The 57,671-nt window shown below is 71.1% G+C and carries 45 protein-coding genes and 1 riboswitch (1 of these 46 running past the window's edge); of the genes, 28 read left to right on the top strand and 17 right to left on the bottom strand.

Translation table 11 applies throughout. From position 1 onward, the window contains the following. Nucleotides 1-665, bottom strand: partial view of a class I SAM-dependent methyltransferase gene (locus ACWCXB_RS17725; protein WP_450723810.1) — the 5' portion only. Its footprint begins 607 nt before the window's first position; the window shows 665 of its 1,272 coding nt (coding positions 1-665); its start codon is at nucleotides 663-665; its stop codon lies off the left edge, out of view. Between the two features lie 25 nt (nucleotides 666-690). Between ACWCXB_RS17725 and ACWCXB_RS17720 the strand changes: the two genes are divergently transcribed. The 3 genes from ACWCXB_RS17720 to groL all read left to right on the top strand — a co-directional run bounded on the left by ACWCXB_RS17720 (nucleotide 691) and on the right by groL (nucleotide 4,182). Further along, nucleotides 691-1,689 (top strand): polysaccharide deacetylase family protein, encoded by a 999-nt coding sequence (locus tag ACWCXB_RS17720; protein ID WP_450723808.1) that lies wholly within the window; start codon nucleotides 691-693, stop codon nucleotides 1,687-1,689. A gap of 454 nt (nucleotides 1,690-2,143) precedes the next feature. Then, complete coding sequence (gene groES / locus ACWCXB_RS17715; protein WP_015035628.1) at nucleotides 2,144-2,452, top strand: co-chaperone GroES; 309 nt, start codon at nucleotides 2,144-2,146, stop codon at nucleotides 2,450-2,452. 101 nt (nucleotides 2,453-2,553) lie between these two features. Further along, nucleotides 2,554-4,182, top strand: coding sequence for a chaperonin GroEL (gene groL / locus ACWCXB_RS17710; RefSeq protein WP_450723806.1), 1,629 nt, complete (start codon nucleotides 2,554-2,556; stop codon nucleotides 4,180-4,182). Nucleotides 4,183-4,269: 87 nt separating this feature from the next. Here groL and ACWCXB_RS17705 read toward each other — a convergent pair whose 3' ends face one another. Together ACWCXB_RS17705 and ACWCXB_RS17700 are read right to left on the bottom strand one after the other, a co-directional pair. Then, entirely contained in the window at nucleotides 4,270-4,965 is a 696-nt protein-coding gene (locus ACWCXB_RS17705) for an ester cyclase (protein WP_450723804.1), read from the bottom strand. A 62-nt stretch (nucleotides 4,966-5,027) separates the two neighbouring features. After that, nucleotides 5,028-6,134 (bottom strand): substrate-binding domain-containing protein, encoded by a 1,107-nt coding sequence (locus ACWCXB_RS17700; protein WP_450724007.1) that lies wholly within the window; start codon nucleotides 6,132-6,134, stop codon nucleotides 5,028-5,030. Nucleotides 6,135-6,265: 131 nt separating this feature from the next. Between ACWCXB_RS17700 and ACWCXB_RS17695 the strand changes: the two genes are divergently transcribed. After that, nucleotides 6,266-8,089, top strand: a complete 1,824-nt coding sequence (locus tag ACWCXB_RS17695; RefSeq protein WP_450723802.1) for a DUF2264 domain-containing protein — start codon at nucleotides 6,266-6,268, stop codon at nucleotides 8,087-8,089. Here ACWCXB_RS17695 and ACWCXB_RS17690 read toward each other — a convergent pair. Beyond that, nucleotides 8,052-8,825 carry an SDR family NAD(P)-dependent oxidoreductase gene (locus tag ACWCXB_RS17690; RefSeq protein WP_450723800.1) on the bottom strand — a complete coding sequence of 258 codons (774 nt, stop codon included), beginning with the start codon at nucleotides 8,823-8,825 and terminating at the stop codon, nucleotides 8,052-8,054. The two genes, ACWCXB_RS17695 and ACWCXB_RS17690, sit on opposite strands and share 38 nt — an antisense overlap. A 76-nt stretch (nucleotides 8,826-8,901) precedes the next feature. Continuing rightward, nucleotides 8,902-9,570: an MOSC domain-containing protein gene (locus ACWCXB_RS17685; protein ID WP_450723798.1), complete on the bottom strand. Its 669-nt coding sequence runs from the start codon at nucleotides 9,568-9,570 to the stop codon at nucleotides 8,902-8,904. Between the two features lie 91 nt (nucleotides 9,571-9,661). Between ACWCXB_RS17685 and ACWCXB_RS17680 the strand changes: the two genes are divergently transcribed. Next, entirely contained in the window at nucleotides 9,662-10,552 is an 891-nt protein-coding gene (locus ACWCXB_RS17680) for a LysR family transcriptional regulator (protein WP_450723796.1), read from the top strand. A 122-nt stretch (nucleotides 10,553-10,674) separates the two neighbouring features. Here ACWCXB_RS17680 and ACWCXB_RS17675 read toward each other — a convergent pair whose 3' ends face one another. Continuing rightward, on the bottom strand, nucleotides 10,675-11,001 hold the full coding sequence (locus ACWCXB_RS17675) for a WhiB family transcriptional regulator (RefSeq protein ID WP_262006870.1): 327 nt from the start codon (nucleotides 10,999-11,001) through the stop codon (nucleotides 10,675-10,677). 381 nt (nucleotides 11,002-11,382) lie between these two features. Here ACWCXB_RS17675 and ACWCXB_RS17670 point away from each other — a divergent pair, with 381 nt between their 5' ends. The 4 genes from ACWCXB_RS17670 (at nucleotide 11,383) to ACWCXB_RS17655 (ending at nucleotide 15,742) form a co-directional block, all read left to right on the top strand. Beyond that, complete coding sequence (locus tag ACWCXB_RS17670) at nucleotides 11,383-11,994, top strand: response regulator transcription factor (RefSeq protein WP_003948568.1); 612 nt, start codon at nucleotides 11,383-11,385, stop codon at nucleotides 11,992-11,994. A gap of 242 nt (nucleotides 11,995-12,236) precedes the next feature. Continuing rightward, entirely contained in the window at nucleotides 12,237-12,824 is a 588-nt protein-coding gene (locus tag ACWCXB_RS17665) for a sigma-70 family RNA polymerase sigma factor (RefSeq protein WP_450723794.1), read from the top strand. Nucleotides 12,825-13,009: 185 nt separating this feature from the next. After that, nucleotides 13,010-14,512: an IMP dehydrogenase gene (gene guaB / locus ACWCXB_RS17660; RefSeq protein ID WP_450723792.1), complete on the top strand. Its 1,503-nt coding sequence runs from the start codon at nucleotides 13,010-13,012 to the stop codon at nucleotides 14,510-14,512. Nucleotides 14,513-14,617: 105 nt separating this feature from the next. Further along, nucleotides 14,618-15,742, top strand: a complete 1,125-nt coding sequence (locus tag ACWCXB_RS17655; protein WP_450723790.1) for a GuaB3 family IMP dehydrogenase-related protein — start codon at nucleotides 14,618-14,620, stop codon at nucleotides 15,740-15,742. Between the two features lie 111 nt (nucleotides 15,743-15,853). Here ACWCXB_RS17655 and ACWCXB_RS17650 read toward each other — a convergent pair whose 3' ends face one another. Both ACWCXB_RS17650 and ACWCXB_RS17645 read right to left on the bottom strand, forming a co-directional pair. Next, nucleotides 15,854-16,369, bottom strand: coding sequence for a hypothetical protein (locus ACWCXB_RS17650; protein WP_450723788.1), 516 nt, complete (start codon nucleotides 16,367-16,369; stop codon nucleotides 15,854-15,856). A 117-nt stretch (nucleotides 16,370-16,486) separates the two neighbouring features. Further along, the gene (locus ACWCXB_RS17645; protein ID WP_450723786.1) at nucleotides 16,487-17,728 is read right to left on the bottom strand and encodes a nucleotide sugar dehydrogenase; all 1,242 of its coding nucleotides are present in this window, start codon (nucleotides 17,726-17,728) and stop codon (nucleotides 16,487-16,489) included. Nucleotides 17,729-17,975: 247 nt separating this feature from the next. Between ACWCXB_RS17645 and ACWCXB_RS17640 the strand changes: the two genes are divergently transcribed. The 7 genes from ACWCXB_RS17640 to ACWCXB_RS17610 all read left to right on the top strand — a co-directional run bounded on the left by ACWCXB_RS17640 (nucleotide 17,976) and on the right by ACWCXB_RS17610 (nucleotide 32,653). Then, complete coding sequence (locus ACWCXB_RS17640) at nucleotides 17,976-19,682, top strand: glycerol-3-phosphate dehydrogenase/oxidase (protein WP_450723784.1); 1,707 nt, start codon at nucleotides 17,976-17,978, stop codon at nucleotides 19,680-19,682. A gap of 346 nt (nucleotides 19,683-20,028) precedes the next feature. Beyond that, nucleotides 20,029-22,362 (top strand): serine/threonine-protein kinase, encoded by a 2,334-nt coding sequence (locus tag ACWCXB_RS17635; protein WP_450723782.1) that lies wholly within the window; start codon nucleotides 20,029-20,031, stop codon nucleotides 22,360-22,362. A 124-nt stretch (nucleotides 22,363-22,486) separates the two neighbouring features. Further along, on the top strand, nucleotides 22,487-25,375 hold the full coding sequence (locus ACWCXB_RS17630) for a protein kinase (protein WP_450723780.1): 2,889 nt from the start codon (nucleotides 22,487-22,489) through the stop codon (nucleotides 25,373-25,375). A gap of 197 nt (nucleotides 25,376-25,572) precedes the next feature. Beyond that, on the top strand, nucleotides 25,573-27,213 hold the full coding sequence (locus ACWCXB_RS17625) for a serine/threonine-protein kinase (RefSeq protein WP_450723778.1): 1,641 nt from the start codon (nucleotides 25,573-25,575) through the stop codon (nucleotides 27,211-27,213). A 73-nt stretch (nucleotides 27,214-27,286) separates the two neighbouring features. Then, nucleotides 27,287-29,008 (top strand): protein kinase domain-containing protein, encoded by a 1,722-nt coding sequence (locus ACWCXB_RS17620; protein ID WP_450723776.1) that lies wholly within the window; start codon nucleotides 27,287-27,289, stop codon nucleotides 29,006-29,008. A 141-nt stretch (nucleotides 29,009-29,149) separates the two neighbouring features. After that, a complete protein-coding gene (locus ACWCXB_RS17615) occupies nucleotides 29,150-30,778 on the top strand; it encodes a succinic semialdehyde dehydrogenase (RefSeq protein ID WP_450723774.1) in 1,629 nt (542 codons plus the stop codon). Nucleotides 30,779-30,826: 48 nt separating this feature from the next. Continuing rightward, nucleotides 30,827-32,653: a GMC oxidoreductase gene (locus tag ACWCXB_RS17610; RefSeq protein WP_450723772.1), complete on the top strand. Its 1,827-nt coding sequence runs from the start codon at nucleotides 30,827-30,829 to the stop codon at nucleotides 32,651-32,653. A 74-nt stretch (nucleotides 32,654-32,727) separates the two neighbouring features. On the opposite strand, the gene ACWCXB_RS17605 is transcribed toward ACWCXB_RS17610, so the two are convergent. Further along, complete coding sequence (locus ACWCXB_RS17605; RefSeq protein WP_450723770.1) at nucleotides 32,728-33,849, bottom strand: LPXTG cell wall anchor domain-containing protein; 1,122 nt, start codon at nucleotides 33,847-33,849, stop codon at nucleotides 32,728-32,730. 350 nt (nucleotides 33,850-34,199) lie between these two features. Here ACWCXB_RS17605 and ACWCXB_RS17600 point away from each other — a divergent pair, with 350 nt between their 5' ends. Beyond that, on the top strand, nucleotides 34,200-34,730 hold the full coding sequence (locus ACWCXB_RS17600) for an SMI1/KNR4 family protein (RefSeq protein ID WP_450723768.1): 531 nt from the start codon (nucleotides 34,200-34,202) through the stop codon (nucleotides 34,728-34,730). Between the two features lie 567 nt (nucleotides 34,731-35,297). Here ACWCXB_RS17600 and ACWCXB_RS17595 read toward each other — a convergent pair. Continuing rightward, nucleotides 35,298-35,588 (bottom strand): chorismate mutase, encoded by a 291-nt coding sequence (locus ACWCXB_RS17595; protein ID WP_450723766.1) that lies wholly within the window; start codon nucleotides 35,586-35,588, stop codon nucleotides 35,298-35,300. A gap of 306 nt (nucleotides 35,589-35,894) precedes the next feature. Here ACWCXB_RS17595 and ACWCXB_RS17590 point away from each other — a divergent pair, with 306 nt between their 5' ends. The 5 genes from ACWCXB_RS17590 (at nucleotide 35,895) to ACWCXB_RS17570 (ending at nucleotide 40,885) form a co-directional block, all read left to right on the top strand. Next, nucleotides 35,895-36,134, top strand: a complete 240-nt coding sequence (locus ACWCXB_RS17590) for a hypothetical protein (RefSeq protein ID WP_450723764.1) — start codon at nucleotides 35,895-35,897, stop codon at nucleotides 36,132-36,134. 142 nt (nucleotides 36,135-36,276) lie between these two features. Next, nucleotides 36,277-37,866, top strand: a complete 1,590-nt coding sequence (guaA, locus tag ACWCXB_RS17585) for a glutamine-hydrolyzing GMP synthase (protein WP_450723762.1) — start codon at nucleotides 36,277-36,279, stop codon at nucleotides 37,864-37,866. A gap of 128 nt (nucleotides 37,867-37,994) precedes the next feature. Beyond that, nucleotides 37,995-38,807 carry a class II aldolase/adducin family protein gene (locus ACWCXB_RS17580; protein ID WP_450723760.1) on the top strand — a complete coding sequence of 271 codons (813 nt, stop codon included), beginning with the start codon at nucleotides 37,995-37,997 and terminating at the stop codon, nucleotides 38,805-38,807. A 125-nt stretch (nucleotides 38,808-38,932) separates the two neighbouring features. Next, on the top strand, nucleotides 38,933-40,174 hold the full coding sequence (locus tag ACWCXB_RS17575) for a hypothetical protein (RefSeq protein ID WP_450723758.1): 1,242 nt from the start codon (nucleotides 38,933-38,935) through the stop codon (nucleotides 40,172-40,174). 177 nt (nucleotides 40,175-40,351) lie between these two features. Beyond that, the gene (locus ACWCXB_RS17570) at nucleotides 40,352-40,885 is read left to right on the top strand and encodes a DoxX family protein (RefSeq protein WP_450723756.1); all 534 of its coding nucleotides are present in this window, start codon (nucleotides 40,352-40,354) and stop codon (nucleotides 40,883-40,885) included. Here the strand turns inward: ACWCXB_RS17570 and ACWCXB_RS17565 are convergent. After that, entirely contained in the window at nucleotides 40,792-41,055 is a 264-nt protein-coding gene (locus ACWCXB_RS17565; RefSeq protein ID WP_450723754.1) for a hypothetical protein, read from the bottom strand. The genes ACWCXB_RS17570 and ACWCXB_RS17565 overlap by 94 nt on opposite strands. Next, nucleotides 41,042-42,379: a PspC domain-containing protein gene (locus ACWCXB_RS17560; RefSeq protein ID WP_450723752.1), complete on the bottom strand. Its 1,338-nt coding sequence runs from the start codon at nucleotides 42,377-42,379 to the stop codon at nucleotides 41,042-41,044. The genes ACWCXB_RS17565 and ACWCXB_RS17560 overlap by 14 nt, the downstream gene beginning before the upstream one ends. 149 nt (nucleotides 42,380-42,528) lie before the next feature. Between ACWCXB_RS17560 and ACWCXB_RS17555 the strand changes: the two genes are divergently transcribed. Both ACWCXB_RS17555 and ACWCXB_RS17550 read left to right on the top strand, forming a co-directional pair. Continuing rightward, on the top strand, nucleotides 42,529-43,812 hold the full coding sequence (locus ACWCXB_RS17555) for a PspC domain-containing protein (protein WP_450723750.1): 1,284 nt from the start codon (nucleotides 42,529-42,531) through the stop codon (nucleotides 43,810-43,812). Then, entirely contained in the window at nucleotides 43,809-44,507 is a 699-nt protein-coding gene (locus ACWCXB_RS17550) for a LuxR C-terminal-related transcriptional regulator (RefSeq protein ID WP_450723748.1), read from the top strand. Before ACWCXB_RS17555 ends, ACWCXB_RS17550 begins: the two co-directional genes overlap by 4 nt. 58 nt (nucleotides 44,508-44,565) lie before the next feature. On the opposite strand, the gene ACWCXB_RS17545 is transcribed toward ACWCXB_RS17550, so the two are convergent. Continuing rightward, nucleotides 44,566-45,621 (bottom strand): NlpC/P60 family protein, encoded by a 1,056-nt coding sequence (locus tag ACWCXB_RS17545; RefSeq protein ID WP_450723746.1) that lies wholly within the window; start codon nucleotides 45,619-45,621, stop codon nucleotides 44,566-44,568. 257 nt (nucleotides 45,622-45,878) lie between these two features. Between ACWCXB_RS17545 and ACWCXB_RS17540 the strand changes: the two genes are divergently transcribed. Continuing rightward, nucleotides 45,879-46,232, top strand: a complete 354-nt coding sequence (locus ACWCXB_RS17540) for a hypothetical protein (protein WP_450723744.1) — start codon at nucleotides 45,879-45,881, stop codon at nucleotides 46,230-46,232. Between the two features lie 342 nt (nucleotides 46,233-46,574). Beyond that, nucleotides 46,575-47,885, top strand: coding sequence for a hypothetical protein (locus ACWCXB_RS17535; RefSeq protein WP_450723742.1), 1,311 nt, complete (start codon nucleotides 46,575-46,577; stop codon nucleotides 47,883-47,885). Nucleotides 47,886-48,064: 179 nt separating this feature from the next. On the opposite strand, the gene ACWCXB_RS17530 is transcribed toward ACWCXB_RS17535, so the two are convergent. Next, complete coding sequence (locus ACWCXB_RS17530) at nucleotides 48,065-49,237, bottom strand: NlpC/P60 family protein (protein WP_450723740.1); 1,173 nt, start codon at nucleotides 49,235-49,237, stop codon at nucleotides 48,065-48,067. Next, nucleotides 49,236-49,400: riboswitch (cyclic di-AMP (ydaO/yuaA leader) on the bottom strand. It overlaps the preceding gene by 2 nt. Nucleotides 49,401-49,632: 232 nt before the next feature. On the opposite strand from ACWCXB_RS17530, the gene pcrA reads away from it, so the two are divergent. Next, nucleotides 49,633-52,080: a DNA helicase PcrA gene (gene pcrA, locus ACWCXB_RS17525; RefSeq protein WP_450723738.1), complete on the top strand. Its 2,448-nt coding sequence runs from the start codon at nucleotides 49,633-49,635 to the stop codon at nucleotides 52,078-52,080. Between the two features lie 96 nt (nucleotides 52,081-52,176). Here the strand turns inward: pcrA and ACWCXB_RS17520 are convergent, their stop codons facing one another. Next, nucleotides 52,177-53,721, bottom strand: coding sequence for a M23 family metallopeptidase (locus ACWCXB_RS17520; protein ID WP_450723736.1), 1,545 nt, complete (start codon nucleotides 53,719-53,721; stop codon nucleotides 52,177-52,179). Nucleotides 53,722-53,951: 230 nt separating this feature from the next. Then, a complete protein-coding gene (locus tag ACWCXB_RS17515) occupies nucleotides 53,952-54,797 on the bottom strand; it encodes a lipase family alpha/beta hydrolase (protein ID WP_450723734.1) in 846 nt (281 codons plus the stop codon). A 354-nt stretch (nucleotides 54,798-55,151) separates the two neighbouring features. On the opposite strand from ACWCXB_RS17515, the gene ACWCXB_RS17510 reads away from it, so the two are divergent. Beyond that, a complete protein-coding gene (locus tag ACWCXB_RS17510; protein ID WP_450723733.1) occupies nucleotides 55,152-55,565 on the top strand; it encodes a cobalamin B12-binding domain-containing protein in 414 nt (137 codons plus the stop codon). Between the two features lie 750 nt (nucleotides 55,566-56,315). Here ACWCXB_RS17510 and ACWCXB_RS17505 read toward each other — a convergent pair. Further along, nucleotides 56,316-57,671, bottom strand: a 1,356-nt coding sequence (locus ACWCXB_RS17505) for a DUF5691 domain-containing protein (RefSeq protein ID WP_450723732.1), incomplete at its 5' end; no start/stop codon positions are given.

The raw sequence follows: 57,671 nt of genomic DNA, 5'->3' as shown, positions 1-57,671 counted from the left end.
GGCGGGGAGTAGGCCTCGGGATCGAAGATCCGCCCCCGTCCGCCCCTGCGGGCCGGATCGGCGAAGACCGCGTCGTACGGCGAGGTGTCGGTCTCGGTGACGTCCTCGCAGCGGACCTCGATCAGTCCGGCCAGGCCGAGGGCCTCGACGTTGGTGCGGGCCGTCTCGGCGGTGAGCGGGTCGCGGTCGACCGCGAGGACGGAGATCCCGGCGCGGGCGAGCGCGATCGCGTCGCCGCCGATGCCGCAGCACAGGTCCGCCACGGAGCGTACGCCGAGGGCGCGGAGGCGTCCGGCGCGGTACGCGGCGACCGACGTGCGCGTCGCCTGCTCGACGCCGTTGGGCGTGAAGTACATGCGGAACGCGTCCTCCGCGCCGAACTTCGCCACCGCCCGCTGCCGCAGCCGCGCCTGGGCGAGCGCCGCCGAGACAAGCTCCGCCGGGTGATCACGGCGCAGCCGGGTCGCGAGGGCGAGCTCCTGGGCCGGGTCGTAGTCGCGCAGGGCGGCGAGCAGGGCCTGTCCCTCGTCGCCGAGCAGCGGTCCGAGGTGGGGGAAGGAGGCGTCGTTCACCCGGCCATTGTCGGCCAGGCGGGGGATGGTGCGGCGCCGGGCGGCGGTGTCGGGCCGTCGTGGCGGGGCTGCGCTGACAGGATGCGGCGCCATGGAGCCAGTACGACAAAAGGGAAATATGCGAAAACGATCACCGGATTGGGCCGCAGTGCCGACCTGGTGGAACGGGCGCGCGCGGCAGCCCCGCCGGGACCGGCGCGCGGCCCTGTACCGGCAGCGCCACCGCGCGGTGCTGGCCGCACTGCTCATCGCCGCTGCCGGCTCCGCCTGTGCGGCCGAGCCGTCCGGTACCGCCACCACGGATCCGCGAGCCCCCAAGCCCGCCGCCCATGGCGGGCCACAGGGGGCCCCCGGCTCGGCCGGGGCGCTCTCCGACTACGCGAGACGGACGAAGAAGGCCTACGCCGCCCGGGTCGCGGCCGCCAAGCGCTGGGGGCTCGACAAGCCCCCGCTCGTCGCACCCCCGCCGCCCGCCGAGAAGCCCACGATCACCACCCGCAAGGGCTTCGAGGTCGACGACCACGAGGGACTGCCGCCCGTCTTCACGACCGTGCCGACGAAGGAGAAGGTCGTCTTCCTCACGATCGACGACGGGGCCGAGAAGGACCCCGAGCTGCTGAGGATGATGAGCGAGCTGGACATCCCGTACAGCGCGTTCCTCAGCGACTACCTCATTCGGGACGACTACGAGTACTTCGAGGAGATGCAGGACCGCGGTGTCTCCCTGAACAACCACACCCTCACCCACCCGTACCTGCCCGCGCTTTCGTACAAGAAGCAGAAGGAGGAGATCTGCGGGCAGCAGAGGAAGATCAAGAAGCGGTTCGGGGAGCGTCCCCGGCTCTTCCGGCCGCCGTACGGGAGCTACAACGAGGACACGCTGAGGGCCGCCAAGTCGTGCGGGGTGAAGGCCGTGCCGCTGTGGGCCGAGGAGGCGTTCCCCGACCACATGGAGTGGCGGGAGTGGGACCACACGCTGCACCCCGGCGACATCATCCTCACGCACTTCCGCGGCAAGGAGCAGTGGAAGGGCAGCATGCCCGACTTGATCCGGCAGGTCATGAACGTCGCTACCGCGAAGGGCTATGCCGTGGCCCGGCTGGAGGACTACGTGTGAGGGGGCGGGCTGCGGACGGGATGACGTGCACGGCGTTCTCCGGCCCGTAGCCCTGGCCCCCGGCGCACCCGTGACGGCTGCCGCCTGCGCTGTGGCAGGCGCAGCGGCCGCCGCGGGCGAAGGCGCCGGGCGCGACCCTGTCGGACGGCATCCCCGTAGGTCGTACGGAACGCCGCGCCGCGTCCCGTCGTTGTCCTGTCGGTGTCCGGCTCGAGATCGAGCCGCGGCTTCAGGAGATCGAGCCACAGCTCCCGGCCGCCCGCGCTCGGCGCGCGGGGGATTGGCACTCCGCTTGACCGAGTGCTAATCGCGGTCATAGTCTCGGCTCTGGCACTCCCCACCGGAGAGTGCCAAAACAGCGACGGGCAGGTCCGGCACCCGCGACGACGGATCGACCTGGTCGCCACCTCAGACAGTCAAACCCCGTGAGATCTCCGAAGGGGGAGGTCGGATCGTGACGACCACCAGCTCCAAGGTTGCCATCAAGCCGCTCGAGGACCGCATCGTGGTCCAGCCGCTCGACGCCGAGCAGACCACGGCCTCTGGCCTGGTCATTCCGGACACCGCCAAGGAGAAGCCCCAGGAGGGCGTCGTCCTGGCCGTCGGCCCGGGCCGCTTCGAGAACGGCGAGCGCCTGCCGCTCGACGTCAAGACCGGCGATGTCGTGCTCTACAGCAAGTACGGCGGCACCGAGGTGAAGTACAACGGCGAGGAGTACCTCGTCCTCTCGGCCCGCGACGTGCTCGCGATCGTCGAGAAGTAATTCACCGGCAGATTTGCTTTGAGCCGCGCCCCTGGCCCCCGCATCGTAAGAAGCCGGGCGGTCCGGGGCGCGGTTCGTTTTGAGAGGACTTGAGAAGCTCCATGGCGAAGATCCTGAAGTTCGACGAGGACGCCCGTCGCGCCCTTGAGCGCGGCGTCAACAAGCTCGCCGACACGGTCAAGGTGACGATCGGCCCCAAGGGCCGCAACGTCGTGATCGACAAGAAGTTCGGCGCCCCCACCATCACCAACGACGGTGTCACGATCGCCCGCGAGGTCGAGATCGACGACCCGTACGAGAACCTCGGCGCCCAGCTGGTGAAGGAGGTGGCGACCAAGACCAACGACATCGCTGGTGACGGCACCACCACCGCCACCGTGCTCGCCCAGGCCCTGGTCCGCGAGGGTCTGCGCAACGTCGCCGCCGGTGCCTCCCCGGCCGCCCTGAAGAAGGGCATCGACGCCGCGGTCAAGGCCGTCTCCGACGAGCTGATCGCCACCGCGCGTCCGATCGAGGAGAAGTCCGACATCGCCGCCGTCGCCGCGCTGTCCGCCCAGGACCAGCAGGTCGGCGAGCTCATCGCCGAGGCGATGGACAAGGTCGGCAAGGACGGTGTCATCACCGTCGAGGAGTCCAACACCTTCGGTCTGGAGCTGGACTTCACCGAGGGCATGGCCTTCGACAAGGGCTACCTCTCCCCGTACATGGTCTCCGACCAGGAGCGTATGGAGGCCGTCCTCGACGACCCGTACATCCTGATCAACCAGGGCAAGATCTCCTCGATCCAGGACCTGCTGCCGCTGCTGGAGAAGGTCATCCAGGCGGGTGGCTCCAAGCCGCTGCTGATCATCGCCGAGGATGTCGAGGGCGAGGCGCTCTCCACCCTCGTCGTCAACAAGATCCGCGGCACCTTCAACGCGGTCGCGGTCAAGGCCCCCGGCTTCGGTGACCGCCGCAAGGCGATGCTCCAGGACATGGCCACCCTCACCGGTGCCACCGTCATCGCCGAGGAGGTCGGCCTCAAGCTCGACCAGGCCGGTCTGGACGTGCTGGGCTCCGCCCGCCGCGTCACCATCACCAAGGACGACACGACGATCGTCGACGGCGGCGGCAGCTCCGAGGACGTCCTCGGCCGGGTCAACCAGATCAAGGCCGAGATCGAGTCCACGGACTCCGACTGGGACCGCGAGAAGCTCCAGGAGCGCCTCGCGAAGCTGGCCGGCGGCGTGTGCGTGATCAAGGTCGGCGCCGCCACCGAGGTGGAGCTGAAGGAGAAGAAGCACCGCCTGGAGGACGCCATCTCCGCGACCCGCGCTGCGGTCGAGGAGGGCATCGTCTCCGGTGGTGGCTCCGCGCTCGTCCACGCCGTGAAGGTGCTGGAGGGCAACCTCGGCAAGGAGGGCGACGAGGCCACCGGTGTCGCGGTCGTCCGCCGCGCCGCCGTCGAGCCGCTGCGCTGGATCGCCGAGAACGCCGGTCTCGAGGGCTACGTCATCACCTCCAAGGTGGCGGAGCTGGAGAAGGGCAACGGCTTCAACGCCGCGACCGGCGAGTACGGCGACCTGGTGAAGGCCGGCGTCATCGACCCGGTCAAGGTCACGCGCTCCGCGCTGGAGAACGCCGCGTCGATCGCCTCCCTGCTGCTCACCACCGAGACCCTCGTGGTGGAGAAGAAGGAAGAGGAGCCGGCGGAGGCGGGCCACGGCCACGGCCACGGTCACTCCCACTGAGCCCACTCACCCGTTCAGGGCTTGAGAAGGCCCCCGTTCCCGGAGAGGGAGCGGGGGCCTTCCGCGTGCCGTACGTACGCTTGGCGGCTACATCTCGAGCACGCCGAGCTGGCCCATCAGGCCCAGCCGGTCGTACTGCCACCAGCTCTCGCAGATCTTGCCCTCACGGCAACGCTGCACGGTCGTCCCGGTCATGGTCACCTGTTTGTCGGTCGCCGTGACCCCCATGAACTCGCCTTTGTGCAGGCCTGTCCAGGTCCAGCGCGTGCATACGCGTTCGCCGTCCGAGATCTGGTCCTCGACCGTGAAGCCGAAGTCGAACCCGCCTTTCCATGTGGCGACTTCCTTGCGGAGTCCCTCCACGCCGACGACGTCCTGCGCGTTGGAGGGATCGTGGTCGAGGTAGTCCTCGGTGAGCAGCTCGCCGAGCAAGGCGGCGTCACCGCTCGGCAGTGCCTCCGTGAAGAACCTGCGGCAGGCCGCCTCGTTCAGCTGCTCGTCCCTGATCACCTCCAGGTCGGTGAACGTCGGCAGGCCGTCGCACAGGGCGACCATCTCCTGGAAGATCCGGTCGGTCTCGGGCAGGTTGGAGTTCTTCATCGCCTCTTCGTACGACGGGAACTCGACGATCTCCACGACATGGGTCGAGTCGGAGCGGTCCGTGCCGAGGAGGCTGTGGGTCGCGGTGCGCCTGCCCTTGGTCTGCTCGATCCAGGTGTCCATGAGCCGGTTGAGCTCGTCCACGCGATCCGTCTTGCAGTCGATCAATTGTACGAATGTCATGGCGTCACCCCGGAGGTCGCTGGGATACGCCCATTTTAGTGAGAAATGCCCCTTAGGGCCGATTATGCGGAAGGGGCGCCGTCGTCCACCCCGCACGACGCCCGGACGTTCAGCCGTGGCAGGAGCGTCACATGCCGCCGCGGCTCGTCCGCGGCCTGCGCCGCGCCACCCGTCAGCCGCTCGATCAGCAACTCCGCTGCCTGCTTCCCCACATGACGCTTCGGCGGGGCAACGGCCGTGAGCGGTGTGCCGGCGAGCGCCGCGACCTCGTCGTCGTACGCGATCAGGGCCAGATCCTCCGGCACCCGTAGACCCAGCTCGGCCAGGCGCTGCACCAGCTGGATCGCGTCCACGTCGTTGTGCACGAGCGCCGCCGTCGCCTCGCCCGACACCACTGCCGCCCGCAGTGCCTGCGCGGCCGCCTCGAAGCCCTCGGGGTCCTGCTCGGCCGGCACCGAATCGATCACCGGCGCGGGTGCGCGCAACCCGAGCGCCCCCAGCGCCTCCCCGTACCCGGAGCGCACGGCCAGCGCCGTCGGGCTGTCCGCGCGCGCCATCAGCAGCGGTGTCCCGCGCCCGAGCCCCACCAGGTGGCGCACGGCGAGCAGCACCCCGTGCCGGTGGTCGGACGAGACCCGGTCCAGCTCGTCCAGCGCGCTCCCCGGCACCGGCCGGCGCTCCAGCAGTACGGCGGGCACGGGCAGTTCGGCGATCCAGTCACCGTGCTCGGCCGGGTCGTCGGGACTGCGCCACCCGGGCGCGATCAGCAGCCCGTCGGCGCCCGCGTCCAGCAGCCCTTCGGTGTGCGCGCGGTCCTCGGCCGGGCGGTAGTCGGAGATCCGCAGGACGATCCGTGCCCCGGCGCGCGCGGCCGCCTCGCTCGCCCCGCGGATCACCTCCGCGAAGTAGTACGTCGCCGAGGGCGCGAGCATGCCGAGCACCAGGCCGCTCCCGTCCGGGCGCTGCTGGGGGAGTGTGTGCCCCTCCGGCCACGACACCGACCCGTGCGCCCGGTCCAGCAGCCCCCGCCCGGCGAGCGCCTCCACGTCCCGGCGCACGGTCACCGCGGACACCCCGAGTTGGCCCGCGAGGTCGGCCACGCGCGCGGTGCCGCGCTCCCGCACCAGGTCGAGCAGTCTGTCGTGACGTTGGGCAGCACTCGCGCGCACGGCGGCAGTCCCCCTCGCGATGTGGTGGTCCGGTGAGCCGGACATTAATGCAACGTGATCGAACGACAAGAATTTCGATCATTCGCTCAAACTAGTTGACCTTCGAACAATCCGTGCCCATGATGCGGATCATGCCCGCGTCGCCGTCCGAGAACCGTGAGCTGAGCCCGTACACCGGCTGGACCCGCGCCCACTGGGAGGCCGTCGCGGACGAACTCCTGCTGGCCGTGCGCCCGTACGCCTCACCCCGTCGCGGCCTGATCAACCTCCCGGGGCCGCGCCCCAGTTGCTCCGGGTCGCTGTCGGACGGCCTCGAAGGCTACGCCCGTACGTTCCTGCTCGCCGCCTTCCGCGTCGCCGGGGCCGGCGGCGACGACCCGTACGGCCACCTCGCGCGATACGCGGAAGGGCTCGCCTCCGGCACCTCGGGCGCGTACGGCGCCTTGGGCACGTACGGCACCGACGCCTGGCCCCGCATCGTCGACGTCCGCCAGGCGATCGTCGAATCCGCCTCCGTCGCCCTCTCCCTGCGGCTCACCCGCCCCTGGCTCTGGGACACCCTCGACGAGCGCACCCGGCAGCGCGCCGTCGACTGGCTGCTGCCCGCCCTCGGCCCGTCCCCCGTCGACAACAACTGGTGGCTCTTCGGCCTCACCGTCGCCGGCTTCCTCCAGGACGCCGGCATCGAGACCGACCGCGCCCAGCTCACGATCGACCGCTCACTCGCCCGGATCGAGGAGTGGTACGCCGGCGACGGCTGGTACAGCGACGGCGCCGGCCGGTCCTTCGACCACTACAACGGCTGGGCCCTGCACCTCTATCCCGTCCTGCACGCCCATCTCGCCGGCGACAAGGACCTCCTCGACCGCTACGGTCCGCGGCTGCGCGCCCATCTCGACGGCTACGCCCGCCTCTTCGGCGCCGACGGCTCGCCGATGCCGTACGGCCGCTCGCTCACGTACCGGTTCGCCGCCGCGGCCGCCCCCTGGCTCGGCGCCCTCACCGGTCACACGCCGCTCACCCCCGGCGCCACCCGCCGTCTCGCCTCCGGTGCCGTGCGCCACTTCCTCCACCGGGGTGCCACCGACGCCCGGGGACTGCTCACGCTCGGCTGGCACGGCCCGTACGAACCCGTGCTCCAGCGCTACTCGGGACCGGCATCGCCCTACTGGGCCTCGAAGGGCTTCCTCGGCCTGCTCCTTCCGCCCGGCCACCCGGCCTGGACCGACCGCGAGGAGCCGCTGCCCGCGGAGACCGAGGACGCCGTCACGGCCCTCGCCCCGGCCGGCCTGCTCATCCAGTCCACCGCTGCCGACGGGCTCGTACGCCTCCACAACCACGGGACAGGACCCGTCGGTGCCACCGGAGGCGACGACGATCCCTGCTACGCCCGCTTCGCGTACTCCACCCGTACCGGCCCGGTCACCGGGCGAACCGACTCCGACGACAACCACTTCGCCCTGGTCCTCGACGGAAGCCCCACCTCACGCGGCCCCGCCGAGCCGCAGGGATCCGGCCCCGGCTGGGCCGCGTCCGCCCACACTCCGTGCCCCGGCGTCCGGGTCCACTCCCTGACGCTCGCCCACGGCCGCGCCGAGGTCCGCGCCCATCTCGTCGTCGGCGCGCCCGACGGAACTCCCGTACGCCAGACGGGCTGGGCCACCACCCCCGACGGCCCCACCGCCCAACTCCAGCCGGTGCACGGCTACACGGTGCGCACCGCGTCCGACACCGGCTCCACCCTCCAGGGCCCGGGCTCCCGTACCGCCGCGCTGCACGGCACGACCGGCGGACCGGAAGCGTTCTTCGTCGCCCTCGCCTCGCTCACCGACGAGCCCGCCCCCGCGCCCGTCGCCTCACTCGCCGACATAGAGGTCACCGGCACCCGAACCCTCACGGTGACCTGGCAGGACGGAACTACTTCGGTCCGTACTTGCGGCCCGCCTTGGAGCTGACCCCGCCGAGCAGACCGCGCGGCGCCAACTTCACCACGCCCATCAGCGCCTTGTAGCGCGGATCCGGGATGGACACCTTCTTCCCGCGCGCCAGGTCGGCCAGCGCCGCCGACACCAGCTTGTCGGCGTCCAGCCACATCCAGCCCGGAATGTTGTCCGTCCCCATCCCGGCCCGCTGGTGGAACTCGGTCCGTACGAAACCGGGGCACAGCGCCATCAGCCGCACCCCCGTCCCCGCCAGATCGCGCGCCGCGCCCTGCGTGAACTGCACGACCCACGCCTTGGACGCGCCGTAGGTCCCGCGCGGCACGAACGCCGCCACCGACGCCACGTTCACCACCCCGCCGCGACCGCGCTCGCGCATCGCCCCGGCCGCCGCCGACGTCAGCCGCAGCACCGCCTCGCAGTGCACCTTCAGCATCCGCAGCTCATCGGCCATGGACACTTCCAGGAAGCGGCCCTTGTTGCCGAACCCTGCGTTGTTCACCAGCAGATCCACGGGCCGCTTCCGGTCCGCGAGGCGGGCCTCGACCGAGGCGATCCCGCCTTCCTCCGCAAGGTCCGCGGACAGGACCTCCGCCTCGATGCCGTGCCGGTCGTGGAGCTCCGTGGCCTGCTCCTGCAGCCGCTTGGTGTCCCGCGCCACCAGGACCAGGTCGTGCCCGTCCGCCGCGAGCCGCCGCGCGAAGGCGGCCCCGATGCCCGCGGTCGCGCCCGTAATCAGTGCTGTCGTCATACGCGGCACGTTAGTGCCCCGCGTACGCGTACGACGCACCCGACCGCCCGGCCCGGGCGCCGCCGGACCGCGCCGCCTACGACCCGTACTTGGCCAGGTATTCCCTGGCGTCGGCGAGCTGGCCGGGGTGGAGCGCGTCCCCGGCCGCGAGCACGCGCGGCAGCAGCGACCGCTCGGTCGTCCCCGCCCGGAAGGACAGTCCGACCGTCACCTCGTGGTCCGGCCGGTGCACGATCTCGATCGCGTCGCCCGCCCGGATCTCGCCCGGCTCGACGACCCGCAGATACGCCCCCGGGGCAGCGGTCTGCGTGAACCGCTTGACCCACCCCTTCTCACCGAGGTGGCCCGCGAACGTACGGCACGGAACACGGCCGGACGTGACCTCGAGGACCAGCTGCGCGCCGATCCGCCATCGCTCCCCGATGAGGGCGCCGGTCACATCGAGCCCGGACGTGGTCAGGTTCTCGCCGAAGGCCCCGTTGGGCAGCGGGTGGCCGAGCTCGCCCTCCCAGAGGTCGAGGTCCTCGCGCGCGAAGGCGTACACCGCCTGGTGCGTCCCGCCGTGGTGCCGCAGGTCGCACACCGCGTCCCCGGCGACGCCGCTCGCGCCCGTGCCCTTGGGTCCCGGATCGGTCACCCGCACCGGGCCGTCCGCCGGACGCTTGTCGATCCCGGTGACGCCGTCGGGCTGGTCGGTGTACTCCACGGCCTTCGGCCGTCCCACATTCACGGTCAGAAGCTTCATGCGGGCGACGCTAACCCGGCGCCGCGCCGACCGTCCCCAAGTTTCCATTGAATATTTCGCCACTACCCCAAGTGCGCCTTATGCTCAAGAGGTGATCGAGGCCCGCCATCTCCGTGTCCTGCGCGCCGTCGCCGCCACCGGTTCCTTCTCCGCGGCGGCGCGCGAGCTGGGCTGCACCCAGCCCGCCGTCAGTCAGCAGATGAAGGCCCTCGAGACCTCCGCCGGCACACCGCTGTTGATCCGGACCGGCCGGGAGATGCGGCTCACCCAGGCCGGCGAGGTCCTGGTGCGCCACGCCGCCGGAATCCTGGCCGGGCTGACCGCCGCGGAGGAGGAGGTCGCGGCGATCGCGGGGCTGCGCGCGGGCCGGGTGCGTCTGGTGTCGTTCCCCAGCGGCAGCTCCACGCTCGTGCCCACCGCGCTCGCCGCCCTGCGCGCGGCGCACCCCGGCACCCGTGTCTCGCTCGTCGAGGCCGAGCCGCCGCGCTCCGAGGAGATGCTGCGCGAGGGCGACTGCGATGTGGCGCTGGCCTTCCGTTACGGCTCCGCGGGCGCGGAGTGGGAGGACCTGGTCGTACGGCCGCTGCTGAGCGACCGGCTCGTCGGTCTGGTGCCCGAGGGGCACCGGCTCGCGGACGCGGGGGCGGTCCCCATCGCCGAACTGGCGGACGAGCCCTGGATCGCGGGCTGCCCGCGCTGCCGCCGCCAACTCGTGGCGGTCTGCGAGGAGTCCGGGTTCACCCCCAGGATCGACTTCGCCACGGACGACTACCCGGCCGTCGTCGGACTCGTCGGCGCCGGTCTCGGTGTGGCGGTGCTGCCGGAACTCGCACTGGAGTCGGTGCTGCCCAAGGGCGCTCGTACGGTCACGGTGGAGCCGTCCGTACAGCGCGAGATCGTCGCTCTGACCCTCCCCGATCTGGCCCAGGTCCCGACGGTCGCGGCCACCCTCGACCAGCTGGCACTCGCCGCGGCGCGCTGAACTCCGCCCCCTCGGCGCGCTCCTGCGCATAGGCGCGCTGAACCCCTGCTCCCCTTGGCGCCCGACGCCGGGCCGGAGGGTGCAGGAACGTTTCTTCTTTTCTTGGAACGGTTGGCCGTACGTCAACCGTGACCGGTGACGCCTCCCGCGCTGGACGCCGGGATCAGCCGGTTACGGGCCCGCCCCATGAGCTCCTCACGCTCGTCCTCCGTCAGTCCGCCCCATACCCCGTAGGGCTCCCGCACTGCCAGTGCGTGCGCTGCGCACTCCGCGCGCACCGGGCACCTCATGCAGACCTCTTTCGCCGAGTTCTCGCGCGCACTCCTTGCCGCGCCGCGTTCCCCCTCGGGATGGAAGAAGAGTGAGCTGTCGACCCCACGGCATGCCGCGAGCAACTGCCAGTCCCACAGATCGGCGTTCGGTCCGGGAAGGCGGGAGAAATCTGCCATAGCGCATGTCCCCTTTAGCCGTGCTGAGTGGATGCCTGAAGCTCCGACCGTACATCTACGGTGTAAGTAGATGTAAATATGACTCATTGCGAATCTAGCCACAGACACCAGCAAAAGGGAAGAAAAGCCGCTAAATGGGGCATACCCACCAGGTGACGCGTCGATGAGCTGTGTCGCTCTGCTCCGTGCGTAGGTCCTCACGTAGAGTGCCGAAGGTGCCCGGCGCACCCGTAACTCTTTCGAGTGACCGTCGTTGAGAGTGCGGAGGCGGTTGAGAGAACAAGCGCTCGGGCAGGAGTCCGAGAGCGTCAACCGCACAGGTGACGATACGTAACCAGCCTGGAGGCTCAAGGTGACGCGCATCAGCTGCGGAGGGCGGCCATGACATCCGTCCTCGTCTGCGACGACTCCCCGCTCGCCCGAGAGGCGCTCCGTCGCGCGGTCGCAACCGTGCCCGGCGTAGAGCGCGTGACGACCGCGGCCAACGGCGAGGAAGTCCTCCGCCGCTGGGGGGCCGACCGCTCGGACCTGATTCTGATGGACGTACGCATGCCCGGACTGGGCGGCGTCGAGACCGTCCGCCGGCTGCTCTCCGCCGACCCCGGCGCCCGGATCATCATGCTCACCGTCGCCGAGGACCTGGACGGCGTCGCTCTCGCCGTGGCCGCAGGTGCCCGTGGCTATCTGCACAAGGACGCCTCGCGCGCCGAGCTGCGGGCCACGGTCACCCAGGCACTCGCCGACCCGACCTGGCGGCTCGCCCCGCGCCGGCTGCGCTCGGCCGAGATGGGTGCAGCGCCCACGCTCACGGCGCGCGAGATCCAGGTGCTGGAGGGCATGAGCCACGGCAGGTCCAACGCCGAGATCGGGCGCGAGCTGTTCCTCTCCGAGGACACGGTGAAGACGCACGCCAGGCGACTGTTCAAGAAACTGGGCGCCTCGGACCGGGCGCACGCCGTAGCGCTCGGATTCCGCTGGGGCCTGGTCCGCTGAGCGGTGCCGAGCGCACGGCCGTCCCCGCCCGCCGACCGGTGGGCGGGGCGACCGCAGCCCATGGGCACACGTTTCCCGCGACATGCCGCATCCTTGAGGGTGTGGAGTTCCTCAGGGACCAGTCTGTCGAGCGCAAGGGGAGGGCGCAGGAGATGACTTCCGGCGCACCTGCTCATAACGCTTCGGTGCACAACTACGGACGCAGTGCCACAGAGCAGCGCCAGTCAAGGCACCATGGACCGATGCGCAACGACGAGGCGGCGAATGCCCACGGGGCCATCGGTGCACTCGTTCTTCGTGCCGTCGACGGCGACGCGCAGGCCACGCACGACCTGCTGGCCCATGTGCACCCGCTCGCCCTGCGCTATTGCCGCACCCGGCTGAGCCGGCTGCCGGGTGATGCCCGCCACTTCGTGGAGGACCTCGCGCAGGAAGTCTGTGTCGCGGTCCTCATGGCGCTGCCGCGCTACAAGGACACCGGACGCCCGTTCGAGGCATTTGTGTTCGCCATCGCCGCGCACAAGGTCGCCGATCTGCAGCGTGCCGCGATGCGGCACCCCGGATCCACGGCCGTCCCGTCCGACGAGATGCCCGAGCGACCCGACGACTCGCTCGGCCCCGAGGAGCGGGCCCTGCTCAGCGACGACGCGGAGTGGGCCAAGAAGCTCCTCGCCAATCTGCCCGAGAACCAGCGGGAACTGCTGGTGCTGCGGGTCGCCGTCGGCCTTACCGCGGAGGAGACCGGGCAGATGCTCGGGATGTCGCCGGGCGCGGTCCGGGTGGCGCAGCACAGGGCGCTGAGCCGGCTGCGGGCGCTGGCGGAGCAATGACCGTCCGCGTGCGTACGTCACACGTCGCGTCACGCGCGGCGCGTGCGTCACGTACCTTCGTGTTCGTACGTCACATACGTACGAACGCACAAATATTCTGACTGATCTTGATCGTGGAATGAGACACCCGCGGAGCCCGTTAGCATGGACATCCGCACCGATCAAGGCCATTTGGGGAAGGTGTCATGACTGCCAACGTCGACGGAGTGCCCGAGAAATTCGCGACACTCGGGCTGACCTACGACGACGTGCTGCTGCTGCCCGGCGCGTCCGACATGGCGCCCGACCAGATCGACACCTCCTCGTTCATCTCGAAGAACGTCCGGGTGAACATCCCGCTGCTGTCCGCCGCCATGGACAAGGTCACCGAAGCCCGCATGGCCATCGCGATGGCCCGCCAGGGCGGCGTCGGTGTACTGCACCGCAATCTCTCCATCGCCGACCAGGCCAACCAGGTCGACCTGGTGAAGCGCTCCGAGTCCGGCATGGTCACCGACCCGATCACGGTGCACCCCGACGCGACGCTCGCCGAGGCCGACGCGATCTGCGCCAAGTTCCGGATCAGCGGGGTCCCCGTCACCGACCTGGTGGGCAAGCTGCTCGGCATCGTCACCAACCGCGACATGGCCTTCGAGTCGGACCGTTCGCAGCAGGTGCGCGAGGTCATGACCCCGATGCCGCTGGTCACCGGCAAGGTCGGCATCTCCGGCGTGGACGCCATGGAGCTGCTGCGCCGCCACAAGATCGAGAAGCTGCCGCTGGTCGACGACGCGGGCATCCTCAAGGGCCTCATCACCGTCAAGGACTTCGTCAAGGCGGAGAAGTACCCGCACGCGGCGAAGGACAAGGAGGGCCGGCTCCTCGTCGGCGCCGCCGTCGGTGTCGCCGGTGACGCCTTCGAGCGCGCCCAGGCCCTGATCGAGGCCGGGGTCGACTTCATCGTCGTCGACACCGCGCACGGTCACTCCAAGCTGGTCGGCGACATGATCGCCAAGATCAAGTCCAACTCGTCCGTCGACGTCATCGGCGGCAATGTCGCCACCCGCGACGGCGCCCAGGCGCTCATCGACTCCGGTGTCGACGGCATCAAGGTCGGTGTCGGCCCCGGCTCCATCTGTACGACGCGAGTCGTCGCCGGAATCGGGGTTCCGCAGGTCACCGCGATCTACGAGGCCTCGCTCGCGGCGAAGGCGGCGGGCATCCCGGTCATCGGCGACGGTGGTCTGCAGTACAGCGGCGACATCGCGAAGGCCCTGGTCGCGGGCGCCGACACGGTGATGCTCGGCTCGCTGCTCGCGGGCTGCGAGGAGTCGCCGGGCGAGCTGATGTTCATCAACGGAAAGCAGTTCAAGTCGTACCGCGGCATGGGCTCGCTCGGTGCGATGCAGTCCCGTGGCGAGCAGCGCTCCTTCTCCAAGGACCGCTACTTCCAGGAGGGCGTCGCCTCCGACGAGAAGCTCGTGCCCGAGGGCATCGAGGGTCAGGTGCCCTACCGTGGCCCGCTGTCCGCGGTCGTCCACCAGCTGGTCGGCGGTCTGCGCCAGTCGATGTTCTACGTCGGCGGGCGGACGGTGCCGGAGCTGCAGGACCGCGGCCGGTTCGTACGGATCACGTCCGCGGGTCTCAAGGAGAGCCACCCGCACGACATCCAGATGACGGTCGAGGCGCCGAACTACAGCAGGAAGTAGTCGCACGGGTTTATCAGGGGCGGTACCGGGGATGGCCGGGACCGCCCCTGACGTGTGTGTCGGGGATACTGGTAGGCGCAGACGTAGAGGGAAAGGCCACACATCGTGACTGAGATCGAGATCGGGCGCGGCAAGCGCGGCCGCAGGGCGTACGCGTTCGACGACATCGCCGTCGTCCCGAGCCGGCGCACCCGGGACCCCAAGGAGGTCTCGATCGCGTGGCAGATCGATGCCTACCGCTTCGAGCTGCCCTTCCTGGCCGCTCCCATGGACTCCGTGGTCTCCCCGCAGACCGCGATCCGCATCGGTGAGCTGGGCGGCCTCGGTGTGCTGAACCTCGAGGGCCTGTGGACCCGGTACGAGGACCCGCAGCCGCTGCTCGACGAGATCGCGGAGCTGCCGACCGAGGCCGCGACCCGCCGCCTCCAGGAGATCTACGCCGCCCCGATCAAGGAGGAGCTGATCGGGCAGCGCCTGAAGGAGGTGCGCGACTCGGGCGTCGTCACCGCCGCCGCGCTCTCGCCGCAGCGCACCGCCCAGTTCTCCAAGGCCGTCGTCGACGCGGGTGTGGACATCTTCGTCATCCGCGGCACGACCGTCTCGGCCGAGCACGTCTCGGGCGCCGCGGAGCCGCTGAACCTGAAGCAGTTCATCTACGAGCTCGACGTCCCGGTCATCGTCGGCGGCTGCGCCACGTACACCGCGGCCCTGCACCTGATGCGTACGGGCGCGGCGGGTGTCCTCGTCGGCTTCGGCGGCGGCGCCGCGCACACCACGCGCAACGTGCTGGGCATCCAGGTCCCGATGGCCACCGCCGTCGCCGATGTCGCCGCGGCCCGCCGCGACTACATGGACGAGTCCGGCGGCCGGTACGTGCACGTCATCGCGGACGGCGGCGTCGGCTGGTCCGGGGACCTCCCGAAGGCCGTCGCCTGCGGCGCGGACGCCGTGATGATGGGCTCCCCGCTGGCCCGCGCGACGGACGCGCCCGGTCGCGGCCACCACTGGGGCATGGAGGCCGTCCACGAGGACGTCCCGCGCGGCAAGCTCGTCGACCTGGGCATCGTGGGCACGACGGAGGAGATCCTCACCGGCCCGTCGCACTCCCCGGACGGCTCGATGAACTTCTTCGGCGCCCTGAAGCGGGCCATGGCGACGACGGGCTACAGCGAGCTCAAGGAGTTCCAGCGCGTCGAGGTGACGGTCGCGGACTCGCAGCACAAGCGCTGACGCCGTGCTCGCGGGCTGACGCCCGTTCGTGCGTGAGGGATTCGTACGTGAGAGAGGGGCCCTGCACCGTGACGGTGCAGGGCCCCTCGTGCGTCGCGTCCGTACGGTCGCTTACCCGGCGACCTTCCTGGTGATGGCGAAGCCCTCGAAGCCCGCGATGGCGAAGAAGACCACGCTCATGAAGTCGGCCTCCTCCTTCCAGGCCTTGACCAGGTCGCCGATGTGGGCCGTGAGCAGCTCGACGACGGTCACGGCGTCACCGGAGGCGGTGGACCACCAGCTGATCATCAGGGCGTAGCCGAACAGCTGGCCGAGGAAGACGCCCGCGAGGGCGAGGGGGACACCGAGGATGGGCAGGAGCGGGTTACGGCCGCCGACCTTGCCGAGCGCGAAGCCGACGAGCGCACCCACGCCGAGGGCGACGAAGCCGATCTCGGAGTAGCTGCCGTCCTCCTTGGCCATCGCGCGCATCAGGCCGCCGTAGACGCCGGCGCCGACGAGGGCTGCCAGGACACCGGCGACGATGCCGAGGGCGACGTTGCCCGACCGGGCGGGCGCGGGAGCCGGGGCGGCGGGCGCGGCGCCGTCGGCGAACGGGTTGCCGGGCGGCGGCACGGACTGAGACATACGGGATCCCCCCACGGGAAAAGGGTGCGCACGGATGTGCGACACGTGGCGCTGGAGGCTAACACCCAGGTCCGACAGCACACACGGGGATTCCCGGGCCGTCCCGGCTGCGGCCGCTCAGAGGCGGTGCGCAGCGCCTGCGGGAGACGCGCCCCTGGTGTCCAGCAGGAGCTGGGCCTTCACCGCCAGGCCCTGGAGGTCGTAGGTGCGGTGGTGCTGGAGCAGGATCGTGAGGTCGGCGTTGGCCGCGGCCTCGTAGAGGGAGTCCGCGCGGGGGACCGGCCGGTCGCGGACGCGCCAGTCCGAGACGTACGGGTCGTGGTAGCTCACGGATGCGCCCAGCTCCATCAGACGCCGGGCGATCTCGGGCGCGGGGGAGGCCTCGAGGTCGGCGAGGTCCGGCTTGTACGTGATGCCGAGCAGCAGCACCCTGGCCCCGCGCGCGGACTTTCCGTGCTCGTTCAGGAGCGTGGCGCTGCGCTGGATCACGTACTGCGGCATGCGCTCGTTGATCTGGCCCGCCAGCTCGACGAGCCGCAGCGGCCGGTGGGCGCCGATCGTGTCGACGGGGACGCCGTGGCCGCCGACGCCGGGGCCCGGGCGGAAGGCCTGGAAGCCGAACGGCTTGGTCTCGGCGCAGCGGATGACGTCCCAGAGGTCGACGCCGAGGTCGTGGCAGAGCACCGCCATCTCGTTGACGAGGGCGATGTTGACGTGCCGGAAGTTGGTTTCCAGGAGCTTGACGGTCTCGGCCTCGCGCGGTCCGCGTGCGCGGACCACCTTGTCGGTGATCCGCCCGTAGAACGCGGCGGCGGACTCGGTGCAGGCCGGGGTGAGCCCGCCGATCACCTGGGGGGTGTTGGCGTGGCTTGCGGCGCGGTTGCCGGGGTCGAGACGGCTGGGGGCGTACGCGAGGGAGAAGTCGCGGCCCGCGCGGAGCCCCGATCCCTCTTCGAGGATCGGCTGGAGGTAACTCTCCGTGGTGCCCGGTGCGACCGCGGATTCGAGCAGCACGGTGGTGCGCGGGCGCAGGCGGGCGGCGAGGGCGCGGGCGGCGTCGCCGACCGCGGTCAGATCGAGCATGCGGTCCGCGCCCAGGGGGGTGGGGGAGCAGATGACGGCTGTACGGACCCGGCCGAGCTCGGCCGGGTCGGTGGTCGGCCGGAAGCCCCCCGAGAGCATCCGGCGGATTTCGGAGGCGCTGAGCGAACCGTCCACCGGCGGGCGGCCGGCGGCGAGTTCGGCGACGGGGCGCGGGTCGGTGTCGTAGCCGATGGTCTCGATGCCGGCGGCCACGGCGGCCTGGGCGAGCGGCAGTCCGAGGTGGCCGAGTCCGATGACGGCGAGATCTGCGGGCATGGCGGGGGACGTCCTTCCCGGTAGCCGAAGCTCCCAGTAGCCGAAGGGGACGTGGCTCGCAAGTCCTGTGGACAGAACGAGGCAGAACCAGCGGGGCGCAATGTCACACTAGGCGTAAATATGACCGAAATACGGCATTGCGAGGCTCTGGCTGCCCGAGTGTTGTCCACAGGCGGTGGCTGAAGTCCGGGAGTACGGACAGAATCAAGTTTGTGACTCCGACCCACGGGGGCGACGGGAGGCAGCCGTGAGGACAGCGACACTGGGACCCGCCCAGCGCGCAGAGGCGCTCGCCGCGATGGCAGAGCGTGAGCTGGATGTGCTGGTCGTAGGCGCAGGCGTGGTCGGCGCGGGCACCGCACTGGACGCCGCGACACGCGGACTATCCACAGGACTGGTCGAGGCCCGGGACTGGGCATCGGGCACCTCCAGCAGGTCCAGCAAGCTCATCCACGGCGGGCTTCGCTATCTGGAGATGCTGGACTTCGCGCTGGTGCGGGAGGCGCTCAAGGAGCGCGGACTGCTGCTGGAGCGGCTCGCCCCGCATCTGGTGAAGCCCGTGCCCTTCCTGTATCCGCTGCAGCACAGGGCCTGGGAGCGGCTCTACGCCGGATCGGGCGTCGCGTTGTACGACGCGATGTCGGTCTCCTCGGGCCATGGCCGCGGCCTGCCCGTCCACCGCCACCTCTCCCGGAAGAACGCTCTGCGGGTCGCCCCCTGCCTCAAGAAGGACTCGCTGGTGGGCGCCTTGCAGTACTACGACGCCCAGATGGACGACGCCCGCTATGTGGCGACCCTGGTGCGCACGGCCGCGAGCTACGGCGCACATGTCGCCAGCCGCGCACGGGTCATCGGCTTTCTGCGGGAGGGCGAGCGGGTCGTCGGCGCCCGTGTGCAGGACGTCGAGGCCGGCGGGGAGTACGAGATCCGGGCGAAGCAGATCGTCAACGCGACAGGGGTGTGGACGGACGACACCCAGGCCCTGATCGGCGAGCGCGGCCAGTTCCACGTCAGGGCGTCCAAGGGCATCCATCTGGTCGTGCCCAAGGACCGGATCCACTCGACCACCGGGCTCATCCTGCGCACCGAAAAGTCCGTGCTCTTCGTCATCCCCTGGGGCCGTCACTGGATCGTGGGGACGACGGACACCGACTGGGACCTGGACAAGGCCCATCCGGCGGCGTCCAGCGCCGACATCGACTATCTGCTGGAGCACGTCAACTCGGTGCTGGCCGTGCCGCTCACCCGCGACGACGTGCAGGGGGTGTATGCGGGACTGCGACCGCTCCTCGCGGGCGAGTCGGACGCGACCAGCAAACTCAGCCGCGAGCACACGGTGGCCCATCCGGTGCCCGGCCTGGTCGTCGTCGCCGGCGGCAAGTACACGACGTACCGGGTGATGGCGAAGGATGCCGTGGACGCCGCGGTGCACGGTCTGGACCAGCGCGTCGCGGCCTGCGTCACGGAGGACGTGCCCCTGCTGGGCGCCGAGGGCTATCGGGCGCTGTGGAACGCACGGGCGAGGATCGCGGCCCGCACGGGCCTCCATGTCGCCCGGGTGGAGCATCTGCTGAACCGGTACGGCGCGATGACCGAGGAGCTGCTGGAGCTCATCGGGGCCGACCCGAGGCTCGGCGAGCCGCTCGCCGGGGCCGAGGACTATCTGCGGGCGGAAATCGTCTACGCCGCCTCCCACGAAGGGGCCCGCCATCTCGACGACGTCCTCACGCGGCGGACCCGCATCTCCATCGAGACGTTCGACCGGGGCACGCGCAGTGCGCGGGAGTGCGCGGAGCTGATGGCACCGGTGCTGGGCTGGGACAAGGAGCAGATCGAGAAGGAGGTCGAGCACTACGAGAAGCGGGTGGAGGCGGAGCGCGAGTCGCAGCTCCAGCCGGACGACCTGACGGCGGACGCGGCGCGGCTGGGGGCACCGGACATCGTGCCCATCTAGGCCCCTGATCCACAGGACAGGCCCTGATCCGCAGGGCAGGTCCTGGCCGACTGATCGGCCGCTCTCCCCGGCTGCCGCGGAACTCGCTTTCCGGGAGGGCGGGTTGCGGGGGGCGCCGGAGCCAGGACCGAAGTACGAAGGGGGATGACGAGCCGGGGTGGCGGGCCGTGCCCCGATCGGCCGAGGGGTGCGGAGTCCCTTTCCACGGGCCCGTGCTGACACACGGTGGACCCGGGAGAATCGCCGGTCCTGGAGTAGGAGAGAATGGGGGCTCTTCCAGGGCGGGTTACCGCATCGCGCGGAAGCGGCAGGCGCGGGCGAGGATCAGGGATCGCAGAGGGGACGCATGTCGGAGGCGGAGCAGTCGCGGGACACGACACCGGAGCCCCTGCGGGACGCTGATCGGGACGCGGCGGGCGCCGCGGCGAAGAGCTCTGACGGGGGCTCGGGGACGGACGCGGGCAAGGCGGTCAAGGCGGACAGGACGGTGTCCGGGGATGCCGGCGCGCAAAGCGCACCGGCCGCGGGCACGAGCGCGGGCCCGGTGGGTGACGCGGGCTCAGCGGATGGCGCGAGCACGGCCGGCGAGGCAGGCGGTGCGGCCGGCGCGGCACGCGGTGCGGCGAAGGGCGCGGAGCCGGGGGCGACTTCGGGGCCGGGCGGGGGGCCGAGCGTCGGCGCCGAGGCCGAGGCCGCGGGGTCCGGCAGCGGCACCCGGGCCGAGCCGGGCAAGGCGGGCGGCGGTGCGGTGCGCGGTGCGGTGAAGGCCGCCGGCGAGGGACGGCTGCTGGCCGGGCGGTACCGGCTGGGCGGAGTGCTCGGGCGCGGCGGCATGGGCACCGTATGGCGGGCCGTCGACGAAACGCTCGGCCGAACGGTCGCCGTGAAGGAGCTGCGGTTCCCCAACAGCATCGACGAGGACGAGAAGCGACGTCTCATCACGCGCACCCTGCGCGAGGCGAAGGCGATCGCCCGCATCCGTAACAACGGCGCGGTGACGGTCTACGACGTCGTCGACGAGGACGACCGCCCGTGGATCGTCATGGAGCTCATCGAGGGCAAGTCCCTCGCCGAAGCCGTGCGCGAGGACGGCATCCTGACGCCCCGCCGGGCGGCGGAGGTCGGGCTCGCGATCCTGGACGTGCTGCGTTCCGCGCACCGCGAGGGCATCCTGCACCGCGATGTGAAGCCGTCCAACGTGCTGATCGCCGAGGACGGACGGGTCGTCCTGACCGACTTCGGCATCGCGCAGGTCGAGGGTGACCCCTCCATCACCTCCACCGGCATGCTCGTCGGCGCGCCCTCGTACATCTCGCCCGAGCGGGCCCGCGGTCACAAGCCGGGGCCGGCGGCGGATCTGTGGTCGCTGGGCGGATTGTTGTACGCGTGCGTCGAGGGCTGCCCGCCGTACGACAAGGGCTCCGCGATCGCGACGCTCACCGCGGTGATGACCGAGCCGCTCGACCCGCCGAAGAACGCCGGTCCGCTGGAGGAGGTCATCTACGGCCTGCTGGCCAAGGACCCGGCGCAGCGGCTCGACGACGCGGGCGCGCGGGCGCTGCTCCTGGACGTCATCCACACGCCGGAGCAGCCGGCCGTGCCGGAGCCGTCGCTGGAGGCCACCCGGGTGGTCGCCCTGCCGCCGGTTCCGCCGCAGCCCGTGGCCCCGACGACGGCTTCGTCTCCGGCTCCGGCTCCGGCTCCGGGTGCGGGTGCGGGTGCGGGTGCGGCCAAGGACGCGGCGGCCGAGCGGGTGCGGAGTGCGCTTCGCTCCGTACGGAACGCGGCGGCCAAGGCCGAGCGGAAGACCGCGGCACCGAAGCCGGCCGCCCCCTCCCGTACTCCCGTGGCGGCGTCCACGCGTACGGCTCCCGTGCGCGCGCCGCTCATAGATGTGGTGCCCAAGCGGACGCTGGTCGTCATCGCGGTCGTCGTCGCGCTCGCCGTGCTCTCCACCGTGCTCTTCTTCGTGCTCAACGGCAACGACGACAAGGGCGGCCAGGGCAAGTCCAAGGGCGACACGGCCGCTTCGGCCGGGGCCACCTCGGGCGCCGGCGGCCAGGGCCAGGGCAAGGGCGATACCCAGGGCGGCGACAACCAGGACCAGGGCGGTGACACCGGCAAGGGCGACGGCGCGCAGGACAGCAGCGGGAGCACGGCCGGGGCCGAGCCGTCCGCCAGCGGGACGACCGGGGGCGGCGGCCAGGCGGGCGCGGACGGGATTCCGGCCGGATACGCGATGGTGACGAACGACCGGTTCCACTTCACCATGGCGATGCCGAAGAACTTCAAGCTGACCCGCATCGCGGGGCAGAACTCGGGCGGGATCTTCAGTGCGAACGGCGGATTCCCGCGCGTGCAGGTCGACTTCACCAGCAGCCCCGGGGACGACGCGAAAGCCGCGTGGGCGGCCGCGGTCTTCGCCGTGAAGAGCAGCAGCGACGGCTACAAGCACCTCGGTATCAAGAACGTCGCGTACAAGGGCTACCCGACCGTCGCCGACTGGAGCTTCGAGCGCAATCAGGGCGGTCAGCGGGTGCGTGTGCTCAACCGCGGCTTCAAGGTCGATGCCGGGCACGGCTACTCGATCATGATCAGCTGCAAGGCGAGCGAGTGGGACGGCAAGGAGTGCGCGACGCTGCGCAATACGGCGTTCGCCACGTTCGCCCCCAAGGACTGACCAGGCCACGTATCGTGAGAGGTCGAGGACCGTACGCAGCCGCAACAGGCCGGTGAGTGACCGGAATTGACGGTTTAGTTCGGTTCTCGGGACCGGGGGGAACAGCGCGCTGTGGGGAGGCGTCGTGGACGACTATGCGGGAAGGGTGCTCGCCGACCGCTACCGCCTGCCGTTGCCGCCTTCCGACGAGTACGAACTCGTCGAGACGCGCGCCTTCGACACCTACAGCGGCCAGGAGGTCGTGGTCCGGCAGGTGCCGCTGCCGGAGGTCGTGGACGCGGAGGTGCTCGACACGGACGGGGGCTCCGGCCCCCGGGGATCCGTGCCGCGGCGGGCACCCGGGCGGACCACACGGCGGCCGACGGACCCGGCTGTCCGGCGAGCCGTCGAGGCGGCCCAGGCCGCGGCCCAGATCCCTGACCACCCGCGCCTGGACCAGGTCTTCGACGTGTTCGCGGAGGGCGGTTCGCTCTGGATAGTGAGCGAACTCGTCGCGGCGCGACCGCTGGCGGCGCTGCTCGCGGAGAAGCCGCTCAACCCGTACCGGGCGGCGGAGATCGGCTCGGACGTCCTCACCGCGCTGCGCGCCCTCCATGCGCACGGCTGGACCCATCGAAACATCACGATCCGCACGGTCCTGGTCTGCGACGACGGCCGAGTCGTGCTGACGGGTCTCGCGGCGGGCGCGGCGGAGGAAGCGCTGTGCGGGTATGCGCCGGTGCCGGAGCCCTTGGACCAGGTGGTCGAGGCCGACCTGGTGCATCCGGTCGGCCCGACGGGCGTCGCGACCGCGGCACCCGCCGAGAGGGAGCCATATCTGCCGCGGCAGTCGTACGAGCCGCTGACGGGAGAGGCGGCGCCCGCGCCTGACCCTGCTTCTGACCCCTTTGCTTCTGACCCCTCTGCGCCCGACCTCGCTGCGCCTGCGCCTCCGTCCGCGCCCGCGCCGCGTACGGGCGGTGCGACGGATCCGTACACACCTCCGGCCTACGGTTACGGCTTCGGCGAACGGGCCGGGGACACGCGCGCCGCACGCGCGGGGGCCATCGCCGCGTACCGGGCGGGGGCCCGCGCCGCGGCCCGTCTCAGCGAGGACCGGCGGCAGGACGAAGCCCGCCGGGAGATCGAGAGCGGAAGCCGAGCGGCCGAGGATCACGCCCAGCACGGCCACCACGGCGTCGAGCGCCTGCACCACCCAGGGGTACGGGACGAGCCCTCCGGCGGCCGCCTTTCCGGTCCCGGCTCCGCGCTGCCCGCCCCGCGCGCAGGCGCGACCCAGCCCCAGTGGTGGTCCCGGCCGACGGACGCCGCCGACGACGACTTCGACGACATCGACGTCGCGGACGACGACGCCTACGAGGTCGAGACGTACGAGGTCGAGACGTACGAGACGGAGACGTACGAGGCCGAAGCCACCGACGCGACTCACGGCGACGACCCGCGGCGCCACCCCTACCGCGCCGAACTGGCGGGCACCTGGCGCGACGACCCACGCCCTGGCATGGACGGCCCCGCGCCGATCCCGGCGGGCGGCGGCGCATCGCCGTACGGCAGAGGTTCCTTCGGCACCGACGCCCTGCGCGCCGACGCGCAGCGGCAGCAACTCCCCGCACAGGCCCACGGCGCCCGACAGCCGGGTACAGGGCGCACCGGGACCGCGGGGAGCACCGAGACCGGGACCGGGACCACAGCAAGCACCGGGGCCGCCGGTACCACCGGTCGCTGGGACGACATCGTCGCCGGAGGGCCCGCCACGCCCCTCGCGCCCTACCGCGGCCCCGCCACGCCCCTCGCCGCCGAGCGCGCCTGCCAGGCGCGGATCGCGGTCGTCGGAGCGGTCACCGAGCGCTGGGCGCCCGAGCAGGCGGGCCCGGTCCACGAGAACTGGCAGTTGGCCCCGCCCATCGGTCCGGCCACCGATCTGTGGGCGCTCGGTGCGCTGCTCTACCGCGCGGTGCAGGGCCACGCCCCGTATCCCGAGGAGAGCGCGGTCGAGCTGGTCCAGCTGGTCTGCGCGGAGCCACCCGCGTTCGCGGAGGAGTGCGGGCCCCTGCGCCCGGTCGTCGAGTCGCTGCTGCGCCAGGACCCCACCGAGCGCCCCGACTTCGAGGAGCTCCGCGGCTGGCTGCGCTCGCTCATCAGATCCGCGCCCGAGCCCGACGCGGGCGCCGAGGTCGTACCGCTGCCGTCCGTCGACGGCACGCGGTTGCCCGTCGTACGCCGCCGCGGAGAGCTCGTCCGCAAGCGCCGCGCCGGCTCGCCGGAGGCGACACACGGCCGCCACCGCCACAAGAAGGTCAAGGAGCCCCGGGAGCGGCGCGAGCGGCGCCCGCGCGGCCCGCGCTCGCTCGGACGCCTCCTCCTGGTGCTGATCCTGCTCGCGCTCGCCGCAGCAGTGGTGTACGCGGTGATGTTCATGCCCAAGGCCGATCCCCGGTCCGCCGGCAGTACGGCCCCGGGCCCGAGCGCACCCGCGAACGGCGGGTCCACCGACCCCCAGCAGCCCTCCCGGACCCCGAACGGTCAGCAGCCACAGACCTCCGCACCCGCCGTGGACCTCGCCGACGGCTATGTCGTGCGCGTCGACCCGGAGGGCTTCCGGATCGGCGTCGACAGGACCTGGCAGCGGCGGCCCATCAACGACAGCGGCCAGGTCCGCTATGTCGGCGGGGACTTCACGCTCATCGTCGTGCCCGGCCGGGACTCGATCCAGGCGAACGGCTCGGACCCGATGGCGTACCAGCGCAACAAGGAGCGCGAACTGCAGCCGTTCCGGGACTCCTCCTGGTCGTCCGCGTCCGGTCTGCGCCGTATCGACGTGGGCAAACAGGCCATGGCCGAGGGACAGTTCACATGGCAGGACAGCACCGGCCGCGAGGTGTACGTCCGTAACCTCGCCCTGATCGTCGGCGAGCGGTACCACGTGATCCAGGTGATCGGCCCCGAGGATCAGCGGGACAAGGTCAGCGAGATCTATCAGCAGGCGACGGCGGCGTACCGCGCAGCCGGCTGAGGGTGATCCGCTGAAGGTGAGCCCGCTGAAGGCGAGGGGCCCAGAATGGCTGAAAACCATCTGGTGACCCCCGCCCGCCGACCGCATCCCGCAACGACCGGGTCACGGTGCGAGTTGGTGAGCCGCCCTGTGTTCCCCGTACGTACTTCCCCTCCGTAACCTGTCATTCCAAGGAACGGGGCGGGGGCACGGGGCACGTGGAGAACATGCGGAGCACAGGAGCGGGACTGGTGCTGGCCGGGCGGTACCGGCTGACCGAAAGTATCGGGCGCGGCGGCATGGGCAAGGTCTGGCGCGCCCACGACGAACTCCTGCACAGAACCGTCGCGGTCAAGGAACTCACCGCCGGGCTGTACGTCTCCGAGGCCGACCGGACGGTGCTGCACGCCAGGACCCAGAAGGAGGCCAGGGCCGCCGCCCGGATCTCCCACCCCAACGTTGTCACCGTCCATGACGTCCTGGAGTACGACGACCGCCCGTGGATCGTCATGCAGTACGTCGACGGACCGTCACTCGCCGATGCCGCCAAGGAGTCGGGCCCCGTCCGCGCCACCGAGGCCGCCCGGATCGGCCTGCACGTCCTGGGCGCGCTGCGCGCCGCGCACGCCGCCGGTGTGCTGCACCGCGACGTCAAGCCGGGGAACGTGCTGCTCGCCTCCGACGGCCGCGTCCTGCTCACCGACTTCGGCATCGCCGCCATCGAGGGCGACTCGACGATCACCAGGACCGGTGAACTCGTCGGCTCCATCGATTATCTGGCTCCCGAGCGGGTACGCGGCGGCGACCCCGGACCCGCGTCCGACCTGTGGTCCCTCGGCGCCACGCTCTACACCGCGGTGGAGGGCAACTCCCCGTTCCGCCGTACGTCACCGCTGTCCACGATGCAGGCCGTGGTGACCGAGGAGGCGCCGTCCGCCCGGAACGCGGGCCCGCTCGCCCCGGTCATCACGGCGCTGCTGTGCAAGGATCCCGCGCAGCGCCCGTCGGCCGCAGAGACCGAGCGGATGCTGATGGAGGCGATGGAGGGGCGCAGCCCGAAGTCGGCGCAGGCGTACGTACCGACGCAGGCGGTGGATCGCGAGGAACGACGAGCGGCGACCGCGCAGTTGCCCGGGCCCCCGCTCGGTGGCCACACCACCCCCACCATCCCCGCCGGCTCCACGGCACACGCCGCATCCGCGCCGGCGGTCCGGAAGCGGACCGGCCGCTGGCGTACGGCACTCCTGGTCGTCGTGCTGGCCGCGGTCGTCGGCGGCGGCGCGGGATTCCTCGCGATGCGTTACGCGGACAGGGGCGGAAGCGGTGGCACGTCGGCCGGCCAGGGCAGCACGCCCTCGCCCGGCACGTCCTCGTCGCCCGGGCCCGCCAAGACCGGTTCCGTGCCGGCGGGCTGGCACCGGGAGGACGACCCCGAGGGCTTCAGCCTGCTCGTACCGGACGGCTGGACCCGGCAGCTGGACGGCAACCAGATCGACTACACGCCGGACAACGGCCGCCATCGCATCCGCATCAGCATCGACAAGTCGCCCGACTTCGAGAATCCGTACATGCACCTGCTGGATCTGGAGAAGATCGTCGACGAGCGGGCGGACTACCAGCGGCTGACCCTCCACCCCAACACCTACCGCGACCAGACGAACTCGGCGATCTGGGAGTTCAGCTGGACCGAGATCAAGGACCATCCGGGCAAGCGCCGGGCGATCGACCAGGCCTACTACGAGGACGACGGGACCGAGTACGCGCTCTTCATGGCCGGCCCCGCCGAGGACTGGTCCACGATCCGGCAGCAGTTCGACGTCATGGTGCAGAGCTGGCAGCCGCCGCCGTCGGCCGGCTGAGGCCTCCGTCACCGTTTTGCATCGCTCAACCACGCAGGTGGCGACTGCAGTCGCGGTTCGCCAGGATGTGGGCATGACGAACGACGGGGGACGGGCTTACGAGCCCACCAGCTACGAACTCCGGCCGCCGCAGCCTCACGTGCCGCCGCAGGCGCAGCCCCATGCGCAGCCTCCGGCGCAGCCGCATGCCCAACCGCAGGTGCAGGCTCCGATGCAGCCGAACGAGGCGGAGCCGCAGCCCACGCAGTACGTGCCGCAGCCGGCCAACGATCCGCAGGCGCCCACGGGCCGGCTCATCGGCGGCCGCTACCGCCTCCTCGCCCGCCTCGGGCACGGCGGCATGGGCACGGTGTGGCGCGCGCACGACGAGGTCGTGGACCGCGAGGTCGCGGTGAAGGAGCCTCGCGTACCGGAGCACCTCGGCGAGCGCGAGCGCGAGACCGTCCACCTCCGCATGCAGCGCGAGGCCCGGGCGGCCGCCCGTATCGACCACCCCTCCGTCGTCACCATGCACGACGTCGTGATGGAGGACGGCAAGCCGTGGATCGTGATGGAGCTGGTCCGCGGCCAGTCCCTCGGCGACCGGCTGCAGGAGGGCACGCTCGACGTCCGCGAGGCGGCCCGTATCGGTCTCGCGGTCCTCGGCGCGCTGTCCGCGGCGCACGAGGCCGGCGTCCTGCACCGGGACGTCAAGCCCGACAACGTGCTCCTCGGCCGCGGTGAACGGGTCGTCCTGACCGACTTCGGCATCGCCCAGGTCGAGGGGGAGCAGGGACTGACGGAGACCGGCGCGTTCGTCGGCTCGCCCGAGTTCATCGCGCCCGAGCGCGTGCTCGGGCAGCGACCGGGTCCCGAGTCGGACCTGTGGTCGCTGGGTGTCGTGCTGTACGCGGCGGTCGAGGGCATGTCGCCGTACCGCCGTTCGCACACCCCCGCCACGCTCCAGGCCGTGCTGTCCGCCGAGCCGCAGATGCCGGCGCGCGGCTCCGGGGCGTTCGGCACGCTGGTGATGCAGCTGCTGCGCAAGGACCCCGCCGCCCGCCCCGCCGCCGCCGAGATCCGCGCGACGCTGGAGTCGGTGGCCCGGCCGCCGCAGGCGCCGCTCGACCCGACCGCGCTGTACGGGACCACGGGGACCGTGGCGGCCACGGGGACGGGTGGCTCCCGCTGGGTTCCGCCGGTACTGCACCGCAACCGGCCCGCCCAGTTCGGCCTGCTCGGCGGCGTGCTCGCGGCCGCGATCGCTCTCGTACTGATCTTCGTGAAGCCGTTCGGCGGCGACGAGCTGCCGGAGGGCTGGCAGGTCCGGCCGGAGAGCGAGATCCTCGCGGCGGACGTGGGCGTGCCCAGTGAGTACGAGCGATCCGAAGGCGACAGCGGCGAGGGCGTCACGTACCGCGACCCGAGCGGCGTCTTCGGCATCTACCTGGAGCACGTCCAGATCACCGAGGACAACGCCGACGAGGTGCTCGAGCCCATGAAGGAAGTGTGGGACGACTACTACACGAAGGGCGGCAAGAACGGCACGGACTACAAGGAGCCAGACGTCCGGACCAAGGACGTCACGCACCAGGAGAAGCCGGGCTTCGAGACGACCGTCGACTACATCCCGTACGGCGCGTCGGGTGACGACCCGATCCGTTATCGCCTGCACGAGCTGATCGTTCCGGGCAAGGACAAGAACAAGGTCTACTGGCGGCTCCAGGTGTCCATGCCGGCGGAGGGCACGGCGCGCCAGGACGGCGAGGAGATCTTCGCGAACGTCGTCAAGCACCTGAAGCTCCAGGGTCTGTGAGCTCTCAGAGCCCGACAAGCCGCTGATCAGGGCTTATCTGCCAGTGATCGCTGGCGTGATACGGGAAGCTGTGTGAGGGCCTCGCGAAAACCTGTTACCGACGGGTACCCAAAGCCTTGATTGCGTCATACTCTCGCCCCCATGACGGACTCGCAGGCCCTCGCCCCCCACCCCAGCGGCAACCTCGGCACGAACCCGGTCGCCGCCGCCCCGGCCGGCGCGCGCACCGCCGCCGACGTGGTCACCCCCGAGGTGGTCGCCCAGCTCACCCGAGGCGTCGTCGGCTCCGGCCGCACCGCCAACCACACCCCGTTCACCGGGGAGAAGCTGGCCGACCTGCCCGAGTCCACCCCCGAGGACGTCGCCGAGGCCTTCGCGCGCGCCCGCGCCGCCCAGCCCGCCTGGGCCGCGACATCGCCGCGCGCCCGCGGCGCCGTGCTGCTCCGCTTCCACGACCTGGTCCTGGAGCGCCAGGCGGAGGTACTCGACCTGATCCAGCTGGAGACCGGCAAGGCCCGCCTCCACGCCCATGAAGAGGTCCAGGCCGTCGCCGTCGCCGCCCGCCACTACGGCCGCAAGGCTCCTTCGTATCTGAAGCCGAAGCGGCACACCGGCGTCGTCCCCGTCCTCACCAGGACCACCGAACTGCGCCAGCCGCGCGGTGTCGTCGGCCAGATCGCCCCGTGGAACTACCCGCTGGAGCTGTCGGTCGGCGACGCGCTCCCGGCCTTCGTCTCCGGCAACGCGGTCGTCATGAAGCCCGACACCGAGACCGCGCTCACCGCCCTCTGGGCCCGTGACCTCCTCATCGAGGCCGGACTCCCGGAAGGCGTCTTCCAGGTCGTCCTCGGCGAAGGACCGGTCGTCGGCCCCGAGGTCGTCAAGCACGCCGACTACGTCTCCTTCACCGGCTCCACCCGCACCGGCCGCGAGGTCGCCCAGGGCGCCGCCGCCCGCCTGATCGGCGTCTCCCTCGAACTCGGCGGCAAGAACGCCATGCTGGTCCTGCACGACGCCGACATCGACAAGGCGGCCGCCGGCGCCGTCCGCGCCTGTTTCTCCTCCGCCGGACAGCTCTGCATCTCCATCGAGCGGCTGTACGTCCACGAGTCCGTCGCCGACGCGTTCCTGGAGCGCTTCGCGGCCCGTACCAAGGCCATGCGGCTCGGCAACTCCCTCGCGTACGGCGCCGACATGGGCTCCCTCGTCGGCGAGCGCCAGCTGGAGACCGTGAAGCGGCATGTCGAGGAGGCCGTCTCCAAGGGCGCCACCCTCGTCGCGGGCGGCGTCCACCGCACCGACATCGGCCCGCTCTTCTACGAACCGACGATCCTCGACGGCGTCGAGGCACCGATGGCCGTGTGCGCCGAGGAGACCTTCGGCCCCGTCGTCTCCATCTACCGCTTCAAGGACGAGGACGACGTCATCGAGCAGGCCAACGCCACCCCGTACGGCCTCAACTCCAGCGTCTGGACCAAGGACGGAAAGCGCGGCCACGCGGTCGCCGCCCGGCTCCGCACCGGCACCGTCAACATCAACGAGGGATACGCGCCCGCGTACGGCAGCGTGCAGTCGCCGATGGGCGGGATGAAGGACTCCGGCCTCAGCCGGCGGCACGGCTCCGAGGGCATCCTCAAGTACACCGAGGCACAGACCGTGGCACAGCAGCGGCTGATCCCGCTGGCCCCGTCCTTCGGGATGGACGACGCGAAGTACGCGGCGTTCATGAGCACGTCCCTGAAGGCGATGAAGGCCCTGCGCCTGCGCTAGCACCACCCTCCTTACCTGTTTGGTTGCACGTTCTCGACGAGGAGAGCCATGTCCGAGGCCATCCCTGCCCAAAACCAGGGCGAATCCGAGCCCAGTGATGACTACGACTACGACGTCATCGTCGTCGGATCGGGCTTCGGTGGCTCGGTCTCGGCGCTTCGCCTGACCGAGAAGGGCTACCGCGTCGGCGTCCTGGAGGCGGGCCGCCGTTTCACCCGCGAGACGCTGCCCAGGAACTCCTGGGACCTGCGCAACTACCTCTGGGCCCCGGCCCTCGGCCTCTTCGGCATCCAGCGCATCCATCTGCTCGGCAATGTGATGGTGCTGGCGGGCGCGGGCGTCGGCGGCGGGTCACTGAACTACGCCAACACGCTGTACGTCCCTCCTGCGCCCTTCTTCAACGACCCGCAGTGGAAGGACATCACGGACTGGCAGGGGGAGCTGGGGCCGTACTACGACCAGGCGAAGCGCATGCTCGGCGTTCGCCTCAACCCGACCATGACCCCGTCCGACGTCCACCTCAAGGCCACCGCACAGGCGATGGGCGTCGGCGACAGCTTCCACATGGCCCCGGTGGGTGTCTTCTTCGGGGACGGGAAGGATGCCGTCGACAGGGAGGGGGTCGGCACGGTGAACGTCAAGCCGGGCGCGGAGGTCCCGGACCCGTACTTCGGCGGTGCGGGCCCGTCCCGCCGGGCCTGCACCGAGTGCGGCGAGTGCATGACCGGCTGCCGCCACGGCGCCAAGAACACCCTCAACGAGAACTACCTCTACCTCGCCGAGAAGGCGGGCGCGGTCATCCACCCCATGACGTCGGTCGTCGCCGTCACCGAGGACGCGCGCGGCGGCTTCGCGGTCAAGACCCTCCCCAGCGACAACCGGCGCAAGGGCAAGGGACGTACGTTCACGGCGCAGCGCGTCATCATCGCCGCCGGTACGTACGGCACCCAGACGCTCCTCCACCGGATGAAGGACAGCGGGCTCCTGCCCCGAATCTCCGCGCGCCTCGGCGAGCTGACCCGTACCAACTCCGAGGCGATCGTCGGCGCCCAGACCGACAACCGCCGGTACCGCAAGCGCCACGGCACGGACAAGGTCGACTTCACGCGCGGCGTCGCGATCACGTCGTCCATCCACCCGGACGCCAGCACCCACATCGAGCCGGTGCGTTACGGCAAGGGCTCCAACGCCATGGGCGGTATGACCGTTCTCCAGGTCCCCTACAGCTCACGGCGCGTCCTGGCCTGGCTGGGCAACTGCGCCCGGCACCCGTGGCTCACGGTCCGCGCGCTCTCCAACCGGCGCTGGTCGGAGCGGACCATCATCGGCCTGGTCATGCAGTCCCTGGACAACTCCCTGACCACGTACCGCAAGCCCAAGGGCTTCGGCAAGGGCCTCCTCACCGCCCGCCAGGGCCACGGCGCCCCGAACCCGAACCAGATCCCGGAGGCCACCCGCGCCGCCTCCCTCCTCGCGGAGGAGATCAACGGCTTCGCCGGCTCCAACATCGGCGAACTGATGGGCACCCCGCTCACCGCCCACTTCCTGGGCGGCTGCCCCATCGGCGCCTCGTCCGAGTCCGGTGTGATCGACCCGTACCACCGCCTCTACGGCCACCCGGGCATCTCGGTCGTCGACGGCGCGTCCGTCTCCGCGAACCTCGGCGTGAACCCGTCCCTCACCATCACGGCCCAGGCCGAGCGCGCGATGTCCTTCTGGCCCAACAAGGGCGAAACGGACCCCCGCCCGGACCAGGGCACCGCGTACGAACGCCTCACCCCGATCGCCCCGAAGTCCCCGGCGGTCCCGGCGGACGCCTTCGGCGCGCTGAACCTGCCGTTCCTGGGGATGCCGGCGGTCCCGCCGAAGAAGTAGCCGACCGGCTCGGGACATGAGAAGGGCGCTGCACCCCCCTCCGAGTGCAGCGCCCTTCTTGCTTTGTTGCGGTGTTACGCGACCGCGTCGCTGTTGCGGCGCCTCATCGCGAAGACGACACCGGCACCGGCGACGATGGCGATGCCACCGGCGATACCGATGGTCGGCAGCATCGAGGAGGAACCGGTCTCGGCGAGGTTGCCGGTGACCACGATCGGCTTGGCCTCACCCTGCGGCTTGAGGTCGCTCTCGGGCTTCTCGCCGGTCGGCTTCGAGTCCTCGACGTCGCCGGGGTTGCTACCAGCCTTGACGATCGTGAACGGGTAGTAGTCGCCGTCCTCGAAGCACTGGTACGTCTCGTCGTCGGCGCCGTTGTCGTAGCCACCGGCGGCGATCGCCAGGCCCTCGCCCGCAGGGGCGCCCTTGTCGATCTTCACGCGGAGGTCGATGGTGACCTTCTTGCCGACGTCGAGCGCGAACTCGCCGAAGAAGAAGCCGTTGTTGAAGCCGGAACCGCTGAAGTCGTTGACCCACTCGCCGGACTCGGGGTCCTTGTACTCGAAGTGCGCGTACTTGTCGGTGAGCCGGTCACGGTCCTCGGACTCGATGTCCTCGACATAGGTGGCGGCGGTGAAGACGGTCAGGCTCTCGATGTCTTCCTTGCCGGTGTTCTTCACGTTGAACGTGAAGTTCTTCCAGCCGCTGCCGGCGACGATCTTGTTCGGGAAGCCGCCGAGGGAGATGTCGACGGACGCCTGCTCGCAGATCGGCCCGTCGATGTTCTCGTCGTCCTCGCCGGTCTCGCCGGTCTCGCCGGTGGTGCCGGTCGTGCCGGTCTCACCGGTGGTGCCGGTCGTGCCGGTCGTGCCGGTCTCACCGGTGGTGCCGGTCGTGCCTGTGGTGCCGGTCTCACCGGTGGTGCCGGTCTCACCGGTGGTGCCGGTGGTGCCCGTGGTGCCGGTCTCACCGGTGGTGCCGGTGGTGCCGGTCTCACCGGTGGTGCCGGTCTCGCCCGTGGTGCCGGTCTCGCCGGTCGTGCCCGTCTCGCCCGTGGTGCCGGTCTCGCCCGTGGCGCCCGTCTCGCCGGTCGACCCGGAGGTGGACGTGGTGCTGGTGGTGCCGTCGGTCGCGTACGCGACCGGCGCCGCCAGGAAGGCGGCAGGGGCTATGACAGCGGTCGCGGCAGCGACAGCCATAGCGCGGCGAAGCTTCATGAAGACCTCAGTGAAGTCTGGCGTACCGCAGCGTGCGGTACGGAGTCTGTGGGCCGTCCCCGGTTGTGGGGTCACGGGTGTGGCCGTTGGTTCCGCATGCATGACCTGCGACCAGAGGGATTGGTTGTACGGCACCTCACACAATCTTTATGTGGCCCCTGTCACATTGCGCTGGGTATATGCCCTGAGCCCATTCCGTAGCTTCGGAGGCAGGCCATGGGGTTCATTGTGGATTCGGCTGGGCGTCGATACGGGGCGGGTTTCCGGATCGGTCACCCCGGGCCAGACGGAATCTGCCAGATCAATCGGCCCTGGTGGCCAGGGAGACAACGATGGAGATGCGGCGCCTGGTGGCTGAGCTGATGGCCATGCTGACGCGGGAGTACCTCGCCGACTCGCCGGTCGGCACGTCGACCCTGCCGAGACTCCACCCGCCGGCCACCGGCGAACGGCTGGCCGCTCTGGCCGACAGGGCCGGACAGCCGCTCGAACCCCGCTACGAGGAATTCCTCCGTCTCACGGACGGGCTGGAGGGCTTCTACCTCGACATGCCCGTCCTCGGGTGCCGCGACTGGGAAGGGGGGCCCACGGACCGGGCATCGGCGGCCATCTCGCTGCTCGGCATCCTGCGGGAGTCGGGGATTCCCGAGGATGTGGGTCTCCCGTCGTCCTCCATGCTCTTCCCGGTGTCAGTGAACCGGGACGCGAGCGAGGGGATCTTCCTGGTCGACTCGGCGGGTGCCGCCCCGGAGCGGTTCTGGTTGACGGGCGAGGGGGACAGCATGTTCTTCGAGGACTTCGCCGAGCTGATCGGGTGGGTCATCGATTCCCGTTCCTGCAGCCCGCGGGAGACGGTCGACTGACTGCGCCTCGTACAGGCGGCAAGCAAGGCGAGGGCCCCGCGGACGTCCCGTCCGCGGGGCCCTCGGTTGTCGGCGCCGACGTCAGGGCAGCGTCGGTGCCGAGGGGCGGCGCCGGGGGGAGTGCGCCGCTCGTGTGGGGTGCCCGGTCGCCGGCCGGGCGCGCTCGGGTGCTCAGGGCGCGCGTCGGGGTCTCGACCAATGGCAGTGGTGGTGCGCAGTGCGGGACTCGCTGGTTCTGCATCGTGCTGGACCGGCTGCGGCCGACGCAACCGTTCGGACCGGATGCGGTCGGCCCCGGGCGTCCCCGGAGCCGACCGCCCTTGGGGTGACCGGGCTGCTGTCCCCTGCCGACCGGTCACGCGCGCTGGGGCGAGGTCCCACGGCGTACCTGAGGTGACCTGAGGTACGCCACACGCCCCAGCGGAGCCACGCGTGGTTTCTTTCCTTCGGGCCCGTCCCTGGCTGGTACGGACATCGGGACCAACGAAGCCCCGCGGGGTGCGGTCACGCGCCGTACGGGTGAGAGCGGGCCCGTACGCATGTACGTACTCGGACGCCCCGGCACGCTCAGATACGGCCGCGGCACAGCTCCAGCAGCGTCATCGCCAGCGACGTACCCGGCTTGCCCAGCGCGTCCCTGTAGTGGCCGAGCACCTCCATCTCGCGCGACAGGTTCACCCGGCGGCCCCCCGAGGTGATCCGGGCCTCCTGGATGACGGCCGAGACGGCCATCCGTTCCTGGATCAGACCGATGATGCGGTCGTCGAGGGCGTCGATGCGCTCGCGGGCGTTGCTGATCACGTGCGCGGCCTCGTCGGTGCGGGCTCCGGTGTCGGTCGGGAGGGACGTGGCGGTCATCAGGGGCTCCTCGTGTCGGGGTGTCGGGGCGGGGCCCCGGACCGACCAGGCCCGGAAAACACAGCGCGCCCCGGGCCTTGTCGGCCCGGGGCGCCTGGGAAGTCGCTTGTCAGTTGCTCAAGCAGCACGACCATGGCAGCCGGCGGGCCGGGTGCCATAGGTAAAGACGAAGGTCGAGTGCTTGCGCATGGCGGTCAGTATGGCCCCCTCGTGCCCGCGTGTGCCAATCCCGGATCGGATGGTGAGACGACGAAGGGCGGGCGCGCGCCAGGGATACCTACGCTGGTGCCGACGGGAGGTGAGCGCATGGACAGAGCGACCGCATCCGGGCCGGCGATGCCGATGACGATCAGCATCCAGCAGTTCGAACGTCTGCGCCAAGAGATCTTTCGCGTGTCAGGGTCGACGCTGACCGCGCGGGAGGTCTTCGAGAGCGCGTTGCACATTTGCTACGACATCCTCGGCGCCCGCCTGGTGATCGCGTCCCTGGACGAGGCCCAGCGATTCGAGGACGCGGGGACGCACACGCCGACGAAGGCCGGATGACGCCGCCGACGGTGCCGAGCGCGGGGAGGCTCGGGGGAGCAGTGTGGCCCGGGCCTCGGACGGTGAGACGAAGGCGGACCCCCGCGCGCCGGTAGAATCGACAAATAGAGACCCCTCCCACCCCCGCCGGAAGGCCGCCGTAGTGTCCTCAGCGTCCCCAGCTGCCGCGCCCGACGTCGTCCTCGTTGTCGACTTCGGCGCGCAGTACGCCCAGCTCATCGCCCGCCGCGTCCGTGAGGCCCGCGTCTACAGCGAGATCGTGCCCTCCACCATGCCGGTGGCGGAGATGCTGGCCAAGAAGCCGGCGGCGATCATCCTCTCCGGCGGCCCCTCGTCCGTGTACGAGGAGGGCGCCCCGCGCCTCGACCGTGCGCTCTTCGAGGCCGGCGTCCCCGTCTTCGGCATGTGCTACGGCTTCCAGCTGATGGCGCAGACCCTCGGCGGCACCGTCGACAACTCCGGCGCCCGCGAGTACGGCCGTACGACCCTGCACGTCAGCAAGACCGGCTCCACCCTCTTCGAGGGCACCCCGGCCGAGCAGCCCGTGTGGATGTCGCACGGCGACGCCTGCTCCGCCGCGCCCGAGGGCTTCACCGTGACCGCGTCCACGGACGTCGTCCCGGTCGCCGCCTTCGAGAACGACGAGAAGAAGCTGTACGGCGTGCAGCACCACCCCGAGGTGATGCACTCGACCTACGGCCAGCAGGTCCTGGAGCACTTCCTCTACCGCGGCGCCGGCATCGAGCCGACCTGGACGACGCACAACGTCGTCGAGGAGCAGGTCGCGCTGATCCGCGAGCAGGTCGGCGCCAAGCGCGCCATCTGCGGTCTGTCCGGCGGCGTCGACTCCGCCGTGGCCGCGGCCCTCGTGCAGAAGGCCATCGGTTCCCAGCTGACCTGCGTGTACGTCGACCACGGCCTGATGCGCAAGGGCGAGACCGAGCAGGTCGAGAAGGACTTCGTCGCCGCGACCGGTGTCTCGCTGAAGGTCGTCGACGCGCAGGAGCGCTTCCTGACCGCGCTCGCCGGGATCTCCGACCCGGAGGAGAAGCGGAAGATCATCGGCCGGGAGTTCATCCGGGTCTTCGAGCAGGCGCAGGCCGAGATCATCGCCGAGGCGGGCGCGCACGGCGAGCAGCCGGTCCAGTTCCTGGTGCAGGGCACCCTCTACCCGGACGTGGTGGAGTCCGGCGGCGGCACGGGCACCGCGAACATCAAGTCGCACCACAACGTCGGCGGTCTCCCCGAGGACCTCGAGTTCGAGCTGATCGAGCCGCTGCGCAAGCTGTTCAAGGACGAGGTCCGGATGGTCGGCCAGGAGCTGGGCCTGCCGGAGGAGATCGTCCACCGGCAGCCGTTCCCCGGCCCGGGTCTCGGTATCCGTATCGTCGGCGAGGTCACGCGCGAGCGCCTGGACCTGCTGCGCGAGGCCGACGCCATCGCCCGCGAGGAGCTCACGGCGGCCGGCCTGGACCGCGAGATCTGGCAGTGCCCGGTGGTCCTGCTCGCCGATGTGCGCTCGGTCGGCGTCCAGGGCGACGGCCGGACGTACGGACACCCGATCGTGCTCCGGCCCGTCTCGTCCGAGGACGCCATGACGGCGGACTGGACGCGCATGCCGTACGAGGTGCTCGCGAAGATCTCGACCCGGATCACCAACGAGGTGGCGGACGTCAACCGCGTCGTGCTGGACGTGACGTCGAAGCCGCCGGGCACCATCGAGTGGGAGTGACCCCTCCCCGTACGTCTGTTGGTACATCCGTACGACGGTGATCGAAGCCGCCGCCCACTCCTGTGGGTGGCGGCTTCGTCGTGTGATCTCTCTGGTCAGTTGGGGTGACCGGAGGTACCTTCCGCCGCATGACCGCCGACGCGCCCCGTTCCGTATCCCCGGCACCCGACCCCGTCCCCGTCGACCAGCTCCGTTTCGCCATGCCGCCCGTGCACGAGTCCGCGGCCGAGGAGCGGGCGCATCGCAAGCAGCGGATCGCCGGGGCGCTGCGGCTCTTCGCGCGCTTCGGGTACGAGGAGGGCGTCGCCGGGCACATCACCGCCCGGGACCCGGAGTTCCCGGACTGCTACTGGGTCAACCCCTTCGGTGAGCCGTTCGCGTCCATGACCGCGAGCGCGCTGATCCTGGTCAACGGTGACGGGCAGGTCGTCGAGGGCACCCGGCACGTGAACCAGGCCGCGTTCGCCGTGCACGCCGAGGTCCACCGGGCCAGGCCCGAGACCGTCGCCGTCGCGCACACCCACTCCGTGCACGGCCGTGCCCTCGCCGCGCTCGGCGAGCTGCTCGACCCGATCACCCAGGAGGCGTGCGCCTTCTACGAGGACCACGCGCTGTACGACGCGTACACGGGCGTGGCCGTGGACGCGGACGAGGGCCGCCGCATCGCCGCCGCGCTGGGCGGGCGCAAGGGCATCATCCTGCGCAACCACGGGCTGCTCACGGTCGGCGACTCGGTCGACGCGGCGGCCTGGTGGTTCATCGCCATGGAGCGCTGCGCACAGGTGCAGCTGGCGGCGCGGACCGCGGGCAAGCCGCACCTCATCGACCATCGGGACGCCGTCGCCACCCGCGAACAGCTCGGCAGCGATCTGGTCGCGTGGATCAACTACCAGCCGCTGTGGCGGCAGATCACCGCCGCCGAGCCCGAACTCATGTCGTAGTACGTCAATTTGATCGTGCGGCAATCACCCTCGCGGCGCCTTGCCGGTGCGTGCGTAAGCCCGCCCGTACGGCACAATTCCTTGGCATTGCAAGGTTGTTGACCGGATCGGAAGGGTGCGTCGCCGTGGCGGTGCAAGAGGCGGGACAGGGCGTGCACGGCGGTGGCTGCACCTGCGGCGACTGCCCGCACGGCGCGCGCGAGGGACACAGGCAGGCGGTCGCCGAGTTCGGGGCCCGACGGGACGAGCTCGCCACGGGGCGGGGACTGCCCGTCCAGGTGGCCTACTCCGAAGGCGCGTCCCGGCAGTGGATCTCGGACGAGCTGACCGAGTCGGCCCGCGCCGTCGCCGAGCGCAGCCGCGCGGTCGGCGAGGCCTGGCTCAACGTGGTGTGGCGGCGCACCCTCGTCGTGCTGTGGGGCTGGGTGGCCCTGCTGTTCCTCGCCCAGGCGGTGACGGCGATCGGCCCCGGCTGGACCGTGTCGCGCACCGCGGGCCTGGCCGCCGCGGCCACTCTCGCCGCCCTGCTCACCGGCGCGGCCCGGCTGTACCGCGCGCACGGCGGACTGCTCGCCCCGATCGTCGGCGAGGACAACCGGCTGTCGACGTCGCGGGTCGTCGCCGCCGGGTGGGTGCTGTGCGCCGCCTACGCCGTGCTGTTCCTGACGTTCCGGCTGGCCGCCTCGGCCCCCGCCGGGCTCCGGCTCCGGCGCGCCGCCGCCCTGCTGACCCTCGTCGCTGTCAGCTGCCTGGTCGCCGTCCTCGTACGCCGCGTCGTCACCGTGCGCATCCTCACCCAGCGTCTCCAGAAGGTGGAGGCGGACCGGCCGCACCCCGCCGACCTGCTGTGCGACGACGACGGGCGCGGAAGCTTCCCGGACGCGCAGTACGTTCTCATCAACGCCGCCGCCCTCACCCACGCCACGGTCCTGCTCATCCGCCGCCCGGAGGAGCTGCCCCATCTTCCCTGGGGGCTCGCCGCCCTCGTTCTCGTCTCCGCCGCCGTCTATCTCGCCGGGAAGTACGCCGAGGGCGGCCGGCCCGTCGTGCTCTCCGTCGTCCGCGCCCGCGAGCCCGGCGGCCTGGACGGCCCCATCCGCACGGGCGACGACATCGAGCTCCGCGGCGCCGGTTTCGTCCCCCCGGGCGCGGGCTCCCCGGACCGGCTGGCCCGTATGACGGTCCGCATCGGCCGCGTCCATGTCCATGTCCCGCTGATCCCCGTCCCCGGCGGCTTCACCAACCCCACGGACACGAGCATCACGGTCCCGGTCCCGGTCGAGGTGGAGCCGGGGCGGGTCGATGTCCAGGTGGTGACGGCGGCGGGGGCGGAGTCGAACCGGGTGACGATCGATGTGACCGACTGAAGGGTCACCGACTGAAGGGTCACCGACTGAAGGGTGGTCACGGACCGAGGCCGAGGGGTCACGGACCGAGGGGTCGCCGAGGGGTTACCGACTGAGCCATACGGTCGCCGTCCGCGTAGTCATATGTACGGGGCGTGGGGAGAATCGTCCCAGCCGGAGCGAATCGCGGAGGCGACGATGACACATGTGGACCGGACGACGGCGACATACGGGACGACGATCGGTGGATGGCACGGCGGCGGAGGCGGCTGGAAGGAGACCGGGCAGCGGTACGCGCTGCTGCCGCTGCGGATCTTCCTCGGGATCACCTTCATCTACGCGGGGCTCGACAAGCTCACCGACAGCGCGTTCATGGCGGCGAGCGGCACCGGGTCCGTCGGGGAGCTCATGAAGGCGGTGCGGGGCACGTCCGCGATCCCCGGACTGGTCGATCTCGCGCTCAAGAACCCGGAAGGGTTCGGTTACGCCATCGCCCTGGGTGAGCTGGCCGTCGGGATCGGCACCCTCGTCGGGCTGCTGGCGCGGCTCGCCGCGCTGGGCGGGGCGCTGATCTCGCTGAGCCTGTGGCTGACCGTGAGCTGGGCGACCGAGCCGTACTACTACGGGAACGACCTGATCTATCTGATGGCCTGGCTGCCGCTGGTGCTGGCCGGGGCGTCGGTGTTCTCGGTCGACGCGGCCCTCGCGGAGCGGCGCCGACGGATCCGGTAGTGCACGAAGGCCACGGCGCCGGCGAGGAACAGGCCGTCGAAGACGATGACGAGCGCGACGAACCACGGCGTCTGCCAGGCGCCCGTCGCATCGCCGAGGAACAGCGCGGCGGCCGCCGTCGCCGCCGCGCCCGCGATCAGCCGCGCCGGCCGGAACTCATGAAGCAGCACGGGTGACCTCCACCTGTCCGATTCCGACCTCGAGGTCGAGTGCCAGTGTGCCCGCCGGTTCCGTGCCCTTGGGCGGGGCGAGCGTACGGGTGCGGTCCTGGGCCGGGGAGATGTCCACGTCGTTCGGCGGATCGCCGGGGAGGCGGACCTCGCCGAGCCCCGCCTCTGCCGTGACCTTCACCGTCGCGCCCTTCGGCACGATCACATGGAGCCGCCCCATGCCGACCTCGGACCGGGTGCTCACCGTGCGGCCGGCGGGGATCGCGACCCGGGTGAGGTCGAGCGTCGCGACGCCCGTGCCCAGCTCGTAGCGCGGCGCCACCGCCGCGAACGTGACCGGCTGCCACTCCGTCCGCGCCCACTGGGTGCTGATGTCCTTCGGCAGCGCCGCGGCGCCCGTCAGCAGCACGGCCGTGAGCATGGTCATCAGGATCGTGCCGAAGCCCGTACGTCCCAGGAAGCTGCTCACCGCCAGGCCGAGGCCGAACACCCCGAGCGCGCAGGCGAGCCCGAACTGCAGGCTCGTACCGAGCGGGTGGGCGTCCCAGGTCAGTCCGGTGCCGAGGCCGCCCGCCACCAGGGCGAGGAGGAGGACGAGACCGCCGATGGAGCGCGGCCCGCGTGGACGGGGAGCGGCCCGGCCGGGCCGGTCCGTGCCGCTCCTGCCGCCCGTGCGGCCCTGCCCGGCGGTACGGCGCGGCGGCAGCCCTTCCGTCACCGCGGCGTCGGGCGGTCCCCACAGATAGCCGGTGGCGACCGGGCCGGTGGTGCCGTCCTTGACGATCGGGTCGCGCCACCAGGAGGGGCTGCCGGGGGTCGGCGGCGCCTTGGTCTCCGGCGGTGCCTCCGCCACGGCGTGCGCCGTCGCCGGGTCGAGCGGGCCGCCCTCGGGCGTCACCATCGTGCGCCGCTGCGACCAGACGGCGGCACCAGTCACGGCCAGCGCCAGCAGCGCGGAGAACGCGAGCGTGCCGCCGTTGCCGAGCATCGACAGGAAGAGGGCGCAGCCGAGCAGGGCCATCAGCACGGCCGCCAGCGCCGCGCCGTCGACGCGGCCCGACAGCGCACGCCGCGCCTCGTTCTCGTCCTCGCCGTCGAGGGGGATGAGCAACCAGGCGAAGCCGTAGAAGATCAGACCGATGCCGCCGGTCACCGAGAGCACCCCGATGGCGATCCGGAAGATCACCGGGTCGATGTCGCAGTACCGGCCGAGGCCCCCGCACACACCGGCGACCAGCTTCTGCCGCGGCGCCCGGCGCAGCTGGGCAGGCGGCGACGGCTGCTCCTGCGGTGGCTGGGGTGGCACGGCGGTCGGCTGAGTCATGACTCCATGGTGACGGGGCGCGACCCCGGGTGGCAGCCGCCCCGACCCTGGCCCGTCCCTGATATTCCTCCCGGGGCCCCTGAGGTTCAGGGTCGGTCTCAGGGACGGCCCTGATGCCCGGGCCCGTACGGACGTGTGACGATCGAGGCATGCCCGTCGCCGCCGCCCGCCTCCCCGAGACCGAAGAGCCACCCGTCCGCAAGCTGTACCGCAGCGCCGACGGACGGTGGCTCGGCGGTGTGGCACGCGGCCTCGCCGGACATCTCGGGCTCCCCGTCATCTGGGTCCGGCTCGTCTTCCTCGGCCTCTTCATGGCGGACGGTCTCGGCGTGCTGCTGTACGCGGTGTTCTGGATCGTCGTCCCGCTCGGCGTCGGCGGCAGGTCGGCCGAGCCCAGGCCCGTCTTCGAGACGACCCCGGACGGCAGGCGGCGGCTGCGCAAGCCCGACAAGGGCCAGCTTTTCGCGCTGTTCGCGCTGCTGATCGGCGCGGTCGTCTTCGTCGGCAATGTCAACTTGGGCAGTGCCAATCGCTATGTGTGGCCGCTGCTGCTGATAGGCGCCGGTGTCGTCCTGGTGTGGCGGCAGGCCGACAACGCCCGCCGCGCCCAGTGGACCGGCGACGGCCGGCGCCGCCGCCTGCTGCAGCTCGCGCGCGGGCTCGCGGGCGTCGCCCTTGTCGGCATGGGTCTGACCGTCTTCGTGGTCGTCCGCGGCTCGGCGGCCCAGCTCGGCAATGTCCTGACCGCGGCCCTCGCCGTCATCGCCGGCGTCGGTCTGCTCGCCGGCCCCTGGCTGGTGCGCATGACCCAGGACCTCTCCGAGGAGCGCCTGATGCGCATCCGCGCGCAGGAGCGGGCCGAGGTCGCCGCCCACGTCCACGACTCCGTGCTGCACACCCTCACGCTCATCCAGCGCAGCGCGGACGACGCGGGCGAGGTGCGCAGGCTCGCCCGCGCCCAGGAGCGGGAGCTGCGCAACTGGCTGTACAAGCCGGAGGGCACGGGCAAGGAGGAGGACGAGGAGCCGACCACGCTCGCCGACGCGGTGAAGAAGGCGGCCGCCGAGGTCGAGGACAAGCACGGCGTCCCGCTGGAGGTCGTGGTCGTCGGCGACTGCGCGCTCGACGAGAGGCTGACCGCGCAGATGCAGGCCGCGCGCGAGGCGATGGTGAACGCCGCGAAGTACGGTGGCGAGGGCGGTCCGGTCCAGGTGTACGCCGAGGTCGAGGGCCGTACCGTATTCGTCTCCGTACGGGACAGGGGGCCCGGATTCGACCCGGACGCGGTACCGGAGGACCGGATGGGCGTACGAGAATCGATCATCGGGCGTATGCAGCGCAACGGCGGGACGGCGCGCCTGCGTTCCGGGCCCGGCGAGGGCACCGAAGTGGAGCTCGAGATGGAGCGCGAGAGGGAGAGGGCGGACGGATGACCGAGCAGACCGACGCAAACGAACGGACCACGGAGCGTCGCGTACGGGTCGTGCTCGTCGACGACCACCGGATGTTCCGGGCCGGCGTGCAGGCCGAGATCGGCCGCACGGAGACCACGGGCGTCGAGGTGGTCGGCGAGGCCGCCGACGTCGACCAGGCGGTCACGGTGATCACGGCGACCCGCCCCGAGGTCGTGCTCCTCGACGTCCACCTCCCGGGCGGCGGCGGGGTGGAGGTGCTGCGCCGCTGCGCGAGCATGATGACGGCGGCGGAGCACCCGGTGCGGTTCCTGGCACTGTCGGTGTCGGACGCCGCTGAGGACGTGATCGGCGTGATCCGCGGCGGCGCGCGCGGCTACGTCACCAAGACGATCACCGGCACCGATCTCGTCGACTCGATCTTCCGGGTCCAGGACGGGGACGCGGTGTTCTCGCCGCGGCTGGCGGGCTTCGTGCTGGACGCGTTCGCGTCGACGGACGCCCCGCCGGTCGACGAGGACCTGGACCGGCTCACCCAGCGGGAGCGGGAGGTGCTGCGGCTGATCGCGCGCGGATATGCGTACAAGGAGATCGCCAAGCAGCTCTTCATCTCCGTGAAGACGGTCGAGTCGCATGTCTCGGCGGTGCTGCGGAAGCTGCAGCTGTCGAACCGGCACGAGCTGACGAGGTGGGCGACGGCGCGTCGGCTCGTCTGACGGCGCTGCCCGCCCGACGGCCTTCGGGTCCTGGTGGGCGGCCTGCGCACTTGCAGTACTAGGCCACCCGGGTCGCGCCCGCGAACGGCATCTGGTCGATCGGCGCGATCCGGACCGGCGCGCCCGGCCGCGGGGCGTGGATCATCTGCCCGCCCCCGATGTACAGCCCCACATGCGAGATGCCGGAGTAGAAGAAGACCAGGTCACCGGGCGCGAGCTGGGAGCGGGGGACGCTGCGGCCCGCGTTGATCTGTGTGTACGTCGTGCGGGGGAGCGAGACGCCCGCCGAGCGCCAGGCGGCCTGGGTGAGCCCGGAGCAGTCGTACGCGGAGGGCCCGGTCGCACCCCATACGTACGGCTTGCCGAGCGCCCCGTACGCGTACGCCACGGCCTGCGCCGCACGGGAGTTGGGGGCGGCGACCGGGGCGCCGGGCGTGGTGCGGGCGGCGTCCCGGTCGGCCCGGGACGCCGGGGTCCCGTCCTGGCCGGCGTAGGCGGCGCGCTGATCGGGGGTGAGCTGCGCCAGGAGCTTCTCGGCCGCGGCGAGCTTCGTCCGTATCGTCGCCCGGTGCCGGGCCAGCTCCACCTGCCGGGCCTCCAGCGCGGCCAGGCGCTCGCCCGCCTCCGTGCGCAGCTGGGCCAACTCCCGCGCCTGCTGCTGGATCCCCGCGATCGTGGCGGCCTGCCGCGCCCCGGCCCGCTCGGCCAGCTCCGCCCCGGCCAGATAGTTCTCGGGGTCGGCGGAGAGCGCGAGCTGTACGGACGGGTCGAGCCCGCCCGCGCGGTATTGCGCGGTGGCGATCGAACCGAGGGCGTTCCGGGAGGCGTTGAGCCGCTCCGTGCGCCGCGCGGCCTCGTCCCGGAGCTCGCCCAGCGACTCACGGGCCCGGCCGACGGCCTCCTTCGCGCCGTTGTACTTCTCGGTGGCCTCCTCCGCCTCCTGGTACAGCTTGTCGGCCTTGGCCTTCAGCTGCTCGGGCGTGGGGCGGGGATCCGCGTACCCGGAGCCGTCGAAGACGGTGGCGCTCGCGGCACCGGCCAGCGCGAGCGTGAGGGCGGTACGCGCGGCGGGGCCGCTGAGGGTGCGCTGCTTGGGTTTGCGGTGCGCTGCCACGAGGGCCAGTCCTTCCGGAGTCCGGCAGGTCATGCCGTACGGGTCCGGCGGCGGGCCGCACAGGGGAAGCGGTCCACCGCCGGATCCATCGGCGTGGTGGCCGGCGTGCCGCCCGGATACGCGGCGGCGGTGGGGATTCGGTCACCTGGGGGAGGACGCTAAACCTGCGGAGCGCGGCGAAGTGGTGCCATGACCGTTATTGGCGGGAGTCGGACCGCCAGGGTCGCTTTCGGACCGCAAGGCTAGGCTCCGGTGCTATGGACGTACTCATCAATGTCTTCGTCGCCCTGCACATCATCGGCATCGCGGCGTTGCTGGGCGGTTTCCTGACCCAGATGAAGGCGATGGGCGAGGGAACGGCACGCTTCACGCCCGCGATGCTGCACGGTGCCCTGACGATGCTGGTCACGGGCGTGGCACTGGTGGGGCTGAACGAGGCGGACGACCAGGCGGTCAACAACCTCAAGGTCGGCGTCAAGCTGGCGGTGCTGGTGGTGATCCTCGCTCTGGTCTACGTCAAGCGGGACGAGGAGAAGGTGGGGAAGGGCTTGTTCGCCGCGGTGGGCGGCCTGACGGTGGCGAACATCTTCATTGCGACGCTGTGGACGTGATCCGGCCGGGGGTCCGGGGGTTGTCCCCCGGGATGGCACAGCATTGCGACGCTGTGGACGTGACCGGGCCGGTCGCGTAAACCCTCACGCCGCAACAAGCCTACGGGCCTTGAAGGGGTACTTCGTGCCGATCAGCGAGGCCCGTTACGAGCGCTACCTCGCGCTCGGGGACGAGCTCGGCCTCGGTGAGGACGTCGTCGACGACAGGGATTTCAACGTCTGGCCGGACCTGGTGGACTGACGCCCTACCCGCTCCCCAAGAAGTGACCATGTGAACGAGTAGTGGTGGACACGGGCATCCCTCACGACGAGGGGTGCCCGTGCCTCCGCAGGAGGCTTGTCATGACTCAGCCGCGCGAGTTGTACTACTACGATTTCGGGGCGGATTTCGGGTTCAGCGGCCTTGCCGAAACGCTGTGTTCCCGTACGACTCTCAGCCTCGACGGACCGGTGGTGCTCGCCCTCGCCGAGAAGGCAGCCGAAGAGGACGAGGACGACCAGCTCGGCAAGGACGTACGGCTACTGCTGGATTCCCCGCTCCCGGACAGCATGATCCACGCCGTGTGGCTGGCCGCCGTACGAAGGTGCTTCGACCCGGTCGAAGACGGCATGAACATGCGCGCGTGGCTGCGCCGCATCTCGGACGTGTGCCCGCCGCGGACACGAGAGCTGAATCCGGTCGAGGCCAAAGTCCTGGATGAGGTGCGACCGGTGGTGACCGAGGAGGAGTTGCGCGAAACCGTGGCGGCGGAGATCGACCAGGCCGCAGCCGGACTGGAACGCGCTGTCGCGGTAACGGACATCGCAGCGGCGCTGCGCCGGATCGTGCACCAGGTCGACGCCGACCTCGGCCTGCGCCTGTTCCTGCGCGCCGCCAAGGCGTACTCCCTGCCGGTCGGGAAGGACCAGTACGACCGGCTGCTGACGATCGGTGACCGGCTGGCCTACCCCGCAGCCGCCGTCTACGAAGATCTGAATGTGCGGTGGCCGCCCATCGACCCGAGCCGGCGTGACTTCGCGCTCGGCCGCTTCGGTCTGCCGCTGCTCGCGGCCGTGTTCTTCGGGACAGGGTGGCAGTACGAGGGCACCGTGCGGGAGAACATCGAGAGCATCGCCCGTGGCGACCTTGGGTACGTCCCGGGCTCGTACGCGGCCGTGCTGCTGGAAGACGTGCAACGGCTGCTGGATTCCGCACTGTCCGACGACGCGGTCACGGCACTGTGGCGGGCAGCGTCGGGGCGGTGGAACAACACCGACGAGTTCGACGCCGTCGGCCGGACATGGCTCCGGCAGGTCGCCGAGGTGTGCAGAGAGCACCTGAAGAAAGTCGACCCCGTCTACACCTCCGTCGTCTCGCCCGCCAGGACGGAGTCGGCGAAGGCGGTGCTGGCGGAGGTCCGGCAGGTGGCCCCGAAGCTGACGGACAGGACTGCGAACACCGGCGCCGCGACGGTTCGGACCGCCGTGACGGCACTGGAGGAGGTGGTCACGTCCGTCGACCCCGACCTGGGCTTCCGCCTGCTCCTGCACATTCTCTGTACGTGCGAGATCACCGTCACCGAGGTCCAGCGCACCCGCTACAAGGCGATCGGTGAAGGGCTCGGCTACAGCAAGGACCACATCGACGAGCAGTTGCCCCCCGGCCCGTCGTGATCGGCTACGGCCGGTCCCGCAGCCCGCACCACCTGCCAAGGGTGCGGGTCGTGCCGGCGGCGCCGATCGCTGTTCTCCCGGAGAGTTGACTTCTCATCGCCCTGTCCAACCGGACGAGCGAAGGACAGAACGATGAGAAAAGGCCCACTCGAACGAGGCCCTACAGGCGTCCATGCGGTCTACGCGGGGCGGACGCTCCCGTAGATCGGCATGTAGTAGATCGACTCCTCGCGGACGTTCGTGCCCGGCTTGGGGGCGTGGATCATCATGCCGTCGCCGATGTAGATGCCGACGTGGCTGATGTCGTCGTAGAAGAAGACCAGGTCGCCGGGGAGGAGATCGCTCGTGGCGACGCGCTGGCCGACGTTGACCTGGTCCCAGGTGGTGCGGGGCAGGTCGACGCCGGCCGCCTTCCAGGCGGCCTGGGTGAGGCCGGAGCAGTCGTACGAGCTGGGGCCGGTCGCCCCCCATACGTAGGGCTTGCCGATCTGGGCGCGGGCGAAGGCGAGGACCTTCTCGGCCTTGGCGGCGTAGGTCCCGGCGGAGGTGTCGGTGCTCGTCCCGGTCCCTGTGCTGGTCCCCGTGTCCTGGTTCTGCGCCTCCTGCTGCGCGCGCTCTGCCGCCAGGCGCTCCGCCTCGGCCTTGGCCTCCGCCTCCGCCCTGGCCTTCGCCTCGGCCTGGCGGCGGGCCTCTTCCTCCCGCTGCCGCTCCAGCGCCTCGAGCCGCGCCTTCTCCTCGGCGGTCAGCTGCGACAGCAGCGTCCGTGCCTCGGCGAGCTTCTTCTGCACCTGCTCCTTGCTGGTGCGCAGCGACTGCTGGGAAGTGGTCAGCGTCTCCAGGCTCTCGGTCGCCTTGGCGCGCTGCTTCGCGGCCTCCGCCTGCTGTGCCTCGAAGTCGGCGACGGCACCGCGCTGCTCGTCGGAGAGCCGGTCCATCAGATGGGTCTGGTCGAAGTACGCCTGTGGGCTGTCGGCGAAGAGCAACGCGGCGGTCGGCGTGACCGCACCGGTCCGGTACTGCGCGGCCGCGTACGAACCGAGCGTGCGGCGGGCCTCGTTCAGCGACTCCGTGCGCTTGGCGACATCGTCGAGGATCGTGTCCACCTCGCGGCGCTGCTGCGCGGTCTCCTCTTTCGCCCGGTTGTACTGCTGGGTCGCGGTGCCCGCCTGCCGGTAGAGGTCGTCGACCTTCTTCTGGACCTCTTCGATGCTGGGTCTCGGGTCGGCCTGGGCACTCTGGGTGGAGAGGAGGGTGACGCCCGCGAGGGCGGCCGTCGTGAACCCGACGGCGGGGGACTTCGTACGCGGATACGTACGCTGGCGCGTCTTGCGATGCGACGCCAAGGCCGGCATCTCCTTCCGTGGACCGCCTACCGGGTTAGCTGTCGGGTTCGGACGGAACGGAAGGCTGTCCTACGGGCCGAGTTGAGCACGGTCCGATTCACCCCGGTTGTGCATGATGGGTCCCCGGTTCCGAACTCCCTTGCGGGAAGGTCGGATTCGGCGTGGGCGGCCCGATCGGCGTCGGTCGCCGTTGAGGGAACGGGCTGCCTGGGCGAGCACGCTAGCCAAACTGTGGTGCCGCTGTGAAGGTCGATGTTCGATATGCCCGATACATTTTCGTGACCTTGGCGTGTCGCCGTCGTGCCGCATTCGTACCGTAAGTGCCCGATTACGGAACGTGTTGGATCCGGTTGTGGTGAAGGCGGCGGCGGGCTGTCGGTGGGGCGGCCTAGACTCGTAGAGCGATGAGCAGCCTCTTTGACGACAGCTTCCTGGCGGACCTCCAGCGCACCTCGGCCTCGGAGGAGCCCCCGCCGCCCGAGCACGACGAGCACGCGCCCCACGAGGAGGTCCCGCACGACCTCTTCGAGGGGAAGTTCGACGTGCCCCCGGCCAGGGACGCGTACTACAGGGACGGTGCGCCGCGCCCCGCCGTGGACCCGGCCGCGCTGCTCGAGGGGCTGAACGAGCAGCAGCGTGCCGCCGTCGTGCACACGGGCTCACCCCTGCTCATCGTGGCCGGTGCCGGCTCCGGCAAGACGCGGGTGCTGACCCACCGGATCGCCCATCTGCTGGCGACCCGGCATGTGCACCCCGGCCAGATACTGGCGATCACGTTCACGAACAAGGCCGCGGGCGAGATGAAGGAGCGCGTCGAGCACCTCGTCGGCCCGCGCGCCAACGCGATGTGGGTCTCCACCTTCCACAGCGCCTGCGTCCGCATCCTGCGCCGGGAGAGCAAGAAGCTCGGCTTCACGTCGTCGTTCTCGATCTACGACGCGGCCGACTCGAAGCGGCTCATGGCGCTGGTCTGCCGTGACCTGGACCTCGACCCGAAGAAGTTCCCTCCGAAGTCCTTCAGCGCCAAGATCTCGAATCTGAAGAACGAGCTGATCGACGAGGAGACCTTCGCCGACCAGGCCGCCGACGGCTTCGAGAAGACGCTGGCCGAGGCCTACCGGATGTACCAGGCCCGGCTGCGCGAGGCCAACGCGCTGGACTTCGACGACATCATCATGACCACCGTCCACCTGCTCCAGGCGTTCCCGGACGTCGCCGAGCACTACCGTCGACGGTTCCGCCATGTCCTGGTCGACGAGTACCAGGACACCAATCACGCCCAGTACACGCTGGTGCGTGAGCTGGTCGGCACGGGGTACGAGGACCTGGACCCTGCCGAGCTGTGCGTCGTGGGCGACGCCGACCAGTCGATCTACGCCTTCCGCGGCGCCACGATCCGTAACATCCTCCAGTTCGAGGAGGACTACCCGGACGCGACGACGATCCTGCTGGAGCAGAACTACCGCTCGACGCAGACGATCCTCTCCGCCGCCAACGCCGTCATCGAGCGCAACGAGAGCCGCCGCCCCAAGAACCTGTGGACGAACGCGGGCGCGGGAGCCCAGATCACCGGCTATGTCGCGGACACCGAGCACGACGAGGCGCAGTTCGTCGCCGACGAGATCGACCGGCTGACGGACGCGGGCGAGGCCAAGGCCGGCGATGTCGCGGTCTTCTACCGGACGAACGCCCAGTCCCGTGTCTTCGAAGAGATCTTCATCCGCGTCGGCCTGCCCTACAAGGTCGTCGGCGGAGTGCGCTTCTACGAGCGCAAGGAGGTCCGCGATGTGCTCGCGTATCTGCGCGTCCTCGCCAACCCCGAGGACAACGTCCCGCTGCGCCGCATCCTCAATGTCCCGAAGCGCGGCATCGGTGAGCGCGCGGAGGCGATGATCGACGCGCTGGCGCTGCGGGAGAAGATCACCTTCCCGCAGGCGCTGCGGCGCGTGGACGAGGCGTACGGCATGGCGGCCCGGTCGGCCAATGCCGTGAAGCGGTTCAACACGCTGATGGAGGAGCTCCGCACGATCGTCGAATCGGGCGCTGGACCGGCGACGGTCCTGGAAGCCGTGCTCGAACGGACGGGGTATCTCGCCGAGTTGCAGGCCTCGACGGACCCGCAGGACGAGACGCGTATCGAGAACCTCCAGGAGCTGGCCGCGGTCGCGCTCGAGTTCGAGCAGGAGCGCGGTGCCGAGGAGGGCTCGGGCACGCTCGCCGAGTTCCTCGAGCAGGTCGCGCTCGTCGCCGACTCCGACCAGATCCCCGACGAGGACGAAGAGGGCACCGGCGTCATCACGCTGATGACGCTGCACACGGCGAAGGGCCTGGAGTTCCCGGTCGTGTTCCTCACGGGCATGGAGGACGGCGTTTTCCCGCACATGCGGGCACTGGGGCAGACCAAGGAGCTGGAGGAGGAGCGCCGCCTCGCCTACGTGGGCATCACGCGCGCCCGCGAGCGGCTCTACCTGACGCGGTCGTCGATGCGGAGCGCGTGGGGCCAGCCCGCGTACAACCCGCCGTCGCGGTTCCTGGAGGAGATCCCGGACGCGCACATGCAGTGGAAGCGGACGGGACCGATGGCCGCTCCGGCCGGGCCGACGTCCGGGATCACGTCCTCGCTGTCGTCCTCGCGGTCGCGGTCCGGCCCGTCGGGCTTCGCCACGCGGCGCACGGCGGACAAGCCGGTGATCGCCCTGGCCGTCGGGGACCGGGTCACGCACGACCAGTTCGGCCTCGGGACCGTGATGGCGGTGACCGGATCGGGTTCGGATGCGCAGGCGACGATCGACTTCGGGGACGCGAAGCCGAAGCGGCTGCTGCTGCGGTACGCGCCGGTCGACAAGCTGTAGAAGCGGCGGACGGGCCCGCTCCGCCGGGCCCGGTTCACCAAGTCCGGTTCTCCCGGACCTGATGCGCCCGGACCTGATGCGTCGGCCCGGTCGGTGCTACGCCGGGTTGAGGCCGTGGTTGCGCAGCCACGACAGCGGGTCGATCGCCGATCCGCCGCCAGGACGTACCTCGAAGTGCAGGTGCGGGCCGGTGGAGTTGCCCGAGTTCCCCGAATATGCGATGACGTCGCCGGCCTTGACCGAACCCGAGCGGATCTTGGTGCTGCTGAGATGGCAGTACCAGGTCTCCGTACCGTCGGCAGCGGTGACGATGGCCATGTTGCCGTACGCGCTGTTCCACTGGGTGCGTACGGTGCCGTCGGTCGCGGCCATCACCGGGGTCCCGTACGAGACGGGGAAGTCGATACCGGTGTGCATGGACATCCAGTTGACGCCGGCCTGGCCGTAGTACGCGCTGAGCCCGTGCTGGCTGACCGGCAGGGCGAACTTGGGGCGCAGCGCCTCGCGGCGAGCGGCCTCCGCCTCGCGCTTCTTGCGCTCTGCCTCCTGGCGCGCCTTGAGGTCGATGCGCTCCTGGGTGCGGCTGGCGCGGTCGCCGAAGTCACGGGCGTCGGCGCTCAGCGCGGCGAGCTGTGTGTCGAGCTTGCTGTTCACGGCGATGGGCTTGACCGACGACGGATCGGCGGCCGTGACCGCGGTCTTGTCGTCCTTGTTCTCGTCGCCCCCGGTGAGCCCGCCGACGGACGCGGCCGCGACACCGGCGACACCCATGACACAGGCGGAGGGCACGGCCACGGTGAGCATGGCCGAACGCTTCGCGGGCGTGCGGCGACGGCCACGGCTGCCACCGGAGCGGCGCACGGGGCGGGGAACGGTCACGGCCGGGGCCGTGACGGTGGCCGCGGCGGCGACGAGCTCGGACTCGTCGGTCCCGTCGTGCTCGTTGTCGTATTCGCCGTATTCGTCGTCCACGTCGACCAGGTCGGATTCGGGCTCGAGCCCGGGCTCGGTCCTGGTCTCGGAGCCGAGTTCCGCGGTGTCCGGCTCGGCGTTGAACTCACCCTCGGGGGAGTACTGTTCCGGCACCACGGCATGAGCGAGTGCGGCCTCGTCGTAGTAGCCGCCGCCGTACGGAGCGTACTCCGTGTACCCGGTGTGCTCCGGACTGTATTCCCCGTACGCCGAGTAGTCGGCCTCCGGCTGGTAGGCCTCGGTGGCCTGCGTCTGCGCGGGAACGGAGTGGTCGGTCCCGCCGCCCGAGTTCCAGGCGGTCGCGTCGTACGCGCCGGAGTCGTACGAGGTCGTGCCGTACCCGGCCGTGGACCACTGGTCCGTCGTGCCTGTCGTGCCGTACGCGTCCGTCGTGCCGTACGCGAAGGTGGCGGCGGCGGTCTCGAACTGCCCCGTCTGGTTCCAGGCGTTGGCGTCCCACTGACCGGTGGTGTCGTACTGCTGCTGGTGCCCCTGCGCCGCGTAGGCGTCGTACCCCGTCGTCGCCGACTGCCACTGAGTCGCGTCGTACTGCCCGCTGTGCCCGGCGTCGTAGTCGTAACTGCCCGGAAGGGCACCGAAGAGCGGGTCGGTGTCGAAGCTGCCGGCGGCGTAGGTGTCGTACCCGGCGTCGGGGTGCTGGTCGTTCACCAACTTCTCTCTCGCCTCGGCAGCAGGACCAGGATCCGGGGCCACCCGCGACGGGGGTTCCCGAGGAACGCAGTGGGCGCGACTGTACCCGGCGGTATGCGACGCCGACAATCTTCCGCAGGTTTTGCGTGAGCGGGAAACGGGCATTCGGCCGTGTTTCGGCGGAGGGCGGGCAGAGCCTTGGCCTTACGTTCGAAGAATGTTCGAGATCCGTTAAGCCACCGGGGACTTCAGGCAACCGACACCACTCCGGACATTCCGGTGTCCGATTCCGAGACCTCGAGCGCTTCACGGATGGTCGCCGCGACGGTGGGGTGCACGGGCAGTGCGAGATGGCCGATACCGCTCACCAGGACATTCCGCACGATCAGATCCGGATGGTCGATGCAAGCCGTTTCGAGCGGGATCATCAGCTGGTCGAGATCGCTCCAGAAGCTGACGAACCGCGTCCGGCACCCCGGGGCCGGCAGCCGCAGCTCCTCCAGCACGGCGGACCCGGGGCGCATCTGGCGCACGATGGGGTGAGCGCTCGCGAGCGGGACGACGCTGGTCCCCGAATGGGGGGTGCCGAGCGTGACGAGCGTACGGACGCGCCGGTCGCCGGCGAGCCGCTGGACGTAATAGCGGGCGATGAGGCCGCCGAGGCTGTGCCCGACGATGTCGACTTCGTGGTGGCCGGTGCGGGTGCAGATCTCCTCGATGTGGCGGCCCAGCAGCTCGGCGGCTGTCCGTATGTCACAGGTCAGCGGTGAGTAGTTGAGCGACTCGATATGACGCCATCCGTTGCGGGCGAGGGAACGGCGCAGCAGAACGAACACCGAGCGGTTGTCGATGAAGCCGTGGAGCAGGACCACGGGCGGATGCGCACGCTCCTGGGTGGGCAGCATCGGGGTACCTGCCCGTTCTCCCGGGGTGCGCGGGGTCCCGGCGACGTCGGTCTCCGGGCGGCCCGGGCGCTCCGGGGTCATCCCCGATGGATAGAGGAGCAGATGGCCGGCGAGGATCGCCAGCTCCAGGGCGGTGGCCCGAAGCAGCGCGATCGACACCCGTATCCGCAAGAGCGGCACGAAACCCATGGCCGACCTCCCGAACGGCACACGGGTCGACAGCTCCGTCCCCCGTATGCCCTCATGGGGCTGCCGACGGGCCGCACCGCCGTGCCGCGCGGCTGGCGGCACGGTGGTGCGGCGACCGAGTAGCGGCTCCCCTTGCGCTCGTCCCGTCCCTGCTGCGGTGGTGTCGCGTACGACTCTCTGCGGCCCGATGCGGGTACGACGCGTAGCGAACATGTCCCACGTGTGATTTCCCCCTCGGTATCCACCGTGAAACGGCCGGTTGCGGGATGCTGTAGATAACGTTCGTTCACTCCCCGGCCCTTCCGGCGCGGGGGGCCGTGCCAGTGACGGCGCAGTCGGTATGTGGAGGCAGTGATGGGTGTGACCGGTCCGATCCGCGTGGTGGTGGCCAAGCCGGGTCTCGACGGCCACGATCGCGGTGCGAAGGTGATCGCGCGGGCGCTGCGCGACGCCGGTATGGAGGTCATCTACACCGGGCTCCACCAGACCCCTGAGCAGATCGTGGACACCGCCATCCAGGAGGACGCCGACGCGATCGGCCTCTCCATCCTGTCCGGCGCGCACAACACGCTGTTCGTCAAGGTGATCGAGCTTCTGAAGGAGCGCGACGCGGAGGACATCAAGGTGTTCGGCGGCGGCATCATCCCGGACGCGGACATTCCTCCGCTCAAGGAGAAGGGCGTCGCGGAGATCTTCACTCCCGGCGCGACGACGGCGTCCATCGTCGACTGGGTCAACGCGAACGTCCGCCAGCCGGCAGACGCGTAGCCCCCTCCGGGGGTGCCTGTGTTGGCGCCCCGGCGCCCCCGCGCCCCGGGGCGTCCGGGGTGCGCGGTGCCGCGGGCGTGCCCGGTGCCGGGCGTGCGTCCGGGGGTGACCGGTGTGCCCGGTACCGGGTGGGCGTCCGGTGTGTCCGTCCTCAAGCGCCGGACGGGCTTGGTGCGGCTGCTGTGGGTGGGTGGTGGTGCGGGGCCCCTCCGGGCTCGCCTCCTCGGAAATCGGTGGGTACGGCGTCGTCCGGTACCACCGCCCGATTTCCTGCGGGGGCGACCCTGCACGGCCCCGCCCCGGCCGCGTACCCGACTGCAGGTCGGGGGGTGAACCCGTGGTTTGTGGGCAGTCGTTCCGCAGGGCGGAACGGGTGGGCACAAACCCGCCCACCGGGGCGAGCCCCCACCGTTCACCACGCCCGGGGACGCGCAGGGGTCGTGTTCGGGACACTAAAGCGTGATTTGTGGCGCGCGGCGTGGGCGATGACTGGTGGGTCCGGGGTTTGCGCGCGCCGTAAATCATGCCGTCCCGGATACGAGCCCCGGAGCGGCCCCGGACGGCAACCGACCCGGTACCGGGCACCCCCGACCACCCAGCCCGTCCGGCGCTTGAGGACGGACACCCGGGTCGCGCCCGCAGTACCGGCGCGCACACCCCGCCCGGCCGCCCCAGCCCGGCCGCCGTCACGGCACGGGCAACCAGGGCGCCCCAAGGGGGGCCGGGGACACCGCTACCCCGGGGGCACCGCTACTCGGGCGCCGCCAGTTCCGCGTGCATCGCGGCCCGCAGGCGCAGCGTGGAGACGAGGCGCTGGAACGCCTCGGACCAGTAGCCCCCCGCCCCCGGCGACGCCCCCTCCGCCTCGTCCGGCGTTGCCGTCAGCAGCTCGAGACGGGACGCCTCCGCAGGATCGAGGCAGCGCTCGGCGAGGCCCATCACGCCGCTGAAGCTCCAGGGGTAGCTCCCCGCGTCCCGAGCGATGTCGAGCGCGTCGACCACCGCGCGGCCGAGCGGCTCGGCCCAGGGCACCGTGCAGACGCCGAGGAGCTGGAACGCCTCCGAGAGGCCGTGCGCGGATATGAACGCCGCGACCCACTCCGCCCGTTCCTCCTCCGGCAGCGTCGCCAGCAGCTTCGCCCGCTCTGCAAGTGACGATGTCCCGGGCCCGGTCGACGGCGGCGCGGCGGGCGCGCCGAGGAGGGCGCGGGACCACTCCGGGTCCCGCTGCCGCACCGCCGCCCGGCACCACGCCGCTTGCAGCTCGTCGCCCCAGTCGTCGGCGACGGGCAGGGCGACGATCTCCGCCGCCGTGCGCCCGCCGAGCCGCTCGGGCCAGGTGGACAGCGGCGCGGCCTCCACCAACTGGCCGAACCACCACGACCGTTCGCCCCGCCCCGACGGCGGTGTGGGCACGACCCCGTCACGCTGCATCGCCGCGTCGCATTCGTGCGGCGCCTCCACGATGATCCCCACTGCGTCCTCCGTCCGGTCGAGACCGACGCAGGTGGCCGCCCTTGCGGCCATCCGCGCGGCGAGCGCGGACCGCGGCAGCGCGGACAGCAGCTCGGCCGCGGTCGCCCGGACATTGCGGCTGCGGTCGGACAGCGCCTGCTCCAGGAAGGACTCGTCCGCGTCGGACAGTGCTGTGCGCAGGGAGTCCAGGAACATCAACCGGTCCTCCGCCCGCTCTGTCGGCCACGTCGCGGTCAGGAGCGCCAGCGCCGCCGCCGGATCGTGCGCCCGTACGGAGGCGAGCAAGGCCACCCGCTCGGCGAAGAGCCCCTCTTCCCACAGCCGCCGGACCGCCGTCACGTCCTCGGGGGCCGGCAGTGCGGACCCTCCTCCGGAGCCGCCGGTCCGGGGGGCGCCGCGCAGCGCGAACCTCCAGTCCGTGTTGAGGCGGGCGAGCCACAGCCCGCGCGGCCCGGCGAAGCGCAGGGCCAGGGGCCGCAGATCGGTGCGGGCACGGGCGGCGTCGAGCAGGGCGGGCAGCGCGGACGCGGGGGCGCGGTACCCGTGCTCGTCGGCGGCGGCCAGCCACTGTGGCAGCAGCTCCGTGAGGTCGGGCGCCGCGCCGCGCCGGCCGCCGGAGCCCGCGGGCGC

It is taken from the genome of Streptomyces sp. NPDC001514, assembly GCF_053597075.1.
Note: the sequence above shows the minus strand (reverse complement) of the source record. Positions and strands in the feature narration are given on the sequence as shown.

What these genes read in the sequence shown, in the direction of transcription:
- ACWCXB_RS17610 (WP_450723772.1), top strand. Translation starts at nt 30,827, where the DNA reads ATGTCCGAGGCCATCCCTGCCCAAAACCAGGGCGAATCCGAGCCCAGT.
- ACWCXB_RS17695 (WP_450723802.1), top strand. Translation starts at nt 6,266, where the DNA reads ATGCCCGCGTCGCCGTCCGAGAACCGTGAGCTGAGCCCGTACACCGGC.
- ACWCXB_RS17530 (WP_450723740.1), bottom strand. Translation starts at nt 49,237, where the DNA reads ATGCCGGCCTTGGCGTCGCATCGCAAGACGCGCCAGCGTACGTATCCG.
- ACWCXB_RS17635 (WP_450723782.1), top strand. Translation starts at nt 20,029, where the DNA reads ATGTCGGAGGCGGAGCAGTCGCGGGACACGACACCGGAGCCCCTGCGG.
- ACWCXB_RS17560 (WP_450723752.1), bottom strand. Translation starts at nt 42,379, where the DNA reads ATGACTCAGCCGACCGCCGTGCCACCCCAGCCACCGCAGGAGCAGCCG.
- ACWCXB_RS17645 (WP_450723786.1), bottom strand. Translation starts at nt 17,728, where the DNA reads ATGCCCGCAGATCTCGCCGTCATCGGACTCGGCCACCTCGGACTGCCG.
- ACWCXB_RS17675 (WP_262006870.1), bottom strand. Translation starts at nt 11,001, where the DNA reads ATGGCAGATTTCTCCCGCCTTCCCGGACCGAACGCCGATCTGTGGGAC.
- ACWCXB_RS17685 (WP_450723798.1), bottom strand. Translation starts at nt 9,570, where the DNA reads ATGAAGCTTCTGACCGTGAATGTGGGACGGCCGAAGGCCGTGGAGTAC.
- ACWCXB_RS17595 (WP_450723766.1), bottom strand. Translation starts at nt 35,588, where the DNA reads ATGACCGCCACGTCCCTCCCGACCGACACCGGAGCCCGCACCGACGAG.
- ACWCXB_RS17540 (WP_450723744.1), top strand. Translation starts at nt 45,879, where the DNA reads ATGGACGTACTCATCAATGTCTTCGTCGCCCTGCACATCATCGGCATC.
- ACWCXB_RS17615 (WP_450723774.1), top strand. Translation starts at nt 29,150, where the DNA reads ATGACGGACTCGCAGGCCCTCGCCCCCCACCCCAGCGGCAACCTCGGC.
- ACWCXB_RS17705 (WP_450723804.1), bottom strand. Translation starts at nt 4,965, where the DNA reads ATGACATTCGTACAATTGATCGACTGCAAGACGGATCGCGTGGACGAG.
- ACWCXB_RS17535 (WP_450723742.1), top strand. Translation starts at nt 46,575, where the DNA reads ATGACTCAGCCGCGCGAGTTGTACTACTACGATTTCGGGGCGGATTTC.
- ACWCXB_RS17665 (WP_450723794.1), top strand. Translation starts at nt 12,237, where the DNA reads ATGCGCAACGACGAGGCGGCGAATGCCCACGGGGCCATCGGTGCACTC.
- ACWCXB_RS17510 (WP_450723733.1), top strand. Translation starts at nt 55,152, where the DNA reads ATGGGTGTGACCGGTCCGATCCGCGTGGTGGTGGCCAAGCCGGGTCTC.
- ACWCXB_RS17570 (WP_450723756.1), top strand. Translation starts at nt 40,352, where the DNA reads ATGACACATGTGGACCGGACGACGGCGACATACGGGACGACGATCGGT.
- ACWCXB_RS17620 (WP_450723776.1), top strand. Translation starts at nt 27,287, where the DNA reads ATGACGAACGACGGGGGACGGGCTTACGAGCCCACCAGCTACGAACTC.
- ACWCXB_RS17550 (WP_450723748.1), top strand. Translation starts at nt 43,809, where the DNA reads ATGACCGAGCAGACCGACGCAAACGAACGGACCACGGAGCGTCGCGTA.
- ACWCXB_RS17720 (WP_450723808.1), top strand. Translation starts at nt 691, where the DNA reads ATGCGAAAACGATCACCGGATTGGGCCGCAGTGCCGACCTGGTGGAAC.
- guaB (WP_450723792.1), top strand. Translation starts at nt 13,010, where the DNA reads ATGACTGCCAACGTCGACGGAGTGCCCGAGAAATTCGCGACACTCGGG.
- ACWCXB_RS17670 (WP_003948568.1), top strand. Translation starts at nt 11,383, where the DNA reads ATGACATCCGTCCTCGTCTGCGACGACTCCCCGCTCGCCCGAGAGGCG.
- groL (WP_450723806.1), top strand. Translation starts at nt 2,554, where the DNA reads ATGGCGAAGATCCTGAAGTTCGACGAGGACGCCCGTCGCGCCCTTGAG.
- ACWCXB_RS17515 (WP_450723734.1), bottom strand. Translation starts at nt 54,797, where the DNA reads ATGGGTTTCGTGCCGCTCTTGCGGATACGGGTGTCGATCGCGCTGCTT.
- ACWCXB_RS17590 (WP_450723764.1), top strand. Translation starts at nt 35,895, where the DNA reads ATGGACAGAGCGACCGCATCCGGGCCGGCGATGCCGATGACGATCAGC.
- ACWCXB_RS17580 (WP_450723760.1), top strand. Translation starts at nt 37,995, where the DNA reads ATGACCGCCGACGCGCCCCGTTCCGTATCCCCGGCACCCGACCCCGTC.
- pcrA (WP_450723738.1), top strand. Translation starts at nt 49,633, where the DNA reads ATGAGCAGCCTCTTTGACGACAGCTTCCTGGCGGACCTCCAGCGCACC.
- ACWCXB_RS17600 (WP_450723768.1), top strand. Translation starts at nt 34,200, where the DNA reads ATGGAGATGCGGCGCCTGGTGGCTGAGCTGATGGCCATGCTGACGCGG.
- ACWCXB_RS17650 (WP_450723788.1), bottom strand. Translation starts at nt 16,369, where the DNA reads ATGTCTCAGTCCGTGCCGCCGCCCGGCAACCCGTTCGCCGACGGCGCC.
- ACWCXB_RS17555 (WP_450723750.1), top strand. Translation starts at nt 42,529, where the DNA reads ATGCCCGTCGCCGCCGCCCGCCTCCCCGAGACCGAAGAGCCACCCGTC.
- ACWCXB_RS17605 (WP_450723770.1), bottom strand. Translation starts at nt 33,849, where the DNA reads ATGGCTGTCGCTGCCGCGACCGCTGTCATAGCCCCTGCCGCCTTCCTG.
- ACWCXB_RS17690 (WP_450723800.1), bottom strand. Translation starts at nt 8,825, where the DNA reads ATGACGACAGCACTGATTACGGGCGCGACCGCGGGCATCGGGGCCGCC.